General features: G+C 60.3%; 58 protein-coding genes and 3 tRNA genes (1 of these 61 running past the window's edge). 30 read left to right on the plus strand and 31 right to left on the minus strand.

The window, feature by feature from the left end:
• Positions 1–69: 69 nt before the first annotated feature.
• Positions 70–1644 carry an integrase gene (locus ACX3P1_RS18295; RefSeq protein ID WP_459081041.1) on the minus strand — a complete coding sequence of 525 codons (1575 nt, stop codon included), beginning with the start codon at positions 1642–1644 and terminating at the stop codon, positions 70–72.
• A gap of 93 nt (positions 1645–1737) precedes the next feature.
• Positions 1738–1814 (minus strand) — tRNA-Pro (locus tag ACX3P1_RS18300).
• Positions 1815–1952: 138 nt separating this feature from the next.
• On the opposite strand from ACX3P1_RS18300, the gene ACX3P1_RS18305 reads away from it, so the two are divergent.
• Both ACX3P1_RS18305 and ACX3P1_RS18310 read left to right on the plus strand, forming a co-directional pair.
• Complete coding sequence (locus tag ACX3P1_RS18305) at positions 1953–2258, plus strand: ETC complex I subunit (RefSeq protein ID WP_459081042.1); 306 nt, start codon at positions 1953–1955, stop codon at positions 2256–2258.
• Between the two features lie 58 nt (positions 2259–2316).
• A tRNA-Arg gene (locus ACX3P1_RS18310) sits at positions 2317–2393 on the plus strand.
• Positions 2394–2414: 21 nt separating this feature from the next.
• Here ACX3P1_RS18310 and ACX3P1_RS18315 read toward each other — a convergent pair.
• Both ACX3P1_RS18315 and ACX3P1_RS18320 read right to left on the minus strand, forming a co-directional pair.
• Positions 2415–2561: a hypothetical protein gene (locus tag ACX3P1_RS18315; RefSeq protein WP_459081043.1), complete on the minus strand. Its 147-nt coding sequence runs from the start codon at positions 2559–2561 to the stop codon at positions 2415–2417.
• Between the two features lie 127 nt (positions 2562–2688).
• Positions 2689–3855: a cystathionine beta-lyase gene (locus tag ACX3P1_RS18320; RefSeq protein WP_459081044.1), complete on the minus strand. Its 1167-nt coding sequence runs from the start codon at positions 3853–3855 to the stop codon at positions 2689–2691.
• Positions 3856–4228: 373 nt separating this feature from the next.
• Here ACX3P1_RS18320 and ACX3P1_RS18325 point away from each other — a divergent pair, with 373 nt between their 5' ends.
• The 4 genes from ACX3P1_RS18325 to ACX3P1_RS18340 all read left to right on the plus strand — a co-directional run bounded on the left by ACX3P1_RS18325 (position 4229) and on the right by ACX3P1_RS18340 (position 8506).
• Positions 4229–5257 carry an amino acid ABC transporter substrate-binding protein gene (locus tag ACX3P1_RS18325; protein WP_459081045.1) on the plus strand — a complete coding sequence of 343 codons (1029 nt, stop codon included), beginning with the start codon at positions 4229–4231 and terminating at the stop codon, positions 5255–5257.
• Between the two features lie 69 nt (positions 5258–5326).
• Positions 5327–6517 (plus strand): amino acid ABC transporter permease, encoded by a 1191-nt coding sequence (locus ACX3P1_RS18330; RefSeq protein ID WP_459081046.1) that lies wholly within the window; start codon positions 5327–5329, stop codon positions 6515–6517.
• A 4-nt stretch (positions 6518–6521) separates the two neighbouring features.
• On the plus strand, positions 6522–7679 hold the full coding sequence (locus ACX3P1_RS18335) for an amino acid ABC transporter permease (RefSeq protein ID WP_459081047.1): 1158 nt from the start codon (positions 6522–6524) through the stop codon (positions 7677–7679).
• 23 nt (positions 7680–7702) lie between these two features.
• On the plus strand, positions 7703–8506 hold the full coding sequence (locus tag ACX3P1_RS18340) for an amino acid ABC transporter ATP-binding protein (protein ID WP_459081048.1): 804 nt from the start codon (positions 7703–7705) through the stop codon (positions 8504–8506).
• A gap of 74 nt (positions 8507–8580) precedes the next feature.
• Here the strand turns inward: ACX3P1_RS18340 and ACX3P1_RS18345 are convergent, their stop codons facing one another.
• Positions 8581–9828, minus strand: coding sequence for an FAD-dependent monooxygenase (locus ACX3P1_RS18345; protein ID WP_459081049.1), 1248 nt, complete (start codon positions 9826–9828; stop codon positions 8581–8583).
• Between the two features lie 18 nt (positions 9829–9846).
• On the minus strand, positions 9847–10092 hold the full coding sequence (locus ACX3P1_RS18350; protein WP_459081050.1) for a zinc-finger domain-containing protein: 246 nt from the start codon (positions 10090–10092) through the stop codon (positions 9847–9849).
• A 181-nt stretch (positions 10093–10273) separates the two neighbouring features.
• Between ACX3P1_RS18350 and ACX3P1_RS18355 the strand changes: the two genes are divergently transcribed.
• Together ACX3P1_RS18355 and ppx are read left to right on the plus strand one after the other, a co-directional pair.
• Positions 10274–12478 carry an RNA degradosome polyphosphate kinase gene (locus ACX3P1_RS18355; RefSeq protein WP_459081051.1) on the plus strand — a complete coding sequence of 735 codons (2205 nt, stop codon included), beginning with the start codon at positions 10274–10276 and terminating at the stop codon, positions 12476–12478.
• Positions 12475–13986: an exopolyphosphatase gene (gene ppx, locus ACX3P1_RS18360; protein ID WP_459081052.1), complete on the plus strand. Its 1512-nt coding sequence runs from the start codon at positions 12475–12477 to the stop codon at positions 13984–13986. The genes ACX3P1_RS18355 and ppx overlap by 4 nt, the downstream gene beginning before the upstream one ends.
• Positions 13987–14063: 77 nt before the next feature.
• On the opposite strand, the gene ACX3P1_RS18365 is transcribed toward ppx, so the two are convergent.
• From ACX3P1_RS18365 to ACX3P1_RS18390, 6 genes are all read right to left on the minus strand, one after another.
• The gene (locus ACX3P1_RS18365; protein WP_459081053.1) at positions 14064–14486 is read right to left on the minus strand and encodes a DoxX family protein; all 423 of its coding nucleotides are present in this window, start codon (positions 14484–14486) and stop codon (positions 14064–14066) included.
• 103 nt (positions 14487–14589) lie between these two features.
• Positions 14590–15987, minus strand: a complete 1398-nt coding sequence (fumC, locus tag ACX3P1_RS18370) for a class II fumarate hydratase (RefSeq protein ID WP_459081054.1) — start codon at positions 15985–15987, stop codon at positions 14590–14592.
• Positions 15988–16159: 172 nt separating this feature from the next.
• Entirely contained in the window at positions 16160–17440 is a 1281-nt protein-coding gene (locus tag ACX3P1_RS18375; protein ID WP_459081055.1) for a GNAT family N-acetyltransferase, read from the minus strand.
• Complete coding sequence (locus ACX3P1_RS18380; RefSeq protein ID WP_459081108.1) at positions 17440–18846, minus strand: lipopolysaccharide biosynthesis protein; 1407 nt, start codon at positions 18844–18846, stop codon at positions 17440–17442. Before ACX3P1_RS18380 ends, ACX3P1_RS18375 begins: the two co-directional genes overlap by 1 nt.
• Before the next feature lie 227 nt (positions 18847–19073).
• On the minus strand, positions 19074–19313 hold the full coding sequence (locus ACX3P1_RS18385) for a DUF2188 domain-containing protein (protein ID WP_459081056.1): 240 nt from the start codon (positions 19311–19313) through the stop codon (positions 19074–19076).
• 128 nt (positions 19314–19441) lie between these two features.
• On the minus strand, positions 19442–20545 hold the full coding sequence (locus ACX3P1_RS18390; RefSeq protein ID WP_459081057.1) for an NADH:flavin oxidoreductase/NADH oxidase: 1104 nt from the start codon (positions 20543–20545) through the stop codon (positions 19442–19444).
• A gap of 420 nt (positions 20546–20965) precedes the next feature.
• Here ACX3P1_RS18390 and ACX3P1_RS18395 point away from each other — a divergent pair, with 420 nt between their 5' ends.
• The 3 genes from ACX3P1_RS18395 (at position 20966) to ACX3P1_RS18405 (ending at position 25535) form a co-directional block, all read left to right on the plus strand.
• Complete coding sequence (locus tag ACX3P1_RS18395; protein WP_459081058.1) at positions 20966–22981, plus strand: bifunctional DNA primase/polymerase; 2016 nt, start codon at positions 20966–20968, stop codon at positions 22979–22981.
• Positions 22982–23269: 288 nt separating this feature from the next.
• On the plus strand, positions 23270–23767 hold the full coding sequence (locus ACX3P1_RS18400) for a hypothetical protein (protein ID WP_459081059.1): 498 nt from the start codon (positions 23270–23272) through the stop codon (positions 23765–23767).
• Positions 23760–25535, plus strand: coding sequence for a phage terminase large subunit family protein (locus tag ACX3P1_RS18405; RefSeq protein ID WP_459081060.1), 1776 nt, complete (start codon positions 23760–23762; stop codon positions 25533–25535). Before ACX3P1_RS18400 ends, ACX3P1_RS18405 begins: the two co-directional genes overlap by 8 nt.
• Before the next feature lie 4 nt (positions 25536–25539).
• On the opposite strand, the gene ACX3P1_RS18410 is transcribed toward ACX3P1_RS18405, so the two are convergent.
• The 3 genes from ACX3P1_RS18410 to ACX3P1_RS18420 form a co-directional block, all read right to left on the minus strand.
• Entirely contained in the window at positions 25540–25878 is a 339-nt protein-coding gene (locus tag ACX3P1_RS18410; RefSeq protein ID WP_459081061.1) for a hypothetical protein, read from the minus strand.
• A 2-nt stretch (positions 25879–25880) separates the two neighbouring features.
• A complete protein-coding gene (locus ACX3P1_RS18415; protein WP_459081062.1) occupies positions 25881–26069 on the minus strand; it encodes a hypothetical protein in 189 nt (62 codons plus the stop codon).
• A gap of 108 nt (positions 26070–26177) precedes the next feature.
• The gene (locus ACX3P1_RS18420) at positions 26178–26345 is read right to left on the minus strand and encodes a hypothetical protein (RefSeq protein ID WP_459081063.1); all 168 of its coding nucleotides are present in this window, start codon (positions 26343–26345) and stop codon (positions 26178–26180) included.
• Positions 26346–26681: 336 nt separating this feature from the next.
• Here ACX3P1_RS18420 and ACX3P1_RS18425 point away from each other — a divergent pair, with 336 nt between their 5' ends.
• Genes ACX3P1_RS18425 through ACX3P1_RS18450 form a run of 6 tightly spaced genes read left to right on the plus strand, consistent with a single transcriptional unit; the run spans position 26682 to position 31431 of the window.
• Entirely contained in the window at positions 26682–27173 is a 492-nt protein-coding gene (locus ACX3P1_RS18425) for a hypothetical protein (RefSeq protein ID WP_459081064.1), read from the plus strand.
• Position 27174: 1 nt separating this feature from the next.
• Entirely contained in the window at positions 27175–27771 is a 597-nt protein-coding gene (locus ACX3P1_RS18430) for a hypothetical protein (protein WP_459081065.1), read from the plus strand.
• Positions 27771–29174 carry a phage portal protein gene (locus tag ACX3P1_RS18435; RefSeq protein ID WP_459081066.1) on the plus strand — a complete coding sequence of 468 codons (1404 nt, stop codon included), beginning with the start codon at positions 27771–27773 and terminating at the stop codon, positions 29172–29174. The genes ACX3P1_RS18430 and ACX3P1_RS18435 overlap by 1 nt, the downstream gene beginning before the upstream one ends.
• Positions 29143–30879 carry a prohead protease/major capsid protein fusion protein gene (locus tag ACX3P1_RS18440; protein WP_459081067.1) on the plus strand — a complete coding sequence of 579 codons (1737 nt, stop codon included), beginning with the start codon at positions 29143–29145 and terminating at the stop codon, positions 30877–30879. Before ACX3P1_RS18435 ends, ACX3P1_RS18440 begins: the two co-directional genes overlap by 32 nt.
• Entirely contained in the window at positions 30879–31097 is a 219-nt protein-coding gene (locus ACX3P1_RS18445) for a phage head-tail joining protein (RefSeq protein ID WP_459081068.1), read from the plus strand. Before ACX3P1_RS18440 ends, ACX3P1_RS18445 begins: the two co-directional genes overlap by 1 nt.
• A gap of 1 nt (position 31098) precedes the next feature.
• Entirely contained in the window at positions 31099–31431 is a 333-nt protein-coding gene (locus tag ACX3P1_RS18450; protein ID WP_459081069.1) for a DUF2190 family protein, read from the plus strand.
• A gap of 73 nt (positions 31432–31504) precedes the next feature.
• Here ACX3P1_RS18450 and ACX3P1_RS18455 read toward each other — a convergent pair whose 3' ends face one another.
• The 4 genes from ACX3P1_RS18455 to ACX3P1_RS18470 all read right to left on the minus strand — a co-directional run bounded on the left by ACX3P1_RS18455 (position 31505) and on the right by ACX3P1_RS18470 (position 35540).
• Positions 31505–32815 carry a tyrosine-type recombinase/integrase gene (locus ACX3P1_RS18455; RefSeq protein WP_459081070.1) on the minus strand — a complete coding sequence of 437 codons (1311 nt, stop codon included), beginning with the start codon at positions 32813–32815 and terminating at the stop codon, positions 31505–31507.
• A gap of 59 nt (positions 32816–32874) precedes the next feature.
• A tRNA-Leu gene (locus ACX3P1_RS18460) sits at positions 32875–32959 on the minus strand.
• 213 nt (positions 32960–33172) lie between these two features.
• Positions 33173–34366, minus strand: a complete 1194-nt coding sequence (locus tag ACX3P1_RS18465) for an alpha/beta hydrolase (RefSeq protein ID WP_459081071.1) — start codon at positions 34364–34366, stop codon at positions 33173–33175.
• Positions 34367–34439: 73 nt separating this feature from the next.
• Positions 34440–35540 (minus strand): alpha/beta hydrolase, encoded by a 1101-nt coding sequence (locus ACX3P1_RS18470; RefSeq protein ID WP_459081072.1) that lies wholly within the window; start codon positions 35538–35540, stop codon positions 34440–34442.
• 189 nt (positions 35541–35729) lie between these two features.
• On the opposite strand from ACX3P1_RS18470, the gene ilvA reads away from it, so the two are divergent.
• Positions 35730–36983, plus strand: coding sequence for a threonine ammonia-lyase IlvA (ilvA, locus tag ACX3P1_RS18475; RefSeq protein ID WP_459081073.1), 1254 nt, complete (start codon positions 35730–35732; stop codon positions 36981–36983).
• 12 nt (positions 36984–36995) lie between these two features.
• Here ilvA and ACX3P1_RS18480 read toward each other — a convergent pair whose 3' ends face one another.
• A complete protein-coding gene (locus ACX3P1_RS18480; RefSeq protein ID WP_459081074.1) occupies positions 36996–37436 on the minus strand; it encodes a VOC family protein in 441 nt (146 codons plus the stop codon).
• 211 nt (positions 37437–37647) lie between these two features.
• Between ACX3P1_RS18480 and ACX3P1_RS18485 the strand changes: the two genes are divergently transcribed.
• The 3 genes from ACX3P1_RS18485 to ACX3P1_RS18495 all read left to right on the plus strand — a co-directional run bounded on the left by ACX3P1_RS18485 (position 37648) and on the right by ACX3P1_RS18495 (position 39675).
• Entirely contained in the window at positions 37648–38244 is a 597-nt protein-coding gene (locus ACX3P1_RS18485; protein WP_459081075.1) for a cold-shock protein, read from the plus strand.
• A 128-nt stretch (positions 38245–38372) separates the two neighbouring features.
• Positions 38373–38906 (plus strand): DUF192 domain-containing protein, encoded by a 534-nt coding sequence (locus tag ACX3P1_RS18490; protein ID WP_459081076.1) that lies wholly within the window; start codon positions 38373–38375, stop codon positions 38904–38906.
• A gap of 1 nt (position 38907) precedes the next feature.
• Positions 38908–39675 carry an alpha/beta fold hydrolase gene (locus ACX3P1_RS18495; RefSeq protein ID WP_459081077.1) on the plus strand — a complete coding sequence of 256 codons (768 nt, stop codon included), beginning with the start codon at positions 38908–38910 and terminating at the stop codon, positions 39673–39675.
• On the opposite strand, the gene ACX3P1_RS18500 is transcribed toward ACX3P1_RS18495, so the two are convergent.
• Complete coding sequence (locus ACX3P1_RS18500; protein WP_459081078.1) at positions 39654–40268, minus strand: HD domain-containing protein; 615 nt, start codon at positions 40266–40268, stop codon at positions 39654–39656. The two genes, ACX3P1_RS18495 and ACX3P1_RS18500, sit on opposite strands and share 22 nt — an antisense overlap.
• 146 nt (positions 40269–40414) lie before the next feature.
• On the opposite strand from ACX3P1_RS18500, the gene cysE reads away from it, so the two are divergent.
• Both cysE and ACX3P1_RS18510 read left to right on the plus strand, forming a co-directional pair.
• The gene (cysE, locus tag ACX3P1_RS18505; RefSeq protein WP_459081079.1) at positions 40415–41260 is read left to right on the plus strand and encodes a serine O-acetyltransferase; all 846 of its coding nucleotides are present in this window, start codon (positions 40415–40417) and stop codon (positions 41258–41260) included.
• Positions 41261–41407: 147 nt separating this feature from the next.
• Positions 41408–41611 carry a DUF3126 family protein gene (locus ACX3P1_RS18510; protein ID WP_459081080.1) on the plus strand — a complete coding sequence of 68 codons (204 nt, stop codon included), beginning with the start codon at positions 41408–41410 and terminating at the stop codon, positions 41609–41611.
• 42 nt (positions 41612–41653) lie between these two features.
• Here the strand turns inward: ACX3P1_RS18510 and ACX3P1_RS18515 are convergent, their stop codons facing one another.
• Positions 41654–42385, minus strand: a complete 732-nt coding sequence (locus tag ACX3P1_RS18515) for a hypothetical protein (RefSeq protein WP_459081081.1) — start codon at positions 42383–42385, stop codon at positions 41654–41656.
• 165 nt (positions 42386–42550) lie between these two features.
• On the opposite strand from ACX3P1_RS18515, the gene ACX3P1_RS18520 reads away from it, so the two are divergent.
• The gene (locus tag ACX3P1_RS18520; RefSeq protein ID WP_459081082.1) at positions 42551–43078 is read left to right on the plus strand and encodes a gamma carbonic anhydrase family protein; all 528 of its coding nucleotides are present in this window, start codon (positions 42551–42553) and stop codon (positions 43076–43078) included.
• A gap of 110 nt (positions 43079–43188) precedes the next feature.
• On the opposite strand, the gene ACX3P1_RS18525 is transcribed toward ACX3P1_RS18520, so the two are convergent.
• The 4 genes from ACX3P1_RS18525 to ACX3P1_RS18540 all read right to left on the minus strand — a co-directional run bounded on the left by ACX3P1_RS18525 (position 43189) and on the right by ACX3P1_RS18540 (position 46064).
• Positions 43189–43365 carry a Flp family type IVb pilin gene (locus tag ACX3P1_RS18525; protein ID WP_459081083.1) on the minus strand — a complete coding sequence of 59 codons (177 nt, stop codon included), beginning with the start codon at positions 43363–43365 and terminating at the stop codon, positions 43189–43191.
• A 431-nt stretch (positions 43366–43796) separates the two neighbouring features.
• Positions 43797–44402 (minus strand): transglutaminase-like cysteine peptidase, encoded by a 606-nt coding sequence (locus tag ACX3P1_RS18530; RefSeq protein WP_459081084.1) that lies wholly within the window; start codon positions 44400–44402, stop codon positions 43797–43799.
• Between the two features lie 243 nt (positions 44403–44645).
• On the minus strand, positions 44646–45263 hold the full coding sequence (locus ACX3P1_RS18535; RefSeq protein ID WP_459081085.1) for a PilZ domain-containing protein: 618 nt from the start codon (positions 45261–45263) through the stop codon (positions 44646–44648).
• 162 nt (positions 45264–45425) lie between these two features.
• On the minus strand, positions 45426–46064 hold the full coding sequence (locus ACX3P1_RS18540) for a PAS domain-containing protein (RefSeq protein WP_459081086.1): 639 nt from the start codon (positions 46062–46064) through the stop codon (positions 45426–45428).
• Between the two features lie 423 nt (positions 46065–46487).
• Between ACX3P1_RS18540 and ACX3P1_RS18545 the strand changes: the two genes are divergently transcribed.
• The 6 genes from ACX3P1_RS18545 (at position 46488) to ACX3P1_RS18570 (ending at position 51068) form a co-directional block, all read left to right on the plus strand.
• Complete coding sequence (locus ACX3P1_RS18545) at positions 46488–47234, plus strand: rhomboid family intramembrane serine protease (RefSeq protein WP_459081109.1); 747 nt, start codon at positions 46488–46490, stop codon at positions 47232–47234.
• A gap of 115 nt (positions 47235–47349) precedes the next feature.
• A complete protein-coding gene (locus ACX3P1_RS18550) occupies positions 47350–47781 on the plus strand; it encodes a CBS domain-containing protein (RefSeq protein WP_459081087.1) in 432 nt (143 codons plus the stop codon).
• 131 nt (positions 47782–47912) lie between these two features.
• Positions 47913–49412, plus strand: coding sequence for an Asp-tRNA(Asn)/Glu-tRNA(Gln) amidotransferase subunit GatB (gene gatB, locus ACX3P1_RS18555; protein WP_459081088.1), 1500 nt, complete (start codon positions 47913–47915; stop codon positions 49410–49412).
• 2 nt (positions 49413–49414) lie between these two features.
• The gene (locus ACX3P1_RS18560; RefSeq protein ID WP_459081089.1) at positions 49415–49903 is read left to right on the plus strand and encodes a GNAT family N-acetyltransferase; all 489 of its coding nucleotides are present in this window, start codon (positions 49415–49417) and stop codon (positions 49901–49903) included.
• A 128-nt stretch (positions 49904–50031) separates the two neighbouring features.
• Positions 50032–50427: an NADH:ubiquinone oxidoreductase subunit NDUFA12 gene (locus ACX3P1_RS18565; RefSeq protein WP_459081090.1), complete on the plus strand. Its 396-nt coding sequence runs from the start codon at positions 50032–50034 to the stop codon at positions 50425–50427.
• 110 nt (positions 50428–50537) lie between these two features.
• Positions 50538–51068, plus strand: coding sequence for a DUF2155 domain-containing protein (locus ACX3P1_RS18570; RefSeq protein WP_459081091.1), 531 nt, complete (start codon positions 50538–50540; stop codon positions 51066–51068).
• Between the two features lie 38 nt (positions 51069–51106).
• Here ACX3P1_RS18570 and aat read toward each other — a convergent pair whose 3' ends face one another.
• The 5 genes from aat to ACX3P1_RS18595 all read right to left on the minus strand — a co-directional run.
• A complete protein-coding gene (gene aat / locus ACX3P1_RS18575) occupies positions 51107–51724 on the minus strand; it encodes a leucyl/phenylalanyl-tRNA--protein transferase (RefSeq protein WP_459081092.1) in 618 nt (205 codons plus the stop codon).
• Positions 51725–51739: 15 nt separating this feature from the next.
• The gene (gene accC / locus ACX3P1_RS18580; protein WP_459081093.1) at positions 51740–53086 is read right to left on the minus strand and encodes an acetyl-CoA carboxylase biotin carboxylase subunit; all 1347 of its coding nucleotides are present in this window, start codon (positions 53084–53086) and stop codon (positions 51740–51742) included.
• 21 nt (positions 53087–53107) lie between these two features.
• On the minus strand, positions 53108–53563 hold the full coding sequence (gene accB / locus ACX3P1_RS18585) for an acetyl-CoA carboxylase biotin carboxyl carrier protein (protein WP_459081094.1): 456 nt from the start codon (positions 53561–53563) through the stop codon (positions 53108–53110).
• Positions 53564–53600: 37 nt separating this feature from the next.
• Positions 53601–54035, minus strand: coding sequence for a type II 3-dehydroquinate dehydratase (aroQ, locus tag ACX3P1_RS18590; protein ID WP_459081095.1), 435 nt, complete (start codon positions 54033–54035; stop codon positions 53601–53603).
• A gap of 163 nt (positions 54036–54198) precedes the next feature.
• Positions 54199–54848: the 3' portion of a DsbA family protein gene (locus ACX3P1_RS18595; RefSeq protein ID WP_459081096.1), read on the minus strand. The gene runs 154 nt beyond the window's last position; only the last 650 of its 804 coding nucleotides appear in the window; its start codon lies beyond the right edge, outside the window; it ends in the stop codon at positions 54199–54201.

Below are 54848 nucleotides of genomic sequence, written 5' to 3' on the forward strand. Positions count from 1 at the left end.
GATTCTCTCATAGGTTGATTCGCGCGGCAAGTAGAAAAGGACTATTTTCCTATAATAATAGGAATTAATTCATACAACGTGATCTATTTGGAGCGGCACAATCTGGTCCATCGCATCGGCTAGGCCGGGAAGCATCACGTCCGAGCGCCCATACATTTCCTGCGAACGGCCATCCGAGCGGCCGGTGATGTAAAAGCGCGCTTCCTCTTGAACCCTGTCGCGCCGGCATAGGTCTTCGAACAGGTGCCGCCAGCCGTGGCTAGGCTTCAGGTCGGGTCTGTCCTCGACGGTGATAAGGTCGCGCACCCAATCCCCGATACGAGCCTGTAGGTTGATTTCGTCCTTCGTCTGCCCCCGGAAAAGCAGTCCAGAAGGTGCCTTCTCCACAAACACTATGAAGCCCTCATCAAGCAGGGCCTTATGAACAGGGATACGACGTTCGCTCGATTCGTTCTTGAGGGTGCGTGCGCCAACGGTCGTCACCTTCCAAAACCAACGTTCCCCGGCCTTGAAAAAATCCTCTTTCCGAAGCTTGGCGACTTCGCTAATCCGCATCCCGGAATACGCGCAAAGCCATGGTATCCAGCGAAGAAAAGGCTTCGTTTCCTGCCGGGCCTTGGACAAGATCAACGTGGCTTCCTCGATGGTGAAGGCGTGAAGGTAGCTAGGCGTCTTCTTGTAATCGGGCGTCTTCAATCCAATGAGCGGATTGCCAGCCGGCAGGAAGTTTACCGGGTCGGCTTGCCTTCCCCAATTCAAAACCGTGCGGACGTTCTGTAGCTTCTGCTTCACCGTCCTATTGCCGTTCACGCCGGCGTCCTGCATGGCCTCGACCCATCGCTTGCCCTCATCTGCTGTGACGGTGGCGGCATCTGTGGACTTGCGCCATACCGCGAATTCTTCGGCGTGATCGAGATACTTTTTCACGGTCTTTGCCGGAAACGGCTTGGCATCCTTGCCGCGCTCGCGGCGCTTGGCTTCCGTGTCGATGATACTCCTAAAGGCGACACGCTTTGCAGGTAGCGGAGGTTCTTCGATTTTGGCTTGTGCCAGCATGGGGTGCGATGGTTGCCCGGTGAAGTCGCCTTCATCACGTTCGGCAGCGCGGGCGAGGGCCTCATATTCAGAAATGCACATGGCGCGGGCGAGGGTGCGCCATTCGTCTGAACCGACTTCAGCCGTGGTGTTGCCAAGTCGCCGAAAGCGTTCGATTCGAGTGCCGACCAGCGCGGCAAGCTCCACATTATCCAAGCTCCCGATGATGCCATCCTTCAATTTCGCGACAAGCGTCTCGTCCACGTAGCCGAAAGAGGCATAGCGGGCGTCAGAATTCCGCAACTGCTCATCGAAAGCGATCTGGGACTGATAGTTCCGAAGGGCGATCTGGTCGGCGGCGAGGGGATAGCGCCCGACCGTAACCGGCTTGGTGCCGGCCTCGACTGCACGGCGTTCGCCTAGTGCTATATTGTGCTGAAGGGTGGCAACCGCGCCGGGCAAGAGCTTGAGGGCGGTTCGATAGTCCGGGCCGAGCGCGGTTCGCAGTTCGGACTTCCCATCCATAAACGGCCGAAGCTCTTTCGGGATGACCAGCCGGGCGAAATAGCGCCCGTCTCGATTGAGTAAGTTCCGCACCTTCCCAGCCATCGACTTCCATCCGTTTTGTTACGCATTTTGTAACATCAATACGGACAGAAACCCTTGCGGGTCAAGCACTTCAGCGATTTCAAGGGTTTAGAATGGTCGGAGTGGAGAGATTCGAACTCCCGACCCTCTGGTCCCAAACCAGATGCGCTACCAGGCTGCGCTACACTCCGACGCCGTGTTGCCTATTGATTTCGGCGCAGCAAAGCAAGCGCAAAAACCATCGCTCTTGCCGTTGGCGTAAATGGGCGGTAAGCACCGGGCAACATATGTCGAGGCGGTGCTTCCGCCGGAGCAGCAATGAGGTTTTCATGTCCGCTCGTATTTTCAGCCCGACCAAGACGGCAATGCAGTCCGGCAAGGCCAAGACCGGCTATTGGGTATTGGAGTTCGCGCCCGAGCAGCCAAGAAAGATCGACCCCTTGATGGGGTATACCACGTCGAGCGACATGCGCAGCCAGATCAGGCTGGTCTTCGACACGCGCGAAGAGGCGGTTGCCTACGCGGAAAAGGAAGGCCTGGCTTTCCGGGTCGAGGAACCGAAAGAGGCCAAGCGCCGCCAGATTTCCTATTCGGACAATTTTCGTTTTGACCGCAGGACGCCCTGGACCCATTGACCCAGGAAAGCCGGTCAGTTGTGGCCGGCCCATGCGCCGGCCCTGGCGGCCGGCAACCGGTCCCGTAGCTCAGTTGGATAGAGCACCGGCCTTCTAAGCCGATGGTCGCAGGTTCGAGCCCTGCCGGGATCGCCAATCTTGCAGTCGTCCGTATCGTTATACGAACGTCATGACGACGATAGCGCCGATCACGATCATGATCAGGCCGGCAACCAGCATCGGCAACAGCGTATTGTCCGATTCAGCGCCGCTTGCGGCTTCGGAAGAAGTCGTGACGGTTCGTTTCTCTTTTTCTTCGGCCATGATGTTCCTCTCAGCGCACCGCTGCGGTCTGCCGGTTCACGCTTGATACATCAGGCGGGGCTTTGGTCTTTGCGCTGGAACAAACGGGCTCCTGTCGAGTAATCGGCGATAGGCGCGCTGGCCTCGGTCAAGCCCGTGCGGCGGCGGACAGGCCGCGCTCCAGGTCGGCCTTCAGATCCTCGACATCCTCCAATCCTATTTGCAAGCGGATCAGCGGGCCTTCGTACGATACCGGAATGGTGCGGTCGCCCAGGAATACCGGCACGGCGAGGCTTTCAAAACCCGCCCAGGAATAGCCCAGGCCGAAAATCTGGAAGGCATCGAGGAAGGCATGCTGCTGCTTCTGGCCGCCGCCTGCAAGCACGATGGAGAAGACGCCGCTCGAGCCGCTGAAATCGCGCTTCCACAATTCATGATCGGGATGGCTGGGAAGTGCCGGATGGAGAACGCGCGCGATGCCCGGCTGCTCTTCCAGCCATGTGGCGAGGTCGAGCGCGCTCTTCTGGTGGCGCTCCAGTCGCACGCCCATGGTGCGAAGCCCGCGCAGGACCTGATAGACGTCGTCCGGCCCGGCGCAGCAGCCAAGCGTGACGAAACCGTCGTGGAGCTTTGGCCAGCAGGCTTCGTTCGCCGATACGGTGCCGAGCAGCACATCGGAATGACCGGCCGGATACTTCGTCGCCGCGTGGATCGAGACGTCGACGCCGTGATCGAGCGGGCGGAAAAGCAGCGGCGTTGCCCAGGTATTGTCCATCATGACGATGGCGCCGGCGGCGTGCGCGGCTTTGGCGATCGCCGGGATGTCCTGCACTTCGAATGTGTTGGATGCCGGTGATTCGGTGAAGACGACGGTGGTGTTCGGCTTGAGAAGCCGTCCGATTTCCGCGCCGATGCGGGGATCGTAATATTGCACCTCGACGCCAAGCCGCACCAGCATGGTGTCGGCGAAATGGCGCGTCGGGCCATAGACGGAATCGACGATCAATACATGGTCGCCCGAGGACGCGAAGCTCAGCAGCGGCACCGTCACCGCGGCCAGGCCGGACGGTACGATGATGGTTCCCGCCGATCCTTCCAGCGTGTCCATGGCCTGCGCCAGCGCGTCGGTGGTGGGCGTGCCGCGCGTTCCGTAGGTGTATTTTTGCGCACGCGATACAAGGGTTGCCGCGTCGGGGAAAAGCACTGTCGATGCATGCACGACCGGGGGGTTGACGAAGCCGAAATAATCGCGCGGGTTGCTGCCGATATGGGCAAGGCGCGTATTGGTTCCCAGTTCAATGCCGTCTTTTGTCATGGTCCCGCCGATCAGTGAAAGAGGTTAGCCTTAGAGCGCCGATCCTGGCGACGCAACAGCCTGGCCCTTGCCACGAGGCCGCGTTCGCTAGGCCAAATCGCGGCATGCGGGTGTGACCGGCCGCGGCCACGAGATTCGACACCTTCGCCGGGCACGGCGGTCGTTTGCGGATTTGTTTTCCAAACTGTTTCGGATTCGGTCATTTCCCTTGACCTCACGAAAATAATCGCTTTCGATGCCAATCGTGAACGGGAGGCGCTCGACGCATCAACCCCGATGCTCGTTTCGGAAGTGGGCCGAAACTGCAAGCTGCGTTCGCAAGGGAAAAAAAAGCTCAGGTTCTGCCTGAATAATAGAAAAGGGTAAGTGGGTCATGAAACACATTGCACTCGGCATTTTCGGTGCCGCCACAGTCGGACTGATGGCAGCGTCCGCGTCCGCGAGCACGCTTGACGACGTCAAGGCCAAGGGCTTTATCCAATGCGGCGTCTCGACCGGCCTGGCCGGGTTTTCCGCGCCCGACGACAAGGGTGAATGGAAGGGCCTGGACGTCGATTTCTGTCGCGCGCTCGCCGGCGCCGTGTTTGGCGACGGCACCAAGGTGAAGTTTACGCCGCTCAGCGCCAAGGAGCGCTTTACCGCGCTGCAGTCGGGCGAGATCGACATATTGTCGCGAAACACGACGTGGACCATCAACCGCGATACCGCGCTTGGCCTGAATTTCGCGGGCGTCACCTATTATGACGGCCAGGGCTTCATGATCAATGCGAAGAAGCTTCCAGGCGTCAATTCCGCGCTGCAGCTTTCGGGCGCCGCCGTCTGCGTGCAGGCCGGCACGACCACCGAACTCAACCTTGCCGACTACTTCAAGGCGAACAAGATGGAGTACAATCCGGTCGTCTTCGAGAAGCTGGAAGAAGTTAACGCCGCCTATGATTCCGGCCGCTGCGACGTCTATACGACCGACCAGTCCGGCCTCTATGGCATTCGGCTGACGTTGACCGCGCCGGACGACCATGTCGTGTTGCCGGAAATCATCTCCAAGGAGCCGCTCGGACCTGCCGTTCGCCAGGGCGACGACCAGTGGTTCCATATCGTTCGCTGGACGTATTATGCGCTACTGCAGACCGAGGAACTGGGCATTACCCAGGCCAATGCCGAGGAGATGAAGAATTCGCCTAACCCCGAGATCAAGCGCGTGCTGGGTTCGGAGAAGGATACCAAGATCGGCACCGACCTTGGCCTGACCAACGACTGGGTCGTCAACATCCTCAAGGCCACCGGCAATTACGGCGAAATTTTCGAGCGTAATGTCGGCTCGGGCAGCCCGCTGAAGATCGCTCGCGGCCTGAACGCCTTGTGGACCAAGGGTGGTCTGCAATACGCCATGCCGATCCGCTGATCGAGCAGAGCAGGTTCCGAAGGGTGGGGTTTCCCGCCCTTCGGCTTCTCTCATCAGGGAGACTGCCGCATGGCATCGCAAGATATTCTTGAAGGTGATAAGAGCAGTCGCAGTTCCTTCATCAACGATCCGAAGGTACGCGGAATTTTCTTTCAGGTCGTGGTCATCATACTGCTCGTCGCGGGCGTATGGTGGATCGTTCACAACGTTACCGACAATCTGAGGCGATCCAATATCGCATCCGGCTTTGCGTTCCTGAACAGCCGGGCGGGTTTCGATATTTCCGAGAGCCCGATCGCCTATACATCGGATTCCACCTATGGCCGCGCCATTTTGGTGGGCTTTCTCAACACGCTCATCGTTGCGGCTGTGGGTATCGTCACGGCGTCCATCATCGGCTTCATTGTCGGGATCGGCCGGCTTTCCCGAAATTGGCTGATCCGCAAGATCTGCACCGTCTATGTTGAGCTGTTTCGCAACATCCCGCCGCTTCTGGTGATCTTCTTCTGGTATTTCGGCGTGCTTTCGGTGTTACCGGGATCCAGAGACAGCATCCACCTGCCACTTGGCGCCTTTTTGAACAATCGCGGCTTTTATTTCCCCAAGGCGGTCTGGGGCGAGGGGGCGTCGCTGATCGGGCTTGCGCTGGTGGTGGGCATCGCCATGGCATGGTTCGTGGCGAGACGGGCGCGCCAACGGCAGATGGCGACCGGCCAGCCTTTCCCCATATTCTGGGCATCCGTCGCGCTGATTGTCGGCCTGCCGCTTCTGGCCTTCGTGCTTACCGGGTTTCCGCTGACTTTCGACATGCCGAAGCAATCCACGTTCAACCTGAGCGGCGGCTTCCAGGTCAAGCCGGAGTTCCTATCGCTCTATCTGGCGCTGTCCTTCTATACGGCAGCGTTCATCGCGGAGATCGTGCGCGCCGGCATCATCGGCGTCAACAGAGGGCAGACGGAGGCGTCCGAGGCGTTGGGGCTGAGGCCGAAGCAGATTCTTCGGCTTGTCGTGGTGCCGCAGGCCATGCGCATCATCATACCGCCGCTGACCAGCCAGTATCTGAACCTGACCAAGAACTCCTCGCTGGCCATCGCCATCGGCTATCCGGACCTCGTGGCCACGGGCGGCACTGTGCTGAACCAGACCGGCCAGGCCATCGAGATCGTGGTGATCTGGATGGTGATCTATCTCGGCATCAGCCTTGCCACCTCGGTGTTCATGAACTGGTTCAATGCCAAAATGGCGCTGGTGGAAAGATAACGCCATGCAAGAACACGATCTTTCCTTCGTCAGAGTCGAAATGGCGCTTGCCCAGGCGGCACCGAGAAGCGAGCGGGGCCTGGGCGGATGGGTTCGCAAGAACCTGTTCGCTACCGTCGGCGATTCGGTGCTGACGGTCATCGGCCTGCTGCTGGTCGCCTATATCCTGCCGCCGTTCATCGAGTGGGCCTTTATCAACGCCCAGTGGACCGGCACCGACCGTTCTTTCTGCGCAACGGCGGCGCAGGGCGGCGGTATCCAGCCAGACGGCTGGTCGGGCGCCTGCTGGGCGTTCGTCAATGCCAAGTTCGGCCAGTTCATGTTCGGCCGCTACCCCATCGAAGAGCGCTGGCGCCCGATCCTGGTCGCGATCATGTTCGTCGCGCTGCTTGTGCCTTTGCTGATACCGCGGATTCCGCGCAAGGGCCTGAATGCCGTCCTGTTTTTCTTCGTGTTTCCGGTGGTGGCGTTCGTGCTTCTGACGGGCGGCTGGTTTGGGTTGACCCATGTCGAGACGCCGCGCTGGGGCGGCCTGCTGGTCACGCTGGTGCTGTCCTTCGTCGGTATCGCCGTTTCGCTGCCGCTCGGTGTGGTGCTGGCATTGGGCCGGCGCTCGAAGATGCCGGTGGTCAAGCTTGTCTGCATCGTCTTCATCGAGACGGTGCGCGGCATTCCCCTGGTCACGGTGCTGTTCATGGCCAGCGTGATGCTGCCGCTGTTCCTGCCCGAAGGCGTTACGTTCGACAAACTGCTGCGGGCGCTGATCGGCGTTGCCATGTTCGCCTCGGCCTATATGGCGGAAGTGGTTCGCGGCGGCCTGCAGGCCATCCCCAAGGGGCAGTATGAGGGTGCCGATTCGCTCGGCTTGGGCTATTGGCAGAAGATGGTTCTCGTCGTCTTGCCGCAAGCGTTGAAGCTTGTCATTCCCGGCATCGTCAACACGTTCATCGGCATGTTCAAGGATACCAGCCTGGTCTACATTATTTCGATGTTCGACCTTCTGGGTGTGGTTCGGCAGAACTTTTCGGACGCCACCTGGGCATCGCCGCAGACGCCGATCTCCGGACTGGTATTTGCCGCGCTGGTCTTCTGGCTGTTCTGCTTTGGAATGTCGCGCTACTCGATGTTCATGGAACGCCGGCTCGATACCGGCCATCGATAAAAAATAGAAAAAGGGAACGGGTTATGGCCGTAGAAAACGCAGTCAGCGCGGAAGAGATCAGGGTCAACGCCGCCAAGATGCAGATATCGGACACCGATGTCGCCATCGAGATCGTCGCCATGCACAAATGGTATGGCGAGTTCCATGTGCTGAAGGACATCAACCTGAAGGTGATGCGCGGCGAGCGCATCGTCATCTGCGGGCCTTCGGGCTCCGGCAAGTCGACGATGATCCGTTGCATCAACCGGCTGGAAGAACACCAGAAGGGCACCATCAAGGTCGACGGCAAGGAACTGACCAACGATCTGAAGAAGATCGACGAGGTGCGCCGCGAGGTCGGCATGGTGTTCCAGCACTTCAACCTGTTTCCGCATCTGACCATTCTGGAGAACTGCACGCTGGCTCCGATCTGGGTACGCAAGACGCCGAAGAAGGAAGCCGAGGAAATCGCCATGCATTTCCTCAAGCGGGTCAAGATCCCCGAGCAGGCCAACAAATATCCGGGCCAGCTTTCCGGTGGCCAGCAGCAGCGCGTGGCAATCGCCCGTTCGCTCTGCATGAATCCGCGCATCATGCTGTTCGACGAGCCGACTTCGGCACTCGATCCGGAAATGATCAAGGAAGTGCTGGAAACGATGGTTAGCCTCGCCGAGGAAGGCATGACCATGCTGTGCGTGACGCACGAGATGGGTTTTGCCCGCAAGGTCGCCAACCGGGTGATCTTCATGGACGCGGGCCAGATCGTCGAGCAGAATACGCCGGCCCAGTTCTTCGACAACCCGCAGCATGAACGCACGAAGCTGTTCCTGAGCCAGATCCTGCACTGAGCGCCCGGTTTCCCACAAGGGAGCCCGACCGCAAGCCGGCCGGGCTCTTTTTGCGTTTGGCGGCTGCCTTGGCCCTATTTTTCGGTGCGGCTGCTCATTGGGTCCGTAGGTTCGGGAGCGCGCCATCCGTAGAGCCAATCGAGATCGGCGGCGAGCTTTTGCGGCGCGCGCATTTTCAAGAGCAGGTTGCGCGCCAGCGCCACGGGGCCGGCGGCGTGCCAGGCGAGGTGGTTGAGGGCACCGCGGCGGGCAACCCTGGCGATGCGCGCCTTGCGGGATTTTTCCCATGCCGCCAACGCTTCGGGAAGGTTCGCCGGATGCCCCTCGACATATGCGGCAAGGGTCGCGCCATCTTCGACGGCCATTGCCGCTCCCTGCGCGGCAAAGGGCGTCATGGCGTGCGCCGCGTCGCCGATGAGCGCGATGCCGTCGGGCGAAGTCCATTCATTGCCGGGGCCGACAGTGTGGACCGGCCACGCCGTCCACGGCCCGGCATCGTGCGCTATTCGCGCCAGAGCGGGCGCGATGCCATGCAGGGCTTTGTCGAGGATGGAGAGGTTGGGCGACCCCGACCAGCCTTCGGCAATCCGTTCGCCCTTGGTGAAGGCGACGAGGTTGAATGCCGCGCCGCCGCGCATCGGGTAGGCGACAAGGTGAAAGCCGGGATGCAGGAAGGTCGTCACGCAGTTCGGCGACGTGATTTGCGCAAAGGCTGCGCCTGACGGGGTATCGGCCGCCATCGTCGCTCGCCATGCCAGTTCGCCGGTAAATTTGCTGGCGATCTGGGTGCCGACAAGCCCGCGCATGGTCGACCAGACGCCGTCTGCGCCCACCATCAGGACGCCGCCGATTTCCTCGGTCTTGCTGCCGGCGGCAACGGAAGCGGTTATCCCGCGCGAATGGCAGGTGACGCCTTCGACGCGGGCGCCGGTGGCGAGCCGTATTTCCGGAATCTCTGCAACCTGATCCACCAGTGCTTTTTGCAGGTCGCCCCGGTGCGTGACGAGATAGGGCGATTTCCAGCGCGCCTGTGCGCTTGTCCCGAGGGGAACCGTGGCCAGCGTGCGCAGGCTTGCGGCGTCTTTCAAGATAACGGCCTGCGGCTGCACCGCGAACGGCCGCAGCCGTTCAAGGACGCCCAGACGATCCAGGATATGAGTGGCGTTGGGCGAAAGCTGGATGCCAGCACCGGCTGCTTCGAGGCGCGCCGCCTGCTCGAACATTTGCACGCAATAGCCGCGCCTGGCAAAAGCCAGCGCTGCCGTCAGCCCGCCAATGCCTGCCCCCGCAATGACGATGCGCCGGGCGACCGTGTCATCCATCGAGCGGCAGCTTGCCGTTCAGGCTGCGCGGTCGATGAACAGGCAGTCGGCGGGATGCGTCTCGGTTGCCTTCAGAGAAGGCGAATAGCGATAGAGCGTCGAGCAATAGGGGCAGACTTTTTCGTTGTCGTCGCCAATGTCGAGGAAAACATGCGGATGATCGAACGGCGCATTGGCGCCGACGCACATGAACTCCTTGACGCCGATGTCGATGGCCGCATGGCCAGCATCGTTCTGGAAATGTGGAATGGAACCGCCGGCCATTTTCTTCTCCGTCTCAATTCAGTCGGACTTGCTGCGTTTGGAACATAAGGCGGGCTTTTGCAAGATCGATGAAATGAAACTGTCGTAAAACCGTGCCACAGGATAGATTGAGCCGGCTAGATCACAATCGGCAACAGGACCTTACCGGCGCACCCGGTTGAATATGGGCAAGAGCGGAAAAATGAACGAGTTGAAGCCGGTCCAGACCGAATTTGCCAATGTGGTGACCGCAATCGCCGAGAGCGGCAATCCCGACCGGTTCGTCAACCGCGAGTTTTCCTGGCTGCAGTTCAACCGTCGTGTGCTCGAAGAATCGCTGAACGCCAACCACCCGCTGCTCGAGCGGGTGCGCTTCCTGTCGATTTCGGCGGCAAACCTCGATGAGTTCTTCATGGTGCGCGTGGCCGGTCTTGCCGGTCAGGTGCGCGAGGGCATTTCCCTGAAAAGCCCCGACGGGCGCACGCCGCAGCAGCAACTCGACCAGTTGCTGCGCGAAGTGGAGCGCCTGCAGGAAGACCAGCAGAAGAGCCTGGCCGTGCTCATGGCGCTGCTTCACAAGCAGGGCATCGAGAGCATTACCGGCGATTCGCTGACCAAGGATGAGAGGGTATGGCTAGACGAGTATTTCCAGGAACAGGTGTTTCCGGTGCTGACCCCGCTTTCCATCGATCCGGCGCATCCGTTCCCGTTCATTCCAAACCTTGGCTTCTCGATGGCGCTGCAACTGCGCCACCGCAAGAACAGCGAGGAAATGAGCGCGCTCCTGCGCCTGCCGGTTGCGCTGCGCCGCTTCATCCGCCTGCCGGACCGCAAGAACCATGTCCGCTTCATCCCGCTGGAGGAGGTCGTGGGGCTTTATATCGGCCGGCTGTTTCCGGGCTATGAGGTCAAGGGTTCGGGCACGTTCCAGATCATCCGTGACAGCGACATCGAGGTCGAGGAGGAGTCCGAGGATCTTGTGCGCCTGTTCGAAACGGCGCTGAAGCGAAGGCGGCGCGGATCTGTCATCCGCATCGAGTTCGACAACCGGATGCCGGAAGAGTTGCGCGATTTCGTTGCCGGGAAACTAGGCGTCGCGGCCAACCGCATCAGTGTGCTGGCCGGGCTTCTGGCCTTGAGCCAGATTTCCGAAATTGTCGCGGTGGCGCGCGACGATCTGAAGTTCGTTCCCTACAATCCGCGCTTCCCCGAGCGTATCCGCGAGCATGGCGGAGACTGCTTTGCCGCTATTCGGGAGAAGGACATCGTCGTTCACCACCCGTACGAATCATTCGACGTCGTGGTGCAGTTCCTGCGTCAGGCGATGGCCGACCCTGACGTCGTGGCGATAAAGCAGACGCTTTACCGTACCTCCAACGATAGCCCCATCGTGCGCGCGCTGGTCGATGCCGCCGAAGCCGGCAAGTCGGTGACGGCGCTGGTCGAACTCAAGGCCCGGTTCGACGAGGAGGCCAATATCCGTTGGGCGCGCGATCTGGAACGGGCCGGCGTGCAGGTCGTTTTCGGCTTCCTCGAACTGAAGACGCACGCCAAGATGTCGCTGGTGGTGCGGCGCGAAGACGGCAAGTTGCGCAACTACGTCCATCTTGGCACCGGCAATTACCATCCTGTCACCGCGCGCATCTATACGGATTTGTCCTTCTTCACCAGTGACCCGACGATCGCGCGCGATGTCGCCCAGCTTTTCAATTTCATCACCGGCTATGCCGAGCCGGCAGAGGAAATGCGGCTGGCGATTTCCCCGTTCACGCTGCGCAGCCGTATCCTGAAACATATCGCTGACGAGATTGTGCATGCGCGTGAAGGGCGCTTGTCGCGCATCTGGATGAAGATGAACTCGCTGGTCGATCCCATCATCATCGACGCGCTCTACGAGGCAAGCCGGGCAGGGGTCGAGATCGACCTGGTGGTGCGCGGCATCTGCTGCCTGCGGCCGCAGGTGCCGGGCCTGTCCGAGAATATCAAGGTCAAGTCGATCGTCGGGCGCTTTCTCGAGCACAGCCGTATCTATTGCTTCGGCAACGGCCATGGCCTGCCGTCGGACGAGGCCATCGTCTATATCAGTTCGGCCGACCTGATGCCGCGCAACCTCGACCGCCGGGTCGAAACCATGGTGCCGATCACCAACCCGACGGTGCATGAACAGATCCTTGGCCAGATCATGCTGGGCAACATCATGGACAACCAGCAAAGTTTCGACGTATTGGCAGACGGAACCTCCCGGCGAGTGGTGCTGGAGGAAGGCGAAGAACCGTTCAACGCGCAGGAATATTTCATGACCAATCCGAGCCTGTCGGGAAGGGGTGACGCGCTGAAGTCGCACGCGCCGAAGCGCATCGCGCAGTTCAAGCGCCGCAAGAAACAGAACGCAGCGGCGGGCGGATGAATTCCGCGTCGCAAGGGCGGCTCCAGGACCGCCGCCCGGTCTCTGTGATCGATATCGGCTCGAACTCGATCCGCCTTGTCATCTACGAGGGATTGTCGCGCTCGCCCACTGTGCTGTTCAACGAGAAGATGCTGGCCGGCCTCGGGCGCGGCATCGTTTCGACCGGCAGGCTCGATCCGGAGGCGGTGACGCGCTCCATGGCGGAGTTTCGGCGCTTTCGCAGCCTTTCCGAACAGGCGGGTGCCGAGCGCATGTATGTGCTGGCGACGGCCGCCGCGCGCGAGGCGATCAACGGCCCCGATTTCATTCGGCGCGCCGAAGCCGTGCTGGAAACCGAGATTCGGGTGCTGAGCGGGCACGAGGAAGCCTACTATTCCGGCCTTGGCGTCATCTCCGGTTTCAGGCCGGTCGATGGTATTTCCGGCGACCTTGGCGGCGGCAGCCTGGAGCTTGTCGATATCCAGGGCGACATTCGTACCGTCGGCGTCACCTTGCCGCTTGGCGGTTTGCGCTTGCAGGACATGGCAAAAAACTCGCTCGCCCAGGCGGCGCGCATCGCGCGCGAGGAAGTCGCGGGCGCCGACTTGCTGAAGAACGGGCAGGGCAGGCCGTTCTACGCGGTCGGCGGCACCTGGCGAAACCTGGCGCGCCTGCACATGGAAATGACGAACTATCCGCTCGGTGTCATGCACCACTACGAAATCGGGATTGAAAGTGCTGCAAGTTTCCTGAGGCAGGTGGCCAAGGGCGATCTGGACAAGACCAAGGGCATCGAAGGCATATCGAAAAACCGCCGTTCCCTGCTGCCCTATGGCGCGGTCGTGCTTCAGGAAGTGCTGGCGGCGATGAAGCCGTCGAAGATCGTCGTATCGGCGCTCGGCGTGCGCGAAGGGTTTTTGTACTCGCTGCTCGATGCGGACGTGCAGAAGGTCGATCCGCTGATTTCGGCGGCCGACGAACTGGCCCGGCTGCGTTCGCGCTCGACCGCGCACGCCCATGAACTGGCGGCATGGACCGGTGAGACCTTCGCCGCCTTCGGCGTCGACGAGACCGAGGACGAGGCGCGCTATCGGCGGGCGGCTTGCCTTTTGGCTGACATCGGCTGGCGGGCGCATCCTGAATATCGCGGCAAGCAGTCGCTCAACATCATCGCGCACGCCTCTTTCATCGGCGTGGACCATCCGGGTCGCGCTTTTCTGGCGCTCACCAATCTGTTTCGCCATGAAGGGCTGTTCGATGATTCGGCGGCCGAGCTAAAGTCGCTGGCGACGCCGCGTTATCTGGAGCGTGCCCGTCTGCTCGCCGCCACCATGCGGGTCGTCTATATCCTGTCGGCAGCGATGCCCGGCGTCATTCCCCGGCTGAAATGGCAAGAAAAGGGCGATGGCGCACTGGCGCTGGTGCTTCCGGCCGATTTAGCCGGCCTCTATGGCGAGCGCCCCGTTGGCCGGTTGGCGCAACTGGCAAAAATAGCGAACCGCCGGCTCGTCCTCAAGGTCGAGGGATAGGTTCGCAGCCGCAACGTGCCCGCGAAATGAAAAAAGCCCGGATCGCTCCGGGCTTTTTTACGAGAGGCAGGCTGTGGTCAGCGGCGGCGGCCGTCGATCGACAGCGGGCCGGCGCCGAGAATGGCCAGCAGCAGCAAGCCACCGGTGATGGCCAGGTTCTTCTGCAGCATGAGGGCATTGCCGGCCTGCGAGAAATCGAGATGGGCGACAGCCGTGGCGCCCAGGACGAAAACAGCGACGACGATTGCGGCAATGCGGGTCTTGAAGCCGACCAGGATCGCAAGGCCGCCCAGGAATTCAACCAGGCCGACGATGACGGCGGTTGCCGTCGGCATCGGCAGGCCAATACTGCCGAAATAACCGGCCGTGCCGGAAATCGCCGTCAGCTTGCTGTAGCCGGCGATGATGAACAGGATCGACAAGAGTACGCGACCTGCCAGAACGACGGCCGGAGCGCTGGAAGCGGAGCCGAAACCGGCTGTGGAAGCGGAAGTTGGCATTTCATCTCTCCAAAGTTGAATGCCCGCCCTATACACCAAACCGACTGTTCACTAAAGTCACGATAATCGCGACACATCGTTCACTGTTTTATAATTTGCTGCCTTATCCTGGGTGAGTCATGTCCTGCGGCCGCACCAGGCGGTCGTAATCGGCTTCCGTTACCAGCCCGGTTGCCAATGCTTCCTCGCGCAAGGTGGTTCCGTTCTTGTGCGCCGTCTTGGCGATTTTTGCGGCGTTGTCGTAGCCGATGGTCGGCGCCAGTGCGGTTACCAGCATCAGCGAACGGTCCAACGCGGCCTTGATGTTGTCTTCCCGTGCTTCGATGCCGACGACGCAATGGTCGGTGAAGGAAACGGCCGAATCGGAAAGCAGTTGCACCGACTGCAGGAAATTATAGGCCATCAGCGGGTTGTAGACGTTGAGTTCGAAATGACCCTGGCTGCCGGCAAAGGTCAGGGCGGCATTGTTGCCGAACACCTGCACGCAGACCTGCGTAAGTGCCTCGCACTGGGTCGGATTGACCTTGCCCGGCATGATGGACGAACCCGGCTCGTTTTCCGGCAGGGCAAGCTCGCCAAGGCCGGAGCGCGGGCCGGAACCGAGGAAGCGGATATCGTTGGCGATCTTGAACAGGGCCGCCGCGGCCGCATTGATGGCCCCGTGCGAGAACACCATGGAATCATGCGCCGCCAGCGCTTCAAACTTGTTGGGCGCGGTAACGAAGGCGATGCCGGTAATGGCGGCGATGCGTTCCGCGACCTTTTCGGCAAAGCCGACAGGGGCGTTGAGACCGGTGCCGACGGCGGTGCCGCCCTGCGCCAGTTCCTGAAGGCCCGGAAGCGTCAGCTCGATGCGCGCGACGGACGAAGCGACCTGCGCGGCATAGCCGGAAAACTCCTGGCCAAGCGTCAGCGGGGTTGCGTCCTGCGTGTGGGTCCGGCCGATCTTGACGATATGATCGAAGGCTTTCGCCTTGGCATCGAGCGCCGCATGCAGGTGCTTCAGCGCTGGCAGCAGGTCGTGGATGATGCGCTCGGCACAGGCGATGTGCATGGCCGTCGGAAAGGTGTCGTTGGAGGACTGGCTCATATTGACGTGATCGTTGGGATGAACCGGCTTCTTGCTTCCCATCACGCCGCCGAGCATCTGTATGGCCCGGTTCGAAATAACCTCGTTGGCATTCATGTTCGACTGGGTGCCGGAGCCGGTCTGCCATACCACCAGCGGAAAATGCTCGTCGAGCTTGCCGTCGATCACTTCCTGCGCCACCTGGACGATGGTTGTGCCGATCTTCGGATCGAGGCGCTTCAAGTCCATGTTGACCTCGGCTGCCGCGCGCTTGACGATGCCCAGCGCGCGCACGATCGAAGCGGGCTGCTTTTCCCAGCCGATCTTGAAATTACCGAGCGAACGCTGCGCCTGCGCACCCCAATACCGGTCATCCGCGACCTCGATCGGGCCAAACGTGTCGGTTTCGGTTCTCGTTTTTCCAGCGCTCACAGGCCTGTCTCCAATTCTTCCATGACCAAGTGTTCAGATGGCCAACTCTTCAAATGGGATCGGCCTATCGCGTTGCACAGGAGGCTTCAAGGGAAGATGCGGGCGCTTCTGAACCAAATCGGTTCAAACAGGCCATAAGGTCGCGGATGTCTGAAGCGCAGCCGGTGCAGGGCTACCGTCGCAACAGGTTTTTCATACGGTCGCGCACGATGCGCGCCATGTTGCGGGTTTCGCGGTAGAGGTGAAGCTGTGCCGCCGCCTGCCTCGCTGGCCGGTCTGCGCCCGGAGTAAGGCCGATTACGAAAGTGCCGACCGGGTGGCGCTCCGTCCAAAGCCGGCTCATCACGGGATGGTCCGGCACCGCGCATGAATCCGTCAACATGACGTTCGGATCGTCCAGATGCTGCTTGGTCACTTCGACCATCAGCAGCGTTCCCGGCGAATAGGCCGCCAGCGTCTCGTCATAGGCGGTCTTCCACGTATAGGCGCAGCCCTGCTCGACGAAGACGATGAGGCTGGCGATGGTGCGGCCGTCGAGCGTCAGCGAATGAATGCGGCACAAATCCTGCTCGGCCAGCCGGTGCACGGCCTCGCGGGCAAAGGCGGCGCGGTAGCGGTCGATGGCCATGGCGGTGCGCTCGTGGCCTTTCCACCCTGCCGCCTCCAGCGACAGGAAGCTTTCGATGGCGTGGCGGATTTGCTCCGGTCCGCGCGCCACCTCGTGTTCCAGCCTGCCGATTTCGCCAAGCCGGCGTTTCAGCCGCCGGAACTCGCGGTAGTGATGCGGGCGCAGCGCTTTTTTCAGGTATTCGTCGCCCTCCAGCGTGCTTTCAAGGAAGGGGCGCTGCACCTCGCCGGTGATGAACAGCGGCAGGCCCCGTGCTTCGGTGACGGTGCGAAGCAGGCCCGCCGTCGGACCGTCGAGACGTATATCGGGCAGCGCGAGCACTTTTGGCAGCTTCAGATGCGGCCGTCCCAGCATGGAGAAAAAGTCCTCGATCACGCCGACCGGGTCGTCGCGGTCGATCAGCGGCGTGCCGATCGGGCCGAAAGGGCTCGACCACGTGCGCATGACGGAAACGCCCACCGGACGCAGCGGCTTTTCCACCGAAAACGGCACCAGCAGGCGAAGCCGGTTGCGATATTGGTCGCCGTCGCGGATGACCGCCAGGCGGACTTCGCGGTCTTCCAGCCTCGGCATGGCTGGCGCAAGGAAACGCGGATTGAAGAAAACATTGGGCTCGGCCGTGCGAGCGCACAGATAATCGAGTTCCTCGACCAGGTCGAAGCCAGCGGACGCCGGATAGATCGCGAGCTTGCGCTCCGGGCGATTGTTGGCGAAGGCTTCCAGATCCGCGGTATCGCCGTCGCCATGCGCGTGGCCGGCAAGGCCCGAAACCATGGCCCCGGCCGGACCGCCGCTGGTTTCCTCGACGAGGGGAGTTGCGGCCATCAGAATGCTCCTCTGGGTGAGGGTGTCGGCACGAAGATCGCCATGACGATGCCAAGCCTGCGCCAAACGGTAAAGGACAGGGCAGCGGCCTCGAACACCATGGCGAATGCGGTGGCGAAGGCTGCCCCCCACAGGCCGAACAAGGGGATGAGGATCACGTTCAAGCCGATGTTGAGGGCCAGCGTCATGGCGTAGACGGCGGCGCAGATATTCTGGTTGCCGCTCATGGTCAGCAGGCTTTCGCACGGGCCAACGGCCGCGCGGGCGACGACACCGGCTACCAGCAGGAACAGGAGCGGATAGCCGTCGCTGAATTCGGGGCCGAAAAGCATCAGCATCGGCTTGCCGAGCGCGAGCACCAGAAGCGCCATGAACAGCGACGGCCAGAACGTCCAGGATACCGTTTCGCGGGCGAATGCAGCCAGTTTCTCCGGCTCGCCATGGGTGAACTGCGCATAACGCTGGGCGACGCCGGCCTTGACCGCGAAATAGACGAAATGAACCAGCGCCAATGTTTTCACCGTCGCGAAATAGACGGCGACATCGCCAGGCTCGAGATAGGCGCCGACCATCAGCACGTCGGCATTGGTAAGCAGGAAGAAAAAGCTTTCCACCAGGAAGATCGGCAAGGACACGGTGAGCCACAGCGCGAAATGGACCTTGGCCGGGCCGGATGGAACCTGCGCGTTGATGCGGGAAGTGGTGCCGGCGAGCTGGACGAGGGTCGTGGCATAGGTGGCGGCGATGGTGGCGAGGATCGCGGTTCTCGCATCGGGCGCGCATCCCCAGGCAAGGGCCGCAGCCATGATCGCGAGGATGAGCAAAGGCCGCAGGATATAGGTCGGCGTCAGCGCAAACAGCGCCCATGAATACGCCCGCGCATGGCCTTGCAGCAAATCTCCCATGGCGATCATCGGCAGGCAGATGATACCGAGCAGGAACGGCACCACGTAGTAGCTTTCGATCCAGGGCTGGAGCAGCCACACGGCCCAGGCGCCCATGGCGGCCACGACGCTCGATGCAATCAGTACGAACAGCCGGCTTGAGATCAGGATGCCGCGCAGTTCGTCGAACATGCCGCGCTCGCGATATTCGGGGATGAAGCGAATGACCGACGTATGGTAGCCCAGGCAGGCAATGTTGCCGACAATGACCATCGTCACCCAGACAAGGACGAAGATGCCGTATTCAAAGCTGCCCATCCAGCGGGCCATCATGACTTGGCTGGCGAAGGCGATGACCGCGCTGATGATGCGGATGGCAAAGGCAATGACCGACATGCGGCTCGCTTCGCCACGTTCATCGGCCGCAAACAGCGCGGCGTCGACGCGGTCAAGCAGCGGCCGCGCGTGCAACGCCAAGCGTTGCGGTAGAAGCCGCCCGACTGCCGCCGCCGAAAAGCGCACGCGATACTCTCCGAAATCCGTCCTGTTCAAGCCGGCAATCTAGCGGGGACACCTTAAGAAACGGTGGGCAAGCCCGCCAAAATCATTGCTTTTTTCGGATTGCCGACACGCCACTTCCGACCCTGAAGCCCCTCGCGATTTTTCAACTTCGCTTGCCGGGCTTCTGGACTTGGCCCTCTCGCATGTCGTTATCTCAAGACCGGCCTCCGCTTTCGGGGAAACATGCTTCAGTCGGAAACTTCCGTCTGTGGCCGGTCGCGGCCGTCGGCCAGTTCCTCGTGCCATTTCCCGTCGGAATCTTCGTAGCGGATACCATCGGTCGAGCCTGCGATCTGCTGCTCGGACGAGGCGGCTTCGGCAGCCCGCAACGCTCGCGCATGACTGGGAAAGGTTTCCGAGAAAGTCGCGCCTACCTTGTAGGCCCAGCCGCCATCGTGCTCGACGATGGTGTAAGTCAGCTTCGTCATGGAAACCTCCGGTTAGCGTTGAAGCGACAAAATCTCCTGCGGCTGAATCTTGCCGGCTGCCGCCTTACCCTCCAACGTCGTTCCGCGACGTTGGTTGCATGACGCGGACGCGAAAGCGCGGACTGAACTCAGGCGCTGGCCTTCACCCAATGTTTCATCGTGCCCACGGAGCCGAGCAATTGTGGCGCGGCATGGATTTTTTCGCCGAGTGCTGCGGCCGCGCGCCAGCCCCAGCGTGGATCGGCCAGAAAGGCGCGGCCCAGCGCCACCATGGCGGCTCGGCCTTCGGCAATGATCGTGTCGGCGTGGTTCGGATCGTCGATCAGGCCAACGGCCCGTGTCGGGATATCCGCGCCTTTACCGACCGCTTCGGCCAGATGCACCTGATAGCCGGGGCCGGCCGGCACTTGCTGCAAGGGCGAATTACCGCCGCTGGAGCAGCAGATATAGGCGACGCCTTCGGCCTTCAGCGCCTTCGCCACGCCGATGGCGTCTTCGACGTCGAAGCCGCCGTCGACCCAGTCCTTTACCGAGAGCCGCGCACCGAGCATGAGGCGGGGTGCGGCTTTCTTCACGGCCTTGGCGATTTCGACCACAAAACGCATGCGATTTTCCGCCGATCCGCCCCAGCGGTCGGTGCGTTGGTTGGAGAGCGGCGAAAGGAACTGAAAGATGAGGTAGCCGTGGGCGGCGTGCAGTTCGATGAAGTCGAAGCCGGCGCGGTCGGCGCGTCGTGCGGCCTCGGCGAAGCGCTCGATCACTTGCAGGATCTCGTCTTCCTCCAGCGCATGCGGTACCTGCCAGCCTGTGTTGTAGGCAATGGCCGATGCCGACACGATCGGCCACGGGTCCTGGTCGGCTTCCAGCGGGCCGCCGCCTTCCCATGGGCGCTGGCAGGAAGCTTTACGGCCGGCATGCGCCAATTGCGTGCCGAATTTGGTGCCGGGGGCCGCAACCCGTCTGGCGGCGTCGAGCGCGCGCCGGGCGGCGGCCTCATTGCGGTCGGAGTAAAGGCCGAGGCAGCCATGAGAGATGCGGCCGCGCCGTTCCACATTGGTCATCTCGACTGTGACCATGCCCGCGCCCGACATCGCGTAGCTCATCCATTGCTGGAGATGCCAATCGGTCGCCGAACCGTCATCGGCCGAATACTGGCACATGGGTGCGACGGCGATACGGTTTGGAAGGACGAGGCTGTCGAGCGTGATCGGCTGGAAGAGAGGCGCTGTCATGAAAGGCTCCGGGGGAGGGATATGCGCCTATGTAGGCACCCGGCACCCGACACGCCAGCCAGCTAGGGCCGAAACGCTGGTTTGAGTTGGTTGTCGGAGGTGTGCCGCGCGAAAAAAATACAAGAATGGTGGTGCGGACGCCGGGAACCACGCGCCTTTAGAATCAATCCCTTAGAGTCAAAATACCGTAATCCGATACCGTAATTACCTGTGGATAGCCGCCACGGGACGTATTGGCACGCATTGGCACTAATTGGGACGGCGGCTTCACGTTTAAAGTGAATTAATCAACAAAATCAAGAGCTTGAATCGATCCTTTGTCGACTTTCCCTATAGTCGCGTGGTATTATCAGGCATCAAAAACGCGAAACCCGCAGAGCCGGCAAGCTCCACGGGTTCAAATCCTGAAAGGATCACATTTTGCACCCCGAATATACCGAATCTGCCGCTCCGGCGCAAGACCTAAGTGACCTACTCGGCCCTGAGCCGCTACCGCAGATAGGCACCAATCTGGCTGTCGCGGTCGATCTGGCGCAGCGCGGCTTTGCCGTGTTTCCATGCAAGGAATATGGGCCGAAGGGCACTATCAAAAGCCCCTACACGCAAAACGGAAAAGACGACGCCTCGACCGATCCCGCCCGCATACGCGCATGGTGGAAGGCTCACCCGATGGCGATTGTCGGCCTGCCGTGCAAGCGCAACGGCTTAGCCGTGCTGGACCTCGATTGTCACACTGCCGAGCAAGATGGCATTACAGCGCTACGCGGCTTGGGTTATGATCCCGACGCTCTTTCGTCCTTCCTAGTCGATACTCCCTCGAACGGTCGGCATCTCTATTTTCGCTACCCGGAAGGCTTGGGCGACTCCCATAATCACTTACCCGATGGCGTTGAAATTAAAGCGAGCGGCTATGTGATTGCACCCGGTAGTGTCATGGCCGATGGGCGGCGATATCGTGCGAACGGGACTCTTGATGTCGAACGGCTGCCCTCCTGGCCGGCTGCACTTTCCCCGCCTAAGCGTGACGACTCCGACGTGTCGCGCTTGCTTGGTCCTGAGCCGTTGCCGGTCGATTGGAGAGAGGTTACGCGGGCGCTCCAATCTGTCGATCCCGATTGTTGCCGTGCTGAGTGGAGTAAAGTCGGCATGGCATTGGAAGCAGCCGGCAACGGCGATGATGCCGCGTTCGAGGTTTGGGACATATGGTCGAAGGGCGCGACCGTGCCGGGCAAATACAAGCGCCGCGAGATGCTCAGCCAATGGCGAAGTTTCACAAAGGGCAGGCTTAGACGTAATCCAGATGACGCAATTGGCATCGGCAGCCTGTTTGAGATCGCGGCCGCATACGGCTGGACTCCCCGCATTATCGTCGATCCCGACATGTTCGACGATCTACCCGACGCGGCACGACCAGATAAGGCAAAGCCTTCGCGCCTCACATTCCTTTCACCTACTGACTGCGAGGCAGCGCCGTCGCGTGGCTACCTAATCAAGGGGCTTTTCGCACCGCGCGACGTTGGTTGCATCTTCGGTGCCCCTGGTGCTGGCAAGTCACTTCTAGCGCCGCGCCTGGGTTATGCCGTTGCGCAGGGTGCCGAAACCTTCGGAATGCGATGCAAGCAAGGCAGCGTCTTCTATGTCGCGGCCGAAGACCCGCACGGAATGCGCGGGCGGGTGAAGGCGTTGAAAGAGGCGCACGGCAATACAGCCGACTTTCATCTGGTCGAGGGCGTTTCCGATCTACTCGCTGATAAATCGCCTGACCTTGCTGCACTGGTCGCGGCAGTGAAAGAGCGCAAGCCGGCCCTCATATTCATCGATACGCTTGCAATGGCGTTTCCTGGCCTGGAGGAAAACGACGCCAAAGGTATGGGCCGCGTGGTCGCGGTTGCCCGTCACCTGACGCATTGGGGCGCGGCAGTGGTCTTGATCCACCATGACACGAAAGCCGAGGGTGCAACGCCGCGCGGACATAGCCTTTTGAATGGTGCGCTGGACGTTGCCCTGCATGTGAAGCGCGACGAAAACGGCGTCATTCGCGGCAAGCTGACCAAAAACCGCAACGGCACTTGTGATCGGGATATTGCTTTCAAGATCGCTGTTGAAGACGGCGGCATTGATGAGGACGGCGACACGGTAACGTTGCCTCGCTGCTCGGAGTTGATGGGCGTGCCTCGAAATGAGGACTTGCGGCTTCCGGCTTCAGCAAAAGCCGCATTGGACATTCTGGAAAGTCTTGGCGGCAAGGCAACCGAAAAGACGTGGCGCGAGGCTTGTGCCGAAGGTCGCACCGTATCCGCTGCCGATGATCGGGAGTCGCGTGTCAAAGCGTTCAAGCGGGCGGCGGAAAGGCTGTTGCGCGGTGATCGGCTTGCGTTCGCAAATGGCCTGTATCGCATCCCCGATGCTTTTGACGATTGGGAGGATGCAGCGTGAGAACCGGACAATCGGACAGACAGCCGGACAAACCGGACAAAGCACACGGCATAATGGGGCAGCAAAACCGGACAGACACGGACACACCCCTTAGAGGGTGTCCGGTGTCCGGTCTGCCTCATGCCCGGACAATGGGAAGCAAGTCTATTCTATTCGAACTTCTACCCTCCCTTCGGCAAATCGATCCTATCGCATCCCCTTGGGTCCTTCCCCTGGGCGGCCGGTTGCGGGGGACACCGACCGCAAAAGAAACGCCTTTGCAGAAATTTGCAAACATGAGTTGCCGAGATGGATTACAGCCTAACTGACCTCTTGGGCGATGAGCCGCCCCCTGTCGCGCTCCCCAAGATCGTCCACGAAAGCCAACTCGCGGCGCTCTTGGGCGTAAGCAGGCAGACGATCTGCGATCAAGTGCGCAGTGGCATCCTGGAGCGTGTCGCCCCCGCCCGGTTCGATCTGGCCGCTTCTGTAAAATCGTACTGCGCGCACCTCCGCACCCATGCTGCCCGCGCTGGGCGGCCGAGCGAAGCCGGGGATGCTTACAAGGTGGCACGCACCGCCAAAATGCGAGCCGACACCGAACTTGCTGAGATCAAGGCGGCGCACGCCCGTGGCGAGCTTGTGAGTGCGGCGGAAGTGACTCGGCAGTGGGAAACCGCCCTGACGGACATCCGAGCCGCCTTGCTGGCTATCCCTGGGCGATTGCAGGGCATCGACCGTGATGTGCTGACCCGTATCGACGGCGAAGTTCGAGCCGTGCTGCTGGAGCTTGCCGATAATGGCTGACGTGCTGGAACTTCGCCGCACCGCCATGCAGGCTTTGCGACCACCCGCCAAGGTAAACTTGCCCGACTGGTTAGAGGCAGAATTGAAGCTGCCGGCCGGCGTTTCCGCACAACCTGGCAAGCTTCGCCTGACCCCGTTTCAACGCGGCATAGCCGAGGCGATCGGCGATCCTTCGATCCCGCGCGTCTCCGTAGTGAAGTCGGTGCGCCAAGGCTACAGCACGTTACTTGTCGGCGCTGTCGGGCATTACGCGAAGAATGATCCATCCCCCGTCATCCTGCTTTTGCCGACGGAAGCCGATTGCCGGAATTTCACGACCCGCGTGCTCGAACCTGTCGCGGAAGCTTCGCCCTGCCTTTCTCGGCTTTTCAGCGATGAAAACATTGCCGGCCGAAACACGATGCTGAGCAAGAGATATCCGGGCGGCTCGCTTCTAATAACGCCCTCGCGGTCGCCCGGTAATCTTCGCGCTCACAACGCCCGCGTGCTCCTGGTGGACGAATCCGAAGCAATGGAGATTACGGCGGAAGGAAATCCAACACTCTTGGCCGAGAAAAGAACACTTGCTTATACCGATCGCAAAATTGTAGTTGGCTCTACTCCAACGACCGAAGAAAATTCGATCATTCTCGATTTGTATGCAAATTCCGATCAAAGAATATTTGAGGTTCGCTGCATAGATTGTTCCGATTATGCGGAGATTCGCTGGAAAGATATCAAATTCGACCCTGAGCGCATCGAAGACGGCGTTCAATGGTGCTGCCCGAAATGCGGCAGCTTTGTTGACGAGATGCACAAGAACGCCATGGTCGAGGCTGGCCGCTGGCGAGCCACAAAGCCGGAAGTGACTGGCCACGCGGGATTCCGCGCCAATGCGCTAATATCGCCGCTTGCCAATGCAGCTTGGCCGATCATCGTCAAAGAATTCCTAGTTGCAAAGAACGATCCTGACAACTTACGCGTGTGGCAGAACACTTTACTCGCCGAGGGCTGGAGAGACGGCGGGGACGTGCTGGACGAAGACAGCTTGCGCAGCCGTGCAGAGCCTCTTGGGCTAGAGGCGATCCCGGAATCGGCGCTTATCCTGACTTGCGGCATTGATATGCAGGATTCATGGGCAGATTGGACGATCGTCGGCAGCGGTCGCGGCGATACGTTCATTCTCGGCAACGGTCAGATTCACGGCCGTTACGATTCAAACGAGCTATGGGCCGAAATTGACGATCTGCTAAAATCAACCTGGCAGCATCCGCTTGGCGGCCGCATAGGCATTTCGGCTGCCTTCCTGGACGAGGGCGACGGCGAACACCAGCCGCATGTTCGCGCGTTCTGCCGGCCTCGCTTCAATCGGCGCGTGGCATCCTCGAAGGGCATGGCAGGGTTTCAGCGCCCGCCCATAGAGCGCTCAGCCGCAAAGGGCGTAAATCTATTCATCGTCGGAGTCGACGCACTGAAAAACACCCTTTTCAACCGGCTGCAATCGGGCAATTCGATACGGTTTTCCGACGATCTATCGCCGCGCTATTTCGAGGAATTGGTTTCGGAGGTTCGAGTCGTCCGCTACGTCAAAGGTCAGCCGACGCGATCTTTCCAGCGGATTCCCGGTCGAAGGGCTGAGACGCTTGATAGTACAATTCTGGCGATCGGAGCACGGAACCTGGTCAATCTCAACCTCGACCGCCGCGAGGAAGAACTAAGCTCCCTCGCGGCACCGAAGAAAATCCCGGCGGTTATTCGTAGCACTTGGCTGGAAACCGGGCGGATATGAGGATTTAGTGCCGTATGGGCGTGAGAATGTGCCGCTGCTCATATCGCCTAGCTTCTGAGGCTATTTTGAGCGCTACGTGTGCAATCCTGTCATCTCCGCGCAATGGCAATTGCCTGAAAACAACCGTGTACGGGTATCCAGATGCCAGCACAACATAGCCTGGGAAAATGTTCCCGTGCTTGTCGTGCCAAGCATAAGGCTGAAATTCATTTCCAGCATCGTCAACAAGCGGCTTTAAAACCATCTCACAACTAACGAGATCGTCAGCGAGATCGTGCCGACGTTCGGCTTTCCCAATCTCACGCTCAATATTTGAAATCAAGGCTTCAAAGGTAATTGCCATAATTATCCCCTCCCTGCCATAGCCATTTCGCCCAAAGCGTACAGGAAACCGACGCCGTAGCCAGTTTTATCGGCTGCCATCTCTCGTACCAAGCGCACTAAACGCGGCATGTCGCCAGTTGCCGCGCAATCCTCGATAAGCTGGACTGCACGCTGGCGACCGATTTTGTTTTCACTTGCATAAGTTGTCATGGAAATTACCTCCGTTGTTGATCACGGAAGTGACGTAGCACATAGAATTGTTACAATGAAATCAACTATTTAACACTTTAAAAGTGAATCACACGTTTAAAGTGAAATCTATTCTATGAAACCTGCAAAAGCACTTTCGAGATTCCGGGTCGTGACGCGGATGTCATGCTTTTTAAGCCAGTCTGCGACAAGCCACACCGCAAGATCGTAAGGGATGCCAGCCTTAGCGCAATTGAGCGCTGCCCGCTGAGACTGCCTGATTTGCTTGGCGTTCATGGTCCCGTTCCTGAAAAGAAGCCGGTAGCGACCATTACAACGCTACCGGCTTCGATGTCAGTGTCCGGTTCTCGGGCCGTCACTGACCGCACACTAGGGCGAGGAGTCGTCCTGGACGTGTGCCACTACCGATTTAGTTGATCGGCGGCAGTCACCCGCCGCCGATCTGCTCATGGGCGAACCACTCTGGACAAGGGTTCGAATATGAATTTAATCCTAGCTATGGAGAATGTCAACACTTACATTAATTTCACTCCATAAGTGAATGTATTCACTTGATAATTGAAAGTTATCATATGTTGACATGATCCATAGTTTAGGATTATATGCCTCATTATGAGCCTCACGATCAAAGACCTTGCTGCTGATATTGCCCTCGCTGGCGTGCCCTTCGAGACGGCCCGAAATCGAGTAAGCCATTTCGCGCAAAGCCGATTGATTTCCGGCCGCCGTGATGGGGTGAACACATCGCCAACGATCTACCGGCCGACCGACGCGGCTATCGCAATCGCGCTTAGCGCACTGCAGGATTCCGGCATTGCCGATCTTGAGATCATGGAAGCAGCGTCGATCGACCTTCATTTGCGCATTGCCGATTGCCTGGCGGGACTCGCCAACGGGGAAAGCTGGTCGCTTGTAGTGGAGATTTACCGCCACACGTCGGGCGGCTTCGGCCGGTTTATCAGCCCGCGCTTGGTGCGCCACCCCCAACCGGCAGCGCATCGCATGCCTCTCGGCATGACGCCGCGCGGCGCAATTATAGTCGTGCTGGACGAAATGCTGTTGCCCGTTGTGCGGCGCTTGCATCCTCCAAAAGGAGCGCACTGACATGGCTTCGCTCACTCTTTCATTAGACACGGTGCGCGATACGGGACTCTGTCGCGATGGGTGGCGGATTGCTCATAAATTTCTCGGCGATGGGGAAGAGCACAGTTATCGCGACCTTTTTGACGCCGGCGTGCCGCTCGATCATGTCGTGTGGGTTGTGTCTCGCCTGGCAGATACCGACGCCGACATAAAGCGCAGATTGCTCCTTTGGCTAAGCGATGTCGTTGCGCACGTCCTGCCAGTTTGCGAACGGGCCGAAGAACGAAAGATACCGATTAGAGTGGTCTCGGAGACCAGAAAATTCGCACGCGGTTCCTCTTCAGTCGCTGCCGTGTTCCTGAGCGATGATGAGAATCAGTATGTCCGTTCGCCTTCATTCACGGGTGCCGCCGCTAACGTAAATCGTGCTGCGGCTTGGCTCGCTATCCGCGTAGAAGGCCGTGGTGAAGATGTGAATGATCGCGCTTATTGGGTGCACAAAAAGGCGCGAATGATCGCATCGGAGGAAGCCGAGGAACGCTGGCAGCACGAGCGTTTAGTTGAGCGTTTTTCCGATCCTGAGCCTGCCGACTGGCCGCTTGAGTTGGAGGCCGCATAATGGGCTTGCTTAGCTTCCTGAAGCGCTCTACTGCCACCCGCCGCTTTGATGCTGGCGCTGGTGGCCGCCGCTGGTCCGCGCAACCGTCATTCGGCCGCACGGGCGCGGAAACACTGGCAGCAAGCGCACCGATCCGGTCGAAAGCCCGGTACTTTTTCGCAAATAACCCTTGGGCCGCGAATGGCGTCAATGCGCTGGCGATTGGTCTTATCGGCGCTGGTATCAAAGCCGCTCCGCAGCACCCCGATCCCGACGCCCGCAAGCTGCTGGGCGAGGCATTTACCCGCTGGGCGAAGATTGCCGACGCTGAGGGCCGAACCGATCTGCATGGCCTGATGGCTGCTGCCGTCCTGGCGATGATCGTTGACGGCGAGTCTTTCATCGTTTTCGAGCATCGGCCGGAAGGTTTGCGGCTGCGATTGCTGCCCGCCGAAATGGTCAATGAGTCCGACACGCGCGAGCTTCCGGGCGGCGGTTATGTCGTGGCAGGAATCGAATTCAATGCCGCTGGCGAGCGTGTCGCCTATCACGTCCTGAAGAATCGGCCGACCGATGTTTTCGCCTCGACCTGGGGCAGCACAAGATTGCCCGCCGAAGATGTTTTGCATCTCATGCGGCCGCTGGGCGCTGGGCAGGTGCGCGGGATATCCTGGGCAGCTTCTATTCTGTTGCGGCTGTCGGAACTCGACCAAACCGAAGATGCCTTGATCGTTGGTACCAAGATCGCGGCAATGTTTGCTGGATTCCTGGTCGATCTGAATAATACGAGCGGCGCTGATCCATTTGAAGGTCAGTCGCAACCGAGCCTCGAACCCGGCACGCTGCAGCGGCTTCCGGGCGGCGTCGATGTTAAATTCGGCGTACCGCAGCAAGCGCAGCAAACGGCCGAATTCGTTTCGCACCAAATCCGAGCAATCTCGGCCGGGCTAGGCGTTCCGGCTCATTTGGTCTCGAACGATCTTCGCGAAGCTTCCTACGGCAGCCTTCGAGCCGGAATGATCGCCTATAAAGGCCGCCTTGAAGCCATTCAATTCGGCACGATCATTCCGCAGCTTTGCGAGCCGATCTATGCCCGCGCTATCACGGCGCTGGTGCTGCACGGCGACATTGCCGCGCCTGATTTCGAAAGCGCTCAAAGCGAATATCTTGCCGTTGAGCACTACCCCCCGACACAGCCTTGGCTTGATCCGGCCAAAGACGCAGCCGCAACCCGCGACATGATCACAGCCGGCTTGATGAGCCGCAGGCAGGCAGTTGCCGCGCTTGGCTACGATATCGAAGCGCTGGACTCCGAAATTGCGGCTGACCGCGAACGCGAAACCCGATTGGGCCTGACGTTCGGCAGCACCCCCGACACCAAGGAAAAGGTAGATGACAACCCAAATCCAGACCCGAAGCGCTAATTTCACGCCTTCCACGCTCGATCGTGAAAAGGGAACGGTCGAAGTGATCCTATCGACTGGTGCGGCCGTCCAGCGTGCCGGCTATGTCGAAGCGATCGACGTTTCGGGCATCCGGTTTCCGTCGAAAATCACCCTGTTGGATTCGCATCGCCAAGGCTCGATCCGCGACATTCTCGGCAGCGTCGGCAACATCCGCGTCGAAGCCGGAAACCTGGTTGGCACCGCCACAATAACCGATCCCGCAACCCTCGCAGCCGTTGAACGCGGCGACGTGTCGGGAGTCTCAATTGGCTACGCGGTCAGGAAATGGCGCGAGTCCGTAGTCAACGGCCAAAAAACGAAGACGGCAATCGAGATCGATCTTCGCGAGGCTTCACTCGTCGCAGTGCCGGCCGATCCAAACGCAACAATAAGGAGCATTCCATTGCCTACCGAAAACACTCAGCCCGATGCGGGCACCATTGAAACGCGCTCTGCCATCCGCGCAATCGCGGCTCAGCACGAATTCGGCACCACATGGGCCGACGATTTGATCGACAACGGCGCGACCGTCGAAGCTGCTCGCAGCGCAGCCTATGAGCGGCTGACCGTCGAAGCTCCGAAGCCCGTTCGCACGGCAACGGTTGGATTCTCCAACGAAGACCCGGCCATCATCCACGAACGCCAGTCGGAAGCCCTGGCTTGCCGTATGATGAGCACCGCGCCGAGTGAAGCTGCTCGCCCGTTCATGCAGATGGGCATCGCTGACTATGCCCGCGACCACCTGGGCCGCTCCGGCGCTGTCGGCATCGCCACCATGGGCCGTGAACAACTCATGGAACGCGCCATGCACGGCACGTCCGACTTTCCCGAACTTCTGACCGGCGCGGGCAACCGTGTTCTGTCGAACGCCTATCAGCGGGCCGCATCGCCCTTGAAACAGCTTGCTCGCCAGCGCACCGCTGCCGACTTCCGGCCAATGGCGATCCTGAAGACCGGCGAGTTTTCGGGCTTGAGCAAGGTATCCGAGGCCGGTGAGATTCAGGCCATGACGACCGGCGAAGCGGCTGAAGGTTATAGCCTGGAAAGCTTCGGTGGCATCTTCTCGATCACCCGTAAGGCTCTCGTAAACGACGACCTGGGCGCATTCGGTCGCTGGGGCGAGATGATGGGACAGGCGGCGGCTGAGACCGAAGCAAACCAGCTTCTTGCGCTTCTTACCGCGAACAGCGGCGGCGGCGTGAAGATGGACGATGGCAAAAACCTGTTTCATGTCGATCACGGGAATCTTGCTGCATCCGGTGCGGCGCTGTCGGAAACGACACTTTCCGATGCACGCTTAGCGCTTCGCACTCAGAAGGGTCTCGACGGCAAGACTCCCGTCGGCGTTACGCCGAAATATCTTCTTGTGGGTCCAGCACTCGAAACCAGCGCGGAAAAGATTCTCGCTTCGATCTACGCGGCAACGGCCGACAACGCGAACCCCTTCAGCGGCCGGCTCACGCCGATCGTTGAGCCTCGCCTGACTGGAAATGGTTGGTTCATCTTCGGTGATCCGGCAACGGCTCCGGTGCTCGAATACGCCTATCTTTCGAACGCTCAGGGTCCGCAGCTTTCCAGCCGCGACGGTTGGGAGGTCCTGGGCCGCGAGTATCGCGTCGTGCTCGACTTCGGTGCGGGCGCTACCGATCATCGTGGGGCATACCGGAACGCGGGCGCGGCGTAATGGCATCGCTTCCAACTCTGGTTGACTATCGCGAGCGGCTTTATGCCGCCCGCTTTAGCGGCACCCGATCGGTGCAAGATTCGAACGGTGAAAGGATCGAATACCGATCCGACGCCGAACTTGCCCGCGCCATAGCTTCAATCAATCGCGAGATCGCAACAGCCGAGTCCGAGCTTGGTTGCAGCCGTGTTCGCTTCCAAACTTCGAAAGGTCTTTGAAATGGCTAAAAATTACGTCTCCCCTGGTCACGTTGTGACCGTTCCCGCCGCCGCCGCTGCCAATTCTGGCGATGTGGTTATCGTTGGTTCGATCGTTGGCATTGCTGCCGGCGATGCTGCAATCGGGGCCGACCTCGATATTTGCGTTGGTGGAATCTACGATCTGGCCAAGGTATCCGCCCTTGCGATCGCTGCCGGCGATAAAGTCTATTTCGACGCAACGGCCGCCCTGGTGAACAAGACGGCTTCCGGCAATACGCTGCTAGGCGTTGCCGTCGCGGCTGCAGCCAATCCGAGCGCAACCGCGCGCGTAAGGCTCAATCCCGCTTTCTGAATTCTACCTCTCATAAGGTAGAATTTTGCCCGCTGCGGCCGGTCTCCTGCGAAAGGTGCCGCAGCGGGTATTTTTATGCCAGAAGCCCGGACAGGTCATTCGCTTGGCCAGCTTTTTCGTGCTTGTCGAGTAGATCGCTATACCATTGCATCATCCGGGCACGAATCTGCCAGCGCTCGCCTCGATCATACGCCGCGCGGATAGCATCGTCGGGTGCATGGGCAAGCTGGTGCTCAATCGCCGAAGCATCCCATATTGGGCTTTCGCTTTCGTTCGCGATGGTGCTGAAGGTGGAGCGGAAGCCGTGAACCGTCGCCCTGCTGTGATAGCCGCACCGATAGAGCGCATACAGAAGGCAATTTTCAGAAACCGGCTTGTGCACCCATTGGCTAGGCAGCACCCATTCGTTGCCGTTCGCTAGTACGCGCAGCCGTAGGAAGATCGCCTTGCCCTGCCGGCTGAGCGGCACCCGCAATTCCCGTTTCATTTTCATGCGCTCAGCCGGGATAGTCCAAACGTCTTTTTCAAAATCGAATTCCGACCATTTGGCGAACCGAATTTCTTCAGTCCGCACGAACACATGCGTGACCGCTTTCAGCCCAAGGCGTGTAGATTCCTCCATGGGCGTAACGCTCAATCGCTGAAAAAACTGTGGCAACTCCGATTCCTTAAGGGCTGCCCGGTGCTTCTCTTTCGGGACAGGCTTCAGGGCGTCGTGCAAATCGGCTGCCGGATTGAACTTGGTCATTCCGCTTGCGATCGCGTACCGGAAAACCGTGCTGACAAATTGGTGCGCGCGCCGCGTCGTGTAGACCGCTTCCCTTTCTTCGATCTTCCTGAGCGCTTCAAGGACCATTGGCGGCTCAATGTCCGCTATCGCCTTGCTACCGAACGCCGGGAAAATATCGCCTTCCAAGCGAGACCAGAAGCGGGCCGAATAAGAAGGCTTCCACTTCTTTTCATTGGCCTTGAACCATTCGCGGGCGACCTGCTCAAACGTCGGGCGGCTGTCTGCTTGCTCGCCCGCCTTGGCTGCAGGATCAATGTCCGCCATCACCTGCTCCTTCAAGCCGTCGCGCTTTTCGCGTGCCTCAGCCAATGGAATGACAGGGTAGGGACCAAACGACGCGGTGCGCCGCTTGCTTTCAAAAGTGTAATCCACACGCCACAGTTTCGAGCCATTGGGCGAGACGTAGAGGTACAAACCCCGTCCATCCGCCAATTTTCGCGCTTTTGCGGCCGGCTTGGCGTTTCGGCAAGCAGCATCGGTTAAAGCCATTCCCATCCCCATTTTTACGGTATCGGCGAATAATACCGTAAAAAATACCGTAAATCCAATCGGGATGCATTGGCACTCATTGGGACGACCAAGCGTCTCCAACACTGTTATTGTTCACTTTTTACGTGAATATAAGGGTAGGAAATGGGCAGCAATCTAGTTGCTGGTGCGGACGCCGGGAATCGAACCCGGATAGCCGAAGCTGAGGGATTTTAAGTCCCTTGCGTCTACCAATTCCGCCACGTCCGCGCGCTGCCACTGGTAATTGAGCCGGCCCGGATTGCAAGTCCGCTTTCGATGCGAAGGATGCCAAGGGACGCGAGGCGGCCAGCGGGCATTCCCCCCTGGAACCACGCCGCACGCCGGCAAACTGCCCCGCGTCCCCAATTCCGTTTTGGGAAAATACTTAACAAAGTGCAAACGGTTCGGCGGTTTAACCTTATTTTCTAACCTTAACCGCGCTTATTGACCGGTCACGACGGTCAGCACCTTGAATGGCGTGGTGATGATGATTTCGGCAACGGAACCAACGGCTTGCCCGAGGCCCTTGCCGAGATCGTTGATCGGCTGGGGCGCGACCTCGTCCGAAGCGAGCCCGGCAGGCACTTTCAAGCTCTCACCCAGCAGTTGGACCAGCACCGGATTGTCGGCGAATTTGGCATGGTTCAGCCGGTCCGCGCTTTTCGTCTTGGTCAGATCGACGACGGTGACGCCGTAGCTGGCAAGATCGGCTGCGTCGTCATAGTCGCCGACGCGTGGCTTCGAGCCGGAAATGAGGCTGGAAATCTGCAAGGCGCGGTCGTCGCCGGACAGAAGCACGGTGAACGGCTTGTCCGGCTTGCCGTATCGAATCATCTGCTTCTTGAACACATCGACATCGATGTCGGGCGAGGCGAGGATGACATAGCCGAGCTTGCCGTCGAGGTCGCGGTCGCCGGTAATGGCCAGTTGCCGCAGCGCCTCCATGATTACCCATGTGCCCATGGAGTGGGCGATGATGTCGATGCTCTTGGCCTTGGTCTTGGCGAGCAGGCGCAGGGTCGATTCCAGGTCGTCGCGGGCAGCGTTGGCGCTTTCCTTGTCGTAGACATAGTCGGTGATCCTGCCGCCGGACGCCCAGGAGAACAGGACAGGCGTGCCGGGGTAGTTCGTATCGGCGGCAATCTGCGTCAGCCGGTAGATACCGTCATCGAAGCCGTTGTTGAAGCCATGGACGAAGACGAGGGCACGGTCGCCGTGCATGGCGACATCGGCGCCGACCGCCTTGGCGAATTGCTGCCGGTCGGGATAGGAAATTACCCGCTTGGCCGTGAAATCCCTGGCCGGATCGCTCGGTGCGCGGCCCTTGGCGCGCTCGATGTTGCCCAGCTGATGGGATTTTGGCACGCTCATGTCGACGCGGGCGTAACTGGTGGTCAACGACCGTTCCCCGACGAACACCTGGCGCGGGTCGGAAACGGCTTTCTTGCGCGTGGTGGCGACGAAGATCTCGTGCGTCGAGCCGATGCTGGAGGCGGGCGCGTCGATGGCGACGTTGTTGAGCAGTTCATGCTTGTTGGCGCCGGCACAACCGGCGAGCGAAATGGCGAGCAGAACGGCAGGCAACAACTTACGCAAGGTTACATCGCTCCTGATACGAGGCGCGCGAACGCCCATCCTACCGATAGAGGCGGAACGGCCTCCGGTCCAGCCGAAACGCCTGTGCGCATCGTGGGCGGCCGAAGCCCGCCTATTGGATACCGCCAGTCACCTGCTGGCCCAGAAGGCGGATGCGGTCGGTGACGTCGCGGTCGCTGGCAAAGCCGTCGTCCTGCCGCAGCCGCTGCCCCAGCTCCTTGATGAGCGCCGGATTGTCCGCGAATTTCGTGTGGTTGAAGGTGTCGCTGCCCTTGGCGTTGGTGAGGTCCACCACAGTGACGCCGTATCGGGCGAGGTCGGCGGCGTTCCTGTAATCGCCGACGCGGGGACGCGAGCCGGCGAGCAGCCCGGACAATCTCAGTGCACGGTCGTCATCCGACAACAGCAGGATGAAGGGCTTGTCCGGCTTGCCGTAGCGGCGCATCTGGCTTTTGAAGACGTCGACATCGATGTCCGGCGAGGCCAGCACGACGTCCCCCAACTTTCCGCCGAGGTCGCGGTCGCCGGTGATTGCCATCTGCCGCAGCGTTTCCATGGTGATCCAGGTGCCCATGGAATGGGCGACGATGTCGATCCGGCGCGCGCCGGACTGCTCCAGCATCCTTAGCGTCACCTCGAGCTGGTCGCGGGCGGCACTCGCGCTTTCCTTGTCATAGACGTAGCTGGTGGTCGAAGCGCCGGAAGCCCACGAAAACAGCACCGGCGTGCCGGGATAGCCGGCGTCATGCACGATCTGGGTCAGGCGGTAGACGGCAGCGTCGAAGCCGGTATTGTAGCCGTGGACGAACAGCATCACGCGACCGCCGCGCGCCGCGATATCGGCGCTCAACGCCTTGGAGAATTTGGGCGCGGTAGGGTAGCCGACAACTTCCGACGCCATGAAGTATTTTGACGGATCGTCCGACCTGCCACGGCTTTTCCGTTCGATTTGTCCTGCCTTATGGATGGCGGGCACGGTGACGTTGACACGGGCAAAATTCAGTGTCGCCGAGCGTTCGCCGTCGAATACCATGTTGGGGTCATCGGAGCGCTTGCGGGTGGTCGCGATGAAAATCGAGTGATTTCCGGCGATCTGGGATACCGCCGCCGGGACGACCGTGCTTCCCAACAGTTCTTCGGTGCGGTGGCCGCCGCAGCCGGCGAGTATCAGGGCAAGCGCTGCGGGGAACAGAATTTTCAAACGCAGTTTCATTCCAGTCAATTTCCGGCAGGGCGATGGTTTTATTCGATTTTTCGCGTGGGCCTGTCCCGACAGGCAAGTGCGGCGGAAGTAAGTCGGGGGCGATCGAAAGCCCGATAGTGGCGGAACGAGGCGCGGTTGGTGTTGCGCTAAAGCCAAATTGACGGCAGGAACGCCGGTATCAGCAACGGGGAGATCGTGATGGCCAGCTTTGTCGACAGCGTTTCGAAAGCCGCGACCGCGATCCGCGGTATTTTCCCGGAAACGCCGCTGCAGGAAAACGACTATCTGTCCAAGAAGTTCGGCGCGCGCATCCTTTTGAAACGGGAAGACCTCACGCCTGTCCGCTCCTACAAGATCCGGGGGGCCTTCAACTTTTTCCGCAAGACGCTTGCTGCGGGCAACCAGGCCGAATTGTTCGTGTGCGCTTCAGCCGGCAACCATGCGCAGGGTTTTGCGTTCGTTTGCCGCCATTTCGGCAAGAAGGGCGTCGTCTTCATGCCGGTGACGACACCGCAGCAGAAGATCGACAAGACCCGGCTGTTCGGCGGCGATTTCGTTGAGATCAGGCTGATCGGCGACTTTTTCGACGACTGCTACCGGGCAGCGCTGCTGTTCACAGAGGAGGCCGGCGCGCACATGGTGCCGCCCTTCGACCATCGCGACATCATCGAGGGGCAGGCAACGGTGGGCTACGAGATCGCGGCCCGCATGCCTGGCGACAAGCCGGACATGATGCTGCTGCCGGTCGGCGGCGGTGGGCTGGCGGCCGGGATCACCCGTTATTTCGGCGAACAGGGCCGCGATACGCGCTTCGTCTTTTGCGAGCCTGCCGGTGCGCCCAGCCTTCGCGAAAGCATTGCAGCGGGCAAGCGGGTCAAGCTTTCCAAGCTCGACAGTTTTGTCGACGGCGCTGCCGTCGGCGAGATCGGGCGTGAAAATTTTCGGCTGCTGAAGGGTTTTTCAGCCGATGCGGTGCACCTCATTCCCGAAAATCGGCTGTGTGCGACCATGATCGAGATGCTCAATATCGAGGGCGTGGTGCTGGAGCCCGCCGGCGCGCTGGCCATCGACGTGCTGAAGGATTTTCCGAGGAAGGAAATCAAGGGCAAGACCATCGTTTGCGTCGTTTCAGGCGGGAATTTCGATTTCGAACGGCTGCCTGACGTGAAGGAGAGGGCGCTGCGTTTCCAGCGGCTGAAGAAATATTTCATCATCCGCTTTCCGCAGCGTCCCGGCGCGCTGCGCGATTTTCTCGAAATGCTCGGTCCCGACGACGATATTGCCCGCTTCGAATATTTGAAGAAATCGGCGCGCAATTTCGGCTCCGTGCTGATCGGCATCGAGACGAAGGATCATCGCAATTTCGATCTTCTGGTGGCGAAATTCGACGCCGAAGGCGTGCAATATCAGGATATTACCGACAACGAGACACTGGCCGGGTTCATCGTGTGACCTGGGCTGCGGCTACCAATTCCCGGTATTCGGCATCGATGCCCAGGGTTCGGCCTTCTCTTTGGCTGGCCCTTTTTGCAAAAGCTCGATGGAAATACCGTCCGGCGATTTGATGAAGGCCATGTTGCCGTCGCGTGGCGGGCGGTTGATGGTGACGCCCTTGTCCATCAGGCGCTGGCATGTGGCGTAGATGTCATCGACCTCATAGGCGAGGTGGCCGAAATTGCGCCCGCCCGAATAGGCTTCGGGGTCCCAGTTGTAGGTCAGTTCGACCAGTGGCGCGCGTTCCGCAACGCCAGCTTGCTCGTCTTGCGGTGCGGCCAGGAAAATCAGCGTGAACCGGCCTTGCTCGCTTTCATGCCGGCGCACTTCCTTGAGGCCAAGCTTATCGCAGTAGAATTCGAGCGATGCGTCGATGTCGGCGATGCGGACCATGGTGTGCAGATAGCGCATGGGTTCTCCTCAATGCTTTTGAGACACTACGTCCGGTGCGCTGCCGCCGCAACCTTTGGCGACAGCCGTTGCTGACGGCAAGCAGCAATTGCGGGATAGCTGAGAAGAGCCGTGAAAAAAGCCCCTACAGGTCTTGCACTGACCGGAAATGACCGTGTTAATCTGCCAGTAAGAATCAGTTACAGTGTTTTTGACAATGGGGGGCATTCCGATGGGAGATAAAGCCTCTTTGATGAGGCTGGATGAGACCGTTGGCCAATCCTTGACACGGGACGAGGCCGGCGAGACTGCCGACTTCGTTGAAGTCTCGGGGGCCATAAAATGGTTCGACGTGGCCAAGGGTTACGGCTTCATCCTTCCTGACGATGGCGTTTCCGGCGATATTCTCATTCATGTGACCTGCCTGCGAAAAGACGGGTTTCAAACGGCGCTGGAAGGTTCGCGCGTCGTATGCCTGGTCAAGCAGGGCGACCGTGGGCTTCAGGCTTTCCGCGTCCTGTCGATGGACCTGTCGACGGCGGTCCACCCGGCCGAGATGCAGGAGCCGCGCACGCATGTCTCGGTGGTGCCGGAAAGCGGCCTGGAGCGCGCGCTGGTAAAGTGGTTCAATCGCACCAAGGGGTTCGGATTTCTCAGCCGGGGCGAGGGCACCGAAGACATTTTCGTCCATATGGAAACGTTGCGCCGCTACGGCGTCACCGAACTTCGTCCAGGACAGGTCGTGCTGGTTCGTTTCGGCCGCGGCGACAAAGGCCTTATGGCTGCCGAAATCCATCCCGATATGGGAACTTTGCCGGTTGCGCATTAGATCGCCGTGCGTCCTATCGGACGCACAAATGGCGATCTAACACTTTGATTGAGCATCGGAATAATCCGAAAACCGGATTCCATTTTTCGGTCCGATGCTCTAGGCTGCCGACCGGGCAGGAGTTACGGATGGCTTACAGAAAATCGCTGACGACTGGCGGCATCGCAGCAGCGCTGTTTGTAGCGGCCATCGCCTTTTTTCAGATTCAGCAAACGTTCGCCGACAATCAGGCGATGATCCTGCCGGTGGACCCGGTGCCGCTGGTTGCGGTGACGGATCAAGGCGAGCGTTCGTTCGCCATCGAGATCGCCGACGACCCGGCCGAGCGTTCCGCCGGCTTGATGTATCGCGAAACCATGGCGGACGATCACGGCATGCTGTTCGTTTTCGAGCGGACCCAGGATGCCACCTTCTGGATGAAGGACACGCCGATGCCGCTCGATCTTGTGTTTGTCGGTCAGGACGGGCTGGTCAAGGCGATCAGGCAGGGCGTGCCCCGGTCCGAAGCCGTGATTTCGCCCGGCGTACCGGTGCGCTTCGTGCTTGAGTTGAAGGCGGGAACCGCAGCCAGGGATGGCATAGAAGACGGGGACCTGCTCAAGCATCCGGCCATCGAGGCCGTATCCGGCAGCAGCGCTGAGCCTGCCGGCAATGGCGGTTGAAATGCAGTTCTTCGCGCATGACGGTTTCGACCTTGCCTATCTCGACCGTCAGCCGGCTTCGGGACGCGGCGATCCCGTATTGATGATCCATGGCTTTGCTTCCAGCCACTATGTCAACTGGATCGGGCCCGGCTGGTTCAAGACGCTGAACGACGCCGGCTACCGCGCCATCGCGCTGGACAATCGCGGCCATGGAGCCTCGACGAAAAGTTACGACGAGGCCGCCTACACGCCGAAAAAGATGGCTTCGGACACGGCCGCGCTGCTTTCCCATCTTGGCATCGAGCGTGCCCATGTCATGGGCTATTCGATGGGTGCGCGCATATCCGCCTTCATGGCGCTTTCTGACCCAGACAAGGTGGCGACGCTGGTGCTGGGCGGCCTTGGCATCGGCATGGTCGACGGCGTCGGCGATTGGGACCCGATTGCGGATGCCCTTGTCTCCGCCGATCCCGCGAGCATTACCCATGTGCGCGGAAAAATGTTTCGCGCCTTTGCCGACCAGACCCACAGCGACCGACGGGCCTTGGCGGCGTGTATCGTCGCTTCGCGCACGCTTTTGAGCGAAGACGAGGTGGCGCGCATCGCCCAGCCAACGTTGATTGCGGTCGGAACGAAGGACGACATAGCCGGTTCTCCCGGCGAACTGGCGGCGCTGATGCCGAATGCGGAAGCCTTTGCCATTGAGGGCCGCGACCATATGCTGTCGGTCGGCGACAAGAGCTTCAAGCAGCGCGTTCTGGCCTTCTACGCCGAAAACCCGCTCTGACCGAGCGAAGCCAGTGACCGTTCCATGTTGGCGCGGGCCTGTTGCTCGAAGCGGTCGCGGAATTGCCGCGTATGAAAGACATGCGGGCGGCCAAGAAAATTTTTCAATACTTCGGCGCGCCCGGCGATCCAGGCAGGCTCCGGCACCCAGCCATATTCTTGCCGGACCGCGTGTTCGTAGGCATCGAAAGCCTCGGGCGAGGCTCCAACGATCGCCAAATCCATGTCGAGAAAAAGGGCCGCGTCGTTGCGCGCGCCGGCCTGTGAAAAATGCGGCACTTGGTGGGTCGCGGTAGCCTCGATCATGGATGCGATTCGATCGAGGCGGCCGGCCTCAATGCGCCCGGCCAGTTTTTCGCGTGCGAGTGCCGCGCTGCGGGATTCATTGTCCTTGGCGCGGCTGTCGTAGACGGCGTCGTGAAACCAGATTGCGGCCTCGATTGCTTCCGGATCAGCCAAAATCTCCCGATATTCGCGTGCAAGGGCAAGCAGCGCCTCGATGTGGGAGAGGCCGTGATAATGGCGCTGTTCGGCACGGTAGAGCGCCGATAGCTCCTTTTTCAGGTTTGCGTCGATCAAGGACCCGTTTTCCATGGAGGGTTGAATTTGCGCGCGTTACATCCATTTGACACAGGCTTAAGGAAAATTGAGTTCACCCGTGCTATGATCTGTTTTACAGCTTGCTTCCAGTCTTATAGGCACGGCCCTGACATGGACAGGCCGGCAGGTGGAGACCGTCGATGAATGTGACCATTGCGCGTAGCGGCGCGCTGCAGCCAATCGATCCGATCTGGAGTTCCGTCCGCGAAGAAGCGATGGAAGCGGTGGCGCGCGATCCGTTGCTGTCCTCGTTCCTGTATTCCACCGTCATCAACCAGGACAGCCTGGAGGATGCGGTCATCCATCGGCTGGCCGAGCGGCTGGCGCATCAGGATGTCGGTTCCGATCTCATCCGCCAGACCTTCAAGGCCATGGTTCACGACGATTCCAGCTGGGCAACGACCGTGCGTGTCGACATCCAGGCCTATTACGACCGCGACCCGGCCTGCGACCGGTTCATCCTGCCGGTTCTCTACTTCAAGGGCTTTCACGCCATCCAGACGCACCGCCTGGCGCATTGGCTGTGGAATCACGGCCGCAAGGATTTTGCGCTTTATCTGCAAAGCCGGTCTTCCTCGGTGTTCCAGACCGACATCAACCCGGCTGCGCGCATCGGCAAGGGCGTCTTCCTCGACCACGCCACCGGCCTTGTCGTCGGCGAGACGGCGGTGATCGAGGACGATGTCTCGATCCTGCATGGCGTGACACTCGGCGGAACCGGCAAGGCCGGCGGCGACCGCCATCCCAAGATTCGTTACGGCGTCCTGATCGGGGCCGGTGCCAAGATCCTCGGCAATATCGAAATCGGCCATTGCTCGAAGATTGCAGCCGGTTCGGTCGTGCTTTCGGCCGTGCCGCACAACAAGACGGTGGCCGGCGTGCCGGCGCGCGTCGTGGGTGAAACCGGCTGCGACCAGCCTTCGCGGCAGATGGACCAGCTTTTGCCTTCGCAATCCCCGGACCAGACCATCAGCTTCGACATCTGAAGGCTTGCGGCTTTCAGCGGGCTTGCGTCTACCCAGCGGGTGCGAGGCGTGCCTTGCGGCCCGTCTTGCCTTTACATCGCCATTGTCGACGTGCCAGAAGCGCGCTCATACGAATATCAACTCCATGATCTAGATCGGAGAAGACTGTTGAAGCCCGAAGAAATCAGAAAGCTGAACGCCTATTTCAAGCGGATTTTTCAGAACCCGATGCTGGAAGTGAAGGCGCGCCCGCGCAAGGACGATTCGGCCGAAGTCTATGTCGGCGACGAGTTTCTCGGCATCGTCTTCAAGGACGAGGATGACGGCGACTATAATTTCTCGATGGCGATCCTCGACATCGACCTGGCTTGAGCCGAAAGTTTCGACCAGCCGCGCGCCAATCCCGGTGGGAGGTTAGCGGCCGGTCTTCAGAATACGCGCGGTTTGCGTCGCGATCGCGCTGTCCAACGCCTGCCAGTCCGCCAGAAGCTCCTGCGGAAACCGGTATGTCAGGCTCAGATTGTCTCCGACATGGACGTCGCGCTCGCAAGGCGCCAGCGATTGTTCCGCGCTCGGCCCGCTCAGGCAGCGCGCTACGAAGGGGGCTTTGCCCGGGCGCTGGGCTATGGCCAGGACTTCATTCAGATAGCCGGACTTTTCCTTAAAAGCATAGATCGTCGTGTGACCGGGGCCGGGCGTGCCGGGTTGCGCGATCAATGCGCTGTAGATCGGCGCGAAGCGGCCGCTCATGTCACGCGACATGACCTGCGTTTCGAACGACAGGAACAGAATATTCTTTCCCGCGCCCTCGCGGTTGAAGTCGCTTCTGGCGGCTTTGCTGTAGCCGTCCATGGCGGGATAGCGCAGATAGAGATCGAGCCGCGAGGCGACGCCGTCATGGCGGGCGCGCTCGAAGCGGATGGCATTGGCGGGAACCGCGAGCACGTTGTTGCCGATGACCACTTCATGGATCGTCGTGTCGTCGGTATAGCCGGCCATGGCAATGGAGCGTCCGAACCATTTGCCGCCGAGGCTGATCGCCACCGACAGAAGCGCCAGCACCGCAAAGACGTAAAACACTTTCGTCATCAGCGACGAATCGATGACGTTGAGTTCCTTGCTGTCGGCAAGTGCCGCCTGTTTCATCGAAAGTCCTCGGTCGTCGGTGTCGCCTGATCCATGACGGGCGACACGACCCTTGCGTGTTCCGCTTGTGACTGTGCTGCGTCATGGTAAACGGAGGGTAAAGATCAGGGTGGCAGGATTGATCCTGTGACAATCCTTCGCGCCCGTTCGACCCGAGGAGAAAGCATGCCTGTCTATGCGCTGGATGGAAAAAGCCCCCGCTTCGAGGATGAAGCAAGCAACTGGGTTGCGCCGGACGCGACCCTGATCGGCAATATCGAAATCGGCCGCAATGCCGGCTTCTGGTTCGGTGTCGTTATTCGCGGCGACAATGAACCGATCACCATCGGCGCGGACACCAATGTGCAGGAGCATACGGTCATGCACACCGACCCCGGTTTCCCGCTGACCATCGGCAGGGGCTGTACCATTGGCCACCGCGCCATGCTGCATGGCTGCACCATCGGCGACAACAGCCTGATCGGCATGGGCGCCATCGTTTTGAACGGAGCGAAGATCGGCAAGAATTGCCTGGTGGGCGCCGGCGCGCTGGTGACCGAAGGCAAGGAGTTTGCCGACAACTCGCTGATCGTCGGCGCACCGGCGCGGGCGGTGAGGGTGCTCGATGCGGATGCCGTCGCCGGCCTGCAGCACTCCGCCGCGCATTACGTCGCCAATGGCAGGCGATTCAAGGCTGGGCTGAAGCCGGTCTGAATAGTCTACGATCGAGGCCGTGGCTTTTCATTGCCGGAACGGAAAAGGGCCGCCCGAAGGCGGCCCGTTCCTGTCCGCGCCGAAGCGCGGGGAGCCAACTGACGTCCGGCTTACTCGCCGGCGGTGTTCAGCTTGTCCGAAATGTCGTTGAATTTTTCGCCGATGCTGTTGCCCAGGGCGCCAGCGCCGACCATGATCGCCAGTGCGATGAGGGCTGCGATGAGGCCGTATTCGATTGCGGTTGCGCCGGATTCGTCTTTGTAGAAGCGCGAGAGAAGCTTTGTCATGTCGGTGATCCTCTGACCCAGTTGGTGGCATTCATCTGTGACGGTTTCTTTTCGAACCGTGGCTCACATTACGAAGGATCGATTTCAGCCAGGTTAAAGAGAATGGTAAACGGAAAGTAGCGATGCGTTTGCTTAACAAATACAGAACACGGCGATGTAATTGCGTTCTATTGTGTATTTGAAGGTCGCCCGCTGTAGAATCCGCGAAAGGCCGGACCCGAAAAGAGCGCCCGCAAATGGCTGCGGGCAAGGCATTGGGAAGGCCGTATTGTTCGCCTGAAGGCGCAAGATAGCCGCTTGCGGCTCGCTCGCGGGCCAAGCGGCGGCATATGTCACAAAAAGGCGGAGCCGGCCCGGGGACGGGGCCGGCTCCTTGACCCGGTCGTTGGGGACGGGGAGGGTGGGGACTCGACCGGGTTTCTCGTCGCGTCCTAGTTAACGCTGGCGACCGCGTCGGCGCGGCCGTCGTTGATCGTTACCCAAACGCCGGAATTCGTCTGGGATTGACGCTTCAGATAGGTGTAGTCGGTCGCGGTCCAGGCCAGCACTTTCGGCTCGAGATTGTCGAGGATGAACTCGCCCAGGCTGGTGCGCACGGTCAGCACGGCATGGCCGTCGCCGTTTGGCTGGCGGACCACCGTAATCAGAAGGTCGCCGGCGGGCATGCCCGCGTTCATCAGTTCCCGGCGCTTTTCCAGCACATAGTCTTCACAGTCGCCGGCCCCGGTGTCCGGATAGGACCAGACTTCTTCCTTGCCCCACATTTCCATGTCGGTGAGCGGCGTGACCTTGACGTTGACCGAATTATTGACGGAAACGATCGTTGCCCACAATTTGCGGGTCAGTTCCGTAGGAGCTTGCCTTGGCGTCATGGTGCGGCATTCGCGCGGCAGTTTCTGGCAGAACTCATAATGGCCGACCGGCTGTGTCGTGCGGCCGCCGGTGTGCATGAAGCTTGCGCCCGCATAGGCGGTTCCCCAACCGCCAAACTGCAGGGCTATTGCCAGAAGCAACAGCTTGCCCCTCTTTTTCAGCATTTTCTTGTCTCCCCGTTTGAAGAGACAATGACACAGGCGGATTTATTCGGCGCAAAAGTGCGCAGTAGACATTAAGTAAAACGCGGGGAAACTAAGAATAAAATACGTATAAAATTTTATCCAACTCGTTCATGTCGATGAAAATTATCGGCGAGGATCACGGATGGCCAAGCCGCGCGGGGAAGGTGCGGGTATTAAAAAAGCCGGCCACATGGGCCGGCCTTTAGGCGGTGTTGATTTCAATCAGGAATGGGGGGTGTTGAACTCGGTGTCGAGCGTGTCCGCGTGCTGGACGACGGCGAACTCGATGGCGACGCCGTCCTCGAAATGGCGAACGACCTGGCCGCGCATGGTTCCGAGCGTGACCTGCATGCCAAGTGCCGGCTTGACGTCGATTTCGATGGCGGCACCCGAAAGCGAGAGGTCGACGATGCGGCATTGATAGTGGCGGCCATCGACGAGTTGCAGCACGCTCATCGGGTTGCGCGGCGCGACGCGTTCATGGCGGCGGTCTTCCGGCAGATCCAGCTCATGCTTGTTGGCGAGCCAGGTCAATTGGGCGGCAAGCTTGTCTTTCTTGCGGTCGGACGCGATGACGGTCATGGCGAAGCCGTCCTGCAAGGTGCGCGTTACCACGCCTTCCACGCGCCCGATATGATCGATATAGGCAATGACTTTTTCGCCCGGCTGGCCGATGCGGTCCGTGCGCAAGGCCACGTTGCCGGGCGACATGTCGACCACCTGGCACGGATGTTCAGTGCGGTCTTCAAGCATGAACCGCCCGTATATCTTGACGCGGACGCGCTGAAAGTTACGCCTCTCAGCCCCTGACGGCGCTATTTCGACCGCCGTTGACCTCATGATTGCCTACACCCCATTGGCATTTCCGCCTGGCCGCAGAAATTTCAATCTATAGGTACGTCAACAAAGGTTAACAAAGGTGAAAAAGCGGGCGGGCGGTTCCTGAAACCCGATGCCGCAAATCTGCCCGCTACGGCATGGCTGAGTTCGGTGGCGCGCGGGCTATTCCTCGCGCCCGCCGTCCAGGACGACGAGGTGGCGGATGCGCCGGGCGCGGCCGAATTCCGTGATCGTATTAGGCGAATCAAGTTTGGACGGCGCCAGAGGCGGCACCGGGATTGCCGGCCGGTTCTTCAGGAACATCGGCTCCTTTTCCGGGTCGACGACGCGGATGGCGTCAACGAGCGCGTCCACGATGGGGTCGGCGCCGAGCCAGAACGGCTTTTCCGCCGCAGTTATCACGCCAAGGCAGCGTGGGTTCTCGACGCCCCCGTCCAACGGCAGCATGAGCAGTTCGAAATAAACGGAACGGCCGTTCTGGCTCAAGCCTTCATAGGTGAAGACGACCACGGATTTCTGGCTAAAAACACCATGTACCAGCCGGGCAATGAGGCGCTGGTCCTTTTCGCGCCAAAGCGAGGGAAAGGAGAAGCCCTTGAGTTCGCGGCCGTAGGTCGCGCAAAGCCTGGTTCCCGCCAGCCGGAAGACGGCTTCGCCGCGCGTATCCTTTTCCAGAATGAACGTGTCCGCCAGCAGCGCCTTTATGTCGGCGGGTTCGACCTCGGTGCGCTTCGGCGCCGGGCGGCCGTCGCGCAGGCGGTTCCAATATTGGAACAGGGCGATCGATCCGTTCAGTTTCATTCGTGTTCCATTCCGCGCATTCTGCCATCCGGTGTCCCATCGGCGGACAGAAGGGCGCTTTCCTGCGACCTACATGCTTCGCGATGCAGGATGCATGCCAGCGCCGTTCGGACTTGTTCACGGCTCGGGATCGTTAAGGTTAACAGATGGTTTACGTTGCCGCCGACGGCATGGCGTGAGACATTGAAATCACTCCATTTAGCGCTCGCCCGGACCTTTTGGGCGGCCGCACTCCAGTCAAGAGTTTGGGGAGAAGGGGACTCGACCCGCCGTTCAAGGGAAACCTTGGACGGCTTTTTTTTGATTCGCGGCAGCCGATTCGGCGCTTGCGATTCGGGCGCCGCAACTCGGCACCCGCAAATCGGGTTTGGTGGATCGGCACGACATGGTTACATGTCGGCGATGGAATCGGACCGGATATCGATGAGCGAACAATCCTCTCCCGAAGCAGCGAAGACACCGCAAAGGCCGGGCCGGGTGCCGCCGGTCGGTGGCCGCGAACCCATGTTCAACGTCCCGGCCGTGGTTTTGACGATCATCGGCGCCTGCATCGTGGTGTATCTGCTGCAGACCTATGTTCTCGACACCGCCCAGAACTGGACCCTGCTCTACGACGCGGCATTTTGGCCCGCGCTCTATACCGGGCAGTACGGCTTCGACTGGTTCATGCTTTCGCGTCCCTTCACCTACACGTTTCTCCATGGCAGCCTGGCCCACGTTGCCGTCAACATGGTGTGGCTGGCAGCCTTCGGCCCGCCTCTAGCCAACCGTTTCGGCGCGCTGCGGTTCGCCGTTTTCTTTGCCGCTACGGGTTTGGCGGCAGCATGGCTGTTCTGGGCCATTCACCCCTATATGGAGGCACCGCTGGTCGGCGCATCCGGCGCGATATCGGGCATGATGGGCGCTGCGGCGCGTTTCGGCTTCCAAATGGACCGCACGGCCGGCAAGTCCGCTTTTGCCGGGGACCCGTTGCCGTTTGCCAGCGTATTGCGTTCGCGTGCCGTGCTGACATTCTTGGCGGTCTGGATGGGGATCAACCTCGTTACCGGCCTTATTGGGCTTGGCGCCGGAGGGTCGGACCAGATCGCATGGGAGGCGCATATCGGCGGGTTTGCGGTCGGTTTCTTCGCCTTGCGATTTTTCGACCGCCGGCCCCACCAGGCGACGTGATTTGGGTGCCCGTCGCGGAGATCGAGATACTTGAAATGGAACTGATCCCGGCGCACCATGTTCACTGGAACGTGAAGACGGGGCGCGGACACAGTATCACACAGAGGAGGTCGCCATGACGGTCAAGTCAATTCTTGAAAGCAAAGGCTACGACGTACTGACGCTCGGCCCGAACGAAAAGCTTTCCGAGGCCATTCGCATCCTCGCCGAACATCGGGTGGGCGCGCTGGTCATCACCAACGGCGATCGCAAGATCGTGGGCATTCTTTCCGAGCGCGACATCGTGCGGGTGGTTGCCAAGCAAGGCGCGGCAGCGCTGGACCTGGCCGTTCGCGAGGCGATGACGCCGAAAGTAAAGATCTGCAACGAGAACCATACGGTCAACGAGATCATGGAGATCATGACCTCCGGCCGGTTCAGGCATCTGCCGGTCGAACGCGATGGCATGCTTTACGGCATCGTCTCCATCGGCGACGTGGTCAAGCGCCGCATCGAGGATGCCGAGCGCGAGGCGGAGGAGATCAGGGCCTATATCGCGACGGCGTAAGGGCTGGAACCTCTCTTTGCAAGGGTCGGTGCGTGACGCCGACCTTGCCTCTGATTGCCGTTTGCACTAGCGAAGGCTGATGTGTTTCCTGTTGCGAAAATCGCAACATTCCAGAGCAGATCAGGCCCGCCATGACCCTTATCGATACCCGCACACCCGATCCCAAGCGATTTATACCCGGCGCCACCGGCGATTGGGAAATCATCATCGGGCTGGAAGTCCATGCGCAGGTGACTTCGGAAGCGAAGCTGTTTTCCGGCGCATCGACCAAGTTCGGTTCGGCGCCTAACGCCAACGTCTCGCTGGTCGATGCGGCGATGCCGGGCATGCTGCCGGTCATCAACGAGGAATGCGTCAAGCAGGCAATCCGCACCGGGCTCGGGCTGAAGGCGCAGATCAACCACAAGTCGGTGTTCGACCGGAAGAATTATTTTTATCCGGACCTGCCGCAGGGCTATCAGATTTCCCAGTTCAAGCAGCCGATCGTCGGCGAGGGCATCGTCATCGTTTCGGTCGGCCCCGACCGTGAGGGCAAGTTCGAGGATATCGAGGTCGGCATCGAGCGGCTGCATCTGGAGCAGGATGCCGGCAAGTCGATGCATGACCAGCATCCGACCATGTCCTATGTCGATCTGAACCGGTCGGGCGTGGCGCTGATGGAGATTGTCTCCAAGCCCGACATGCGTTCGCCCGACGAGGCCAAGGCGTTTCTGACCAAGCTTCGCACCATCGTGCGCTACCTCGGCACCTGCGACGGCAATATGGACGAGGGCTCGATGCGCGCCGACGTCAACGTCTCGGTGCGCAAGCCGGGCGGTGAATTCGGCACGCGCTGCGAGATCAAGAACGTCAATTCCATCCGCTTTGTGGGGCAGTCCATCGACTACGAGGCACGTCGCCAGATCGCCATTCTGGAAGATGGCGGCAAGATCGATCAGGAAACGCGCCTGTTCGACGCCGTAAAGAGCGAGACGCGATCGATGCGCTCCAAGGAAGAGGCGCACGACTACCGCTATTTCCCGGACCCCGACCTGCTGCCGCTGGAATTCGACCAGGCCTATGTCGATGCGCTAGCCAAGGACTTGCCGGAACTGCCGGATGAGAAGAAGGCGCGGCTGGTCGAGAAGCTCGGCCTGTCGGCCTATGATGCTTCCATTCTGGTCTCGGAAAAGGCGATTGCCGATTATTTCGAGAAGGTCGCGTTGGCGCGCGACGGCAAGCTTGCCGCCAACTGGGTCATCAACGATCTTCTGGGCGCGCTGAACAAGGCCGGCAAGGACATCGAGGATGCGCCGGTTTCGCCCGAGCAACTCGGCGCAGTCATCGACCTGATCGTCGAAGGCACCATTTCCGGCAAGATCGCCAAGGATCTGTTCGAGATCGTGCTGAATGAAGGCGGCGATCCGCGCGAACTGGTCGAAAGTCGCGGCATGAAGCAGGTCACCGACACTGGCGCCATCGAGAAGGCCGTGGACGAGGTGATCGCCGCCAATCCCGACAAGGTCGAGCAGGCCCGCGCCAAGCCGACCATGGCGGGCTGGTTCGTCGGGCAGGTGATGAAGGCGACCGGCGGCAAGGCCAACCCGCAGGCGGTCAACGACCTCGTCAAGGCCAAGCTGGGCATCGAATAAAGATGTTCGTTCGCACCGCCGGCGAGCGCGACCTTGATGTGGTGCGCGATCTGCTGACCCTGACGTGGCACGCGACCTACGATGGTATTTATGGCGTTGAAAAGGTGAATGACATTACCGGCGAGTGGCATTCTACTGCATCGCTCAAGGCGCGGCTGACCCGGCCGAACTCGGAGTTTCTGGTTGCCGACGACGGCAAACGGCTCGGCGGCATGGCTTTTGCTGCGGCGACCGACGATCCGGTGATCGTGATGCTTCACCAGCTTTATGTGCATCCTGACTTTCAGGGCAGGGGGATCGGCAGGGCTTTGCTGGACGAAGTCGAGGAAAGCTTTCCCGAAGCGAAAGTGCTTCGGCTGGAAGTGGAAGAGGCCAATGGAGCCGCTATCGCTTTCTACCGGGCGAACGGGTTTCTGCCGGCCGGCAGCACGTCTGATTGCGGTGGCGGTTCAGGCCTTCCGGCGCTGGTGCTGGAAAAGAAACTTTCCTGAAGGCCAAGCGACCGTTTTGTCCTGTGGTTCGCGCCCAGCCTTTGCCGTGCGAGCGCGTAAAACCCTTGCCTTCGCGGCTTGCTGACGCCATAAGCAGGCAACGTGAATTCGCCGCCGCGAGGACAGGCATGAAGTTACTTTTGCAATTTTTCACCTGGTGGAACAACCAGACCTGGGGCACGCGCTTCCATACGTGGAAGCACGGCCAGCGGGTCGGGCAGGATGCCGCCGGCAACGTCTATTACGAGGGCGGTATCAATTCGGATGGGCAGACGCGCCGCTGGGTTATCTACAAGGGCTATTCGGAAGCCTCGGCTATTCCGCCCGGCTGGCATGGCTGGATGCATCATCGCGTCGACGTTGCGCCGCCCAGCGAAGACTACAAGCCGCATGATTGGGAAAAGCCGCATGAGCCCAATTTTACGGGCAGCGCTGCCGCCTACCGGCCCAAGGGCTCTTTGCTGGGCAACCAGCGGCGCCCGCAGGTTACCGGCGACTACGATGCCTGGACGCCGGGTGGTTGAGGTATCGGTCTTTTATCGCCACAATTGACGTTTAGGCGCTTGCTGAACGGCCAGCGGCGGATAGCCTTGGCCGCACGGAATCACCCCGGACGCAAACCACCGGTATCTGCATGAATTCTCTTTGCCGACTCCTGACGAACGGACTGGTGGCGGTCGCTGCGATCCCGGTTCTGTCTTCCGCCGTATGCGCCCAGGAAACGGTTTCCCCGGCACCGGCTGCCCCTGCCGCTGCCGCACGCGTTGCCAACCCCGTGGCCGAGTTTGCCGGGCTGGACAAGATCACGGGCCGGATCATCAGCTTCGACGTCTATATCAATGAAACGGTCCAGTTCGGCGCGCTGCAGGTGACGCCGCGCGTCTGCTATTCGCGACCGGAAGCGGAAGAGCCGAAGACAGATTCCTTCGTGGAGGTCGACGAGATCACGCTCGATCGGAAAATACGCCGAATCTTTACCGGCTGGATGTTCGCCGAAAGCCCCGGCCTGAATGCGGTGGAACACCCCGTCTATGACGTGTGGCTGAAAGCCTGCAAGCAGAAGTCCGCCGTGCCGGCACCGGATAATGCGAAGGCGCCTGCGGCCAAGGGAAAACCCGCCAAAGCTGCGGCCACGCAGCCGCCGGCAGATACCAACGCAAATTAGGCGCTGGATACCGAGGCTTCGATTCGAGCCTCTATACTTCAGGGGAAAAAAACGGCTTCGCTCTTCAGGGCCTCGGCCAGCATCTTTTCGTATTTTCCGCGCGGCACGTCGATTGCACCGAAATGCTTCAGGTGCTCGGTGGTAAACTGCGTGTCGAGCAGCGCGAAGCCGCGCTCGTTGAGGCGCGCGACCAGATGGACGAGGCAGATCTTTGAGGCGTCCGTTGCCTTGGAAAACATGCTTTCGCCGAAAAAGACGCGGCCGAGCGACAGGCCGTAAAGCCCGCCTACCAGTTTTTCGTCCTGCCAGGCCTCGACGGAATGACAGCGTCCCATGCGGTGAAGCTGGACATAAGCCTCGCGGATCGGCTGGTTGATCCAGGTCGAACGGCGTTCTTCCCGCTCTTGCGCGCAAGCCTCGATCGTCGCCTCGAAATCGAAATCGAAGCGGATGTCGAACGGAGCCTTGCGCAGCGTCTTCCGCAAGCTTCTTGGAACGTGGAATGCGTCGAGCGGGATGATGCCGCGTGTTTCCGGCCGGACCCAGAATATCTCCGGGTCCGTGGCGCTTTCGGCCATGGGAAAAACGCCCGACGCATAGGCCTTGAGCAGAAGGTCGGTCGGGATGCGGTTGCCCGGCGCGTAGGGACGTGTCATCGCGCCGCGCCGCAATCAGTCGGTCTTGGCGGCCAGATATTTTTCCAGCCAGTGAATGTCGTAGTCGCCATTGGCGATGTCGGGATTGCCGACGAGATCGCGAAACAGCGGCAGCGTCGTGTTGATGCCGTCCACCACGAATTCGTCCAGCGCGCGCCTGAGCCGCATCATGCACTCGACCCGGTTGCGGCCATGCACGATCAGTTTGCCGATAAGCGAATCGTAATAGGGCGGGATCCGGTAGCCCGAATAGACGCCCGAATCGACACGGATGCCGAGGCCGCCGGGCGTATGGAAATGCGTGATGGTGCCGGGCGAGGGGACGAAGGTGCGCGCATCCTCGGCATTGATGCGGCATTCGATGGCGTGGCCCTGGAAGCGGATGTCTTCCTGCTTGACGGAAAGCCCGTTGCCGGAGGCCACGCGAATCTGCTCGTGCACCAGATCGATGCCGGTGATTGCCTCGGTCACGGGGTGCTCGACCTGCAGGCGCGTGTTCATCTCGATGAAGTAGAATTCGCCGTTCTCGTAGAGAAATTCGATGGTTCCGGCGCCGGAATAGCCGAGATCGGCGATCGCCTTGGCGCAAATGCCGCCAATACGGGCGCGTTCTTCGGCGTTTAGGGCTGGCGAGGGGGCTTCTTCCCAAACTTTCTGGTGGCGGCGTTGCAAGGAGCAATCGCGCTCGCCAAAGTGCACGCCGTTGCCAAAACCGTCGCCGAACACCTGGACTTCGATATGGCGCGGCTTTTCGAGATATTTTTCGATATAGACGGCCTCGTTGCCGAAGGCGGCACCGGCTTCCTTACTGGCCGTCTGGAGGGCCTCGATCAGATCGTCTTCCGAATGGGCGACCTTCATGCCGCGACCGCCGCCGCCTGCCGTCGCCTTGATGATGACGGGATAGCCGATGTCGGCCGCAATGCGCTTGGCGTCGACTTCCTCGCTGACCGCGCCGTCCGAACCGGGCACGACCGGGATGCCAAGCCGCTTTGCGGTGCGCTTGGCCTCGATCTTGTCGCCCATGATGCGGATATGGTCGCCGGAGGGGCCGATGAAGGTAATGTTGTGGGCCGCCAGGATATCCGCGAATTTCGCGTTCTCGGACAGGAAGCCGTAGCCGGGATGCACAGCATCCGCGCCGGTGATCTCGCAAGCGGCGACGATCTGGTGGATGTTGAGGTAGCTGTCGCGCGATGGCGGCGGGCCGATGCACACGCTTTCGTCGGCGAGCCGCACATGCATGGCGTCGGCATCGGCCGTCGAATGGACCACGACCGTCTGGATGCCGAGTTCCTTGCAGGCGCGCAGCACCCGGAGGGCGATTTCGCCGCGATTGGCGATGAGGATTTTCTGGAACATGTTTTGCGCCTGTTCCCGGGCTTACTCGACGACCACGAGCGGCATGCCGTATTCAACCGGCTGGGCATCCTCGATAAGGATCGCCTTGACCGTTCCGGAACGCGGCGAGGGTATCTGGTTCATCGTCTTCATCGCTTCGATGATCAGCAGCGTCTGGCCCTCCTTGACCGACTGGCCGACTTCGATGAAAGCCTTGGCATCGGGCGAAGGGGAAAGATAGGCGGTGCCGACCATGGGCGAGGTAACCGCGTTCTTCGAGGGCTCCGCCACGGCGGCCGGTGCGATGCCTGCCGCTGCCACCGGTGCCGGCGGCGCGTAAGACTGCGGCGCGGCAATGGCATGAACCGCCGACTGCCGGGACACCCGAACCTTGAGATCGCCAAGCTCGACTTCGATTTCGGTGAGGTTGGTATCGTTCAGGATGCCCGCGAGGTCACGCACCAACTGCTGGTCAACACCGGATTTCTTTGTCGTCATAGGAGAACTTTCTTTTGTCATTTCTCAGGTCCGGGCATCAGATACGGGCAGCCAGCGCCTGAAGGGCCAGCGTATAGCCGAGTGATCCGAAACCGCAAATCATGCCCACGGCATGGGGCGCGACCAGGGATTTGTGGCGGAAGGATTCCCGCGCATGAATGTTGGACAGGTGCACCTCTACAACGGGCGTCGGGGCAACTGCGGCGATGGCATCGTGAATGGCGATGGACGTGTGGGTATAAGCCCCGGCATTGATGACGACGCCGCCGGCAGCCTTAGCCGCCTCCTGTATCCATCCCACCAGATCGCCCTCGTGGTTGGATTGGCGGAAGTCGATCTCGATCCCCAGCGTTGCAGCGGCTTGCCTGCATTCAGCGGCAATGTCGTCGAGCGTCTTCGATCCATAGATCCCCGGCTCGCGCTTGCCGAGCATGTTCAGATTGGGACCGTTCAGAACGAAAACCGTTTTCAAAAATGTCGACCTTTCCCGGCACCGCAGTCGATAGCGCGCCGAGCCCTATCCTCTATCAAGTCCTACCTCTATAACGGGCATAGACCGCTGCGAGAAGAGCGCAAGTACGTTCTTGCGCTGTCCACAGCGGCCACAATTGCCTGCCATGCGGCGAAAATGGGTCTCAGAGCGCGGCTTTGGCAGCCGCAATCTTCTCCGCCAGTACATCCTGGCCCAAAGCGCCGAATACCACCTCGTTGCCGACGACATAGGACGGGGTGCCGGTAATGGCGAGTTTGTTGGCCAGATCGTAGGTGCTGGAGATGGCTTCGAGGATCGTCGGGTCCTTCATGCCCTCTTGCAATTTGGCTTCGTCCGCCCCGAGCGACAGGGCGATCTTGATCGCGGCCGCTTCCGTGGCGCGGCCCTGGCCGCCGAGAAGGGCGCTGTGGAATTCACCGTACTTCTCCGGCATCATCTTGTGGAACGCCATCGAAACGACGCTGGCCTTTTGCGAGTCAGGCCCAAGGATGGGGAATTCCTTCAGCACGAAGCGCAGGTCGGGATCGGCCTTGGTCAGCGCCTGCATGTCCTCCATGGCGCGCTTGCAGAAACCGCAATTGTAGTCGTAGAACTCGACGATGGTGACCTTGCCCTTCGGGTTGCCGACGACGCCGTCGAACGCCGAATTGAAGATTGCGTCCTTGGCGTCCTTGATAACGCCCAGATGAGCGATCTGCTGCTCTTCCTTCTGTTTCGCCTCAAGCGCGTCCTGCACTTCCAGCAGCACTTCCGGGTTCTTCAGCAGGTAATCGCGCACGATGGCTTCGATCT

The organism is Mesorhizobium sp. A623 (genome assembly GCF_054489405.1).

Bases quoted from the DNA above. Each gene is read 5' to 3' on its own strand.
- ACX3P1_RS18295 (WP_459081041.1), bottom strand. From the start codon at position 1,644: ATGGCTGGGAAGGTGCGGAACTTACTCAATCGAGACGGGCGCTATTTC.
- ACX3P1_RS18305 (WP_459081042.1), top strand. From the start codon at position 1,953: ATGTCCGCTCGTATTTTCAGCCCGACCAAGACGGCAATGCAGTCCGGC.
- ACX3P1_RS18315 (WP_459081043.1), bottom strand. From the start codon at position 2,561: ATGGCCGAAGAAAAAGAGAAACGAACCGTCACGACTTCTTCCGAAGCC.
- ACX3P1_RS18320 (WP_459081044.1), bottom strand. From the start codon at position 3,855: ATGACAAAAGACGGCATTGAACTGGGAACCAATACGCGCCTTGCCCAT.
- ACX3P1_RS18325 (WP_459081045.1), top strand. From the start codon at position 4,229: ATGAAACACATTGCACTCGGCATTTTCGGTGCCGCCACAGTCGGACTG.
- ACX3P1_RS18330 (WP_459081046.1), top strand. From the start codon at position 5,327: ATGGCATCGCAAGATATTCTTGAAGGTGATAAGAGCAGTCGCAGTTCC.
- ACX3P1_RS18335 (WP_459081047.1), top strand. From the start codon at position 6,522: ATGCAAGAACACGATCTTTCCTTCGTCAGAGTCGAAATGGCGCTTGCC.
- ACX3P1_RS18340 (WP_459081048.1), top strand. From the start codon at position 7,703: ATGGCCGTAGAAAACGCAGTCAGCGCGGAAGAGATCAGGGTCAACGCC.
- ACX3P1_RS18345 (WP_459081049.1), bottom strand. From the start codon at position 9,828: ATGGATGACACGGTCGCCCGGCGCATCGTCATTGCGGGGGCAGGCATT.
- ACX3P1_RS18350 (WP_459081050.1), bottom strand. From the start codon at position 10,092: ATGGCCGGCGGTTCCATTCCACATTTCCAGAACGATGCTGGCCATGCG.
- ACX3P1_RS18355 (WP_459081051.1), top strand. From the start codon at position 10,274: ATGAACGAGTTGAAGCCGGTCCAGACCGAATTTGCCAATGTGGTGACC.
- ppx (WP_459081052.1), top strand. From the start codon at position 12,475: ATGAATTCCGCGTCGCAAGGGCGGCTCCAGGACCGCCGCCCGGTCTCT.
- ACX3P1_RS18365 (WP_459081053.1), bottom strand. From the start codon at position 14,486: ATGCCAACTTCCGCTTCCACAGCCGGTTTCGGCTCCGCTTCCAGCGCT.
- ACX3P1_RS18375 (WP_459081055.1), bottom strand. From the start codon at position 17,440: ATGGCCGCAACTCCCCTCGTCGAGGAAACCAGCGGCGGTCCGGCCGGG.
- ACX3P1_RS18385 (WP_459081056.1), bottom strand. From the start codon at position 19,313: ATGACGAAGCTGACTTACACCATCGTCGAGCACGATGGCGGCTGGGCC.
- ACX3P1_RS18390 (WP_459081057.1), bottom strand. From the start codon at position 20,545: ATGACAGCGCCTCTCTTCCAGCCGATCACGCTCGACAGCCTCGTCCTT.
- ACX3P1_RS18400 (WP_459081059.1), top strand. From the start codon at position 23,270: ATGGATTACAGCCTAACTGACCTCTTGGGCGATGAGCCGCCCCCTGTC.
- ACX3P1_RS18405 (WP_459081060.1), top strand. From the start codon at position 23,760: ATGGCTGACGTGCTGGAACTTCGCCGCACCGCCATGCAGGCTTTGCGA.
- ACX3P1_RS18410 (WP_459081061.1), bottom strand. From the start codon at position 25,878: ATGGCAATTACCTTTGAAGCCTTGATTTCAAATATTGAGCGTGAGATT.
- ACX3P1_RS18415 (WP_459081062.1), bottom strand. From the start codon at position 26,069: ATGACAACTTATGCAAGTGAAAACAAAATCGGTCGCCAGCGTGCAGTC.
- ACX3P1_RS18420 (WP_459081063.1), bottom strand. From the start codon at position 26,345: ATGAACGCCAAGCAAATCAGGCAGTCTCAGCGGGCAGCGCTCAATTGC.
- ACX3P1_RS18425 (WP_459081064.1), top strand. From the start codon at position 26,682: ATGAGCCTCACGATCAAAGACCTTGCTGCTGATATTGCCCTCGCTGGC.
- ACX3P1_RS18430 (WP_459081065.1), top strand. From the start codon at position 27,175: ATGGCTTCGCTCACTCTTTCATTAGACACGGTGCGCGATACGGGACTC.
- ACX3P1_RS18435 (WP_459081066.1), top strand. From the start codon at position 27,771: ATGGGCTTGCTTAGCTTCCTGAAGCGCTCTACTGCCACCCGCCGCTTT.
- ACX3P1_RS18440 (WP_459081067.1), top strand. From the start codon at position 29,143: ATGACAACCCAAATCCAGACCCGAAGCGCTAATTTCACGCCTTCCACG.
- ACX3P1_RS18445 (WP_459081068.1), top strand. From the start codon at position 30,879: ATGGCATCGCTTCCAACTCTGGTTGACTATCGCGAGCGGCTTTATGCC.
- ACX3P1_RS18450 (WP_459081069.1), top strand. From the start codon at position 31,099: ATGGCTAAAAATTACGTCTCCCCTGGTCACGTTGTGACCGTTCCCGCC.
- ACX3P1_RS18465 (WP_459081071.1), bottom strand. From the start codon at position 34,366: ATGGGCGTTCGCGCGCCTCGTATCAGGAGCGATGTAACCTTGCGTAAG.
- ACX3P1_RS18470 (WP_459081072.1), bottom strand. From the start codon at position 35,540: ATGAAACTGCGTTTGAAAATTCTGTTCCCCGCAGCGCTTGCCCTGATA.
- ilvA (WP_459081073.1), top strand. From the start codon at position 35,730: ATGGCCAGCTTTGTCGACAGCGTTTCGAAAGCCGCGACCGCGATCCGC.
- ACX3P1_RS18480 (WP_459081074.1), bottom strand. From the start codon at position 37,436: ATGCGCTATCTGCACACCATGGTCCGCATCGCCGACATCGACGCATCG.
- ACX3P1_RS18485 (WP_459081075.1), top strand. From the start codon at position 37,648: ATGGGAGATAAAGCCTCTTTGATGAGGCTGGATGAGACCGTTGGCCAA.
- ACX3P1_RS18490 (WP_459081076.1), top strand. From the start codon at position 38,373: ATGGCTTACAGAAAATCGCTGACGACTGGCGGCATCGCAGCAGCGCTG.
- ACX3P1_RS18495 (WP_459081077.1), top strand. From the start codon at position 38,908: ATGCAGTTCTTCGCGCATGACGGTTTCGACCTTGCCTATCTCGACCGT.
- ACX3P1_RS18500 (WP_459081078.1), bottom strand. From the start codon at position 40,268: ATGGAAAACGGGTCCTTGATCGACGCAAACCTGAAAAAGGAGCTATCG.
- cysE (WP_459081079.1), top strand. From the start codon at position 40,415: ATGAATGTGACCATTGCGCGTAGCGGCGCGCTGCAGCCAATCGATCCG.
- ACX3P1_RS18515 (WP_459081081.1), bottom strand. From the start codon at position 42,385: ATGAAACAGGCGGCACTTGCCGACAGCAAGGAACTCAACGTCATCGAT.
- ACX3P1_RS18520 (WP_459081082.1), top strand. From the start codon at position 42,551: ATGCCTGTCTATGCGCTGGATGGAAAAAGCCCCCGCTTCGAGGATGAA.
- ACX3P1_RS18525 (WP_459081083.1), bottom strand. From the start codon at position 43,365: ATGACAAAGCTTCTCTCGCGCTTCTACAAAGACGAATCCGGCGCAACC.
- ACX3P1_RS18530 (WP_459081084.1), bottom strand. From the start codon at position 44,402: ATGCTGAAAAAGAGGGGCAAGCTGTTGCTTCTGGCAATAGCCCTGCAG.
- ACX3P1_RS18535 (WP_459081085.1), bottom strand. From the start codon at position 45,263: ATGAGGTCAACGGCGGTCGAAATAGCGCCGTCAGGGGCTGAGAGGCGT.
- ACX3P1_RS18540 (WP_459081086.1), bottom strand. From the start codon at position 46,064: ATGAAACTGAACGGATCGATCGCCCTGTTCCAATATTGGAACCGCCTG.
- ACX3P1_RS18545 (WP_459081109.1), top strand. From the start codon at position 46,488: ATGAGCGAACAATCCTCTCCCGAAGCAGCGAAGACACCGCAAAGGCCG.
- ACX3P1_RS18550 (WP_459081087.1), top strand. From the start codon at position 47,350: ATGACGGTCAAGTCAATTCTTGAAAGCAAAGGCTACGACGTACTGACG.
- gatB (WP_459081088.1), top strand. From the start codon at position 47,913: ATGACCCTTATCGATACCCGCACACCCGATCCCAAGCGATTTATACCC.
- ACX3P1_RS18560 (WP_459081089.1), top strand. From the start codon at position 49,415: ATGTTCGTTCGCACCGCCGGCGAGCGCGACCTTGATGTGGTGCGCGAT.
- ACX3P1_RS18565 (WP_459081090.1), top strand. From the start codon at position 50,032: ATGAAGTTACTTTTGCAATTTTTCACCTGGTGGAACAACCAGACCTGG.
- ACX3P1_RS18570 (WP_459081091.1), top strand. From the start codon at position 50,538: ATGAATTCTCTTTGCCGACTCCTGACGAACGGACTGGTGGCGGTCGCT.
- aat (WP_459081092.1), bottom strand. From the start codon at position 51,724: ATGACACGTCCCTACGCGCCGGGCAACCGCATCCCGACCGACCTTCTG.
- accC (WP_459081093.1), bottom strand. From the start codon at position 53,086: ATGTTCCAGAAAATCCTCATCGCCAATCGCGGCGAAATCGCCCTCCGG.
- accB (WP_459081094.1), bottom strand. From the start codon at position 53,563: ATGACGACAAAGAAATCCGGTGTTGACCAGCAGTTGGTGCGTGACCTC.